Annotated in this window: 39 protein-coding genes and 1 pseudogene; 16 read left to right on the top strand and 24 right to left on the bottom strand. The window is 42.6% G+C overall.

Features of this window, described 5'->3' with window-relative positions; all coding sequences use genetic code 11:
* The 6 genes from WG8_RS02130 to WG8_RS02105 form a co-directional block, all read left to right on the top strand.
* Positions 1-893: Ger(x)C family spore germination protein (locus WG8_RS02130; RefSeq protein ID WP_007428405.1), on the top strand; the 893-nt coding region annotated here is incomplete at its 5' end.
* Between the two features lie 92 nt (positions 894-985).
* Complete coding sequence (locus WG8_RS02125) at positions 986-2,914, top strand: BglG family transcription antiterminator (protein ID WP_007428404.1); 1,929 nt, start codon at positions 986-988, stop codon at positions 2,912-2,914.
* A 206-nt stretch (positions 2,915-3,120) separates the two neighbouring features.
* Entirely contained in the window at positions 3,121-3,489 is a 369-nt protein-coding gene (locus tag WG8_RS02120; protein WP_007428403.1) for a PTS lactose/cellobiose transporter subunit IIA, read from the top strand.
* Positions 3,490-3,504: 15 nt separating this feature from the next.
* Positions 3,505-4,800, top strand: a complete 1,296-nt coding sequence (locus tag WG8_RS02115; RefSeq protein ID WP_007428402.1) for a PTS sugar transporter subunit IIC — start codon at positions 3,505-3,507, stop codon at positions 4,798-4,800.
* Between the two features lie 31 nt (positions 4,801-4,831).
* The gene (locus WG8_RS02110) at positions 4,832-6,268 is read left to right on the top strand and encodes a glycoside hydrolase family 1 protein (protein ID WP_007428401.1); all 1,437 of its coding nucleotides are present in this window, start codon (positions 4,832-4,834) and stop codon (positions 6,266-6,268) included.
* A gap of 80 nt (positions 6,269-6,348) precedes the next feature.
* Positions 6,349-6,672: a PTS sugar transporter subunit IIB gene (locus tag WG8_RS02105; RefSeq protein ID WP_007428400.1), complete on the top strand. Its 324-nt coding sequence runs from the start codon at positions 6,349-6,351 to the stop codon at positions 6,670-6,672.
* 80 nt (positions 6,673-6,752) lie between these two features.
* Here WG8_RS02105 and WG8_RS02100 read toward each other — a convergent pair whose 3' ends face one another.
* The 7 genes from WG8_RS02100 to WG8_RS02070 all read right to left on the bottom strand — a co-directional run bounded on the left by WG8_RS02100 (position 6,753) and on the right by WG8_RS02070 (position 16,591).
* Positions 6,753-8,792 carry a serine hydrolase domain-containing protein gene (locus tag WG8_RS02100; RefSeq protein WP_007428399.1) on the bottom strand — a complete coding sequence of 680 codons (2,040 nt, stop codon included), beginning with the start codon at positions 8,790-8,792 and terminating at the stop codon, positions 6,753-6,755.
* 123 nt (positions 8,793-8,915) lie between these two features.
* Positions 8,916-10,217, bottom strand: a complete 1,302-nt coding sequence (locus tag WG8_RS02095; protein ID WP_043890693.1) for a GHKL domain-containing protein — start codon at positions 10,215-10,217, stop codon at positions 8,916-8,918.
* A 1-nt stretch (position 10,218) separates the two neighbouring features.
* Entirely contained in the window at positions 10,219-10,959 is a 741-nt protein-coding gene (locus tag WG8_RS02090) for a LytR/AlgR family response regulator transcription factor (protein WP_007428397.1), read from the bottom strand.
* Positions 10,960-11,193: 234 nt separating this feature from the next.
* Entirely contained in the window at positions 11,194-11,943 is a 750-nt protein-coding gene (gene treR, locus WG8_RS02085) for a trehalose operon repressor (protein WP_007428396.1), read from the bottom strand.
* 75 nt (positions 11,944-12,018) lie between these two features.
* Entirely contained in the window at positions 12,019-13,986 is a 1,968-nt protein-coding gene (gene treP, locus WG8_RS02080) for a PTS system trehalose-specific EIIBC component (RefSeq protein ID WP_007428395.1), read from the bottom strand.
* Positions 13,987-14,091: 105 nt separating this feature from the next.
* A complete protein-coding gene (treC, locus tag WG8_RS02075) occupies positions 14,092-15,819 on the bottom strand; it encodes an alpha,alpha-phosphotrehalase (RefSeq protein ID WP_043890692.1) in 1,728 nt (575 codons plus the stop codon).
* Positions 15,820-16,009: 190 nt separating this feature from the next.
* Entirely contained in the window at positions 16,010-16,591 is a 582-nt protein-coding gene (locus WG8_RS02070) for a LysE family transporter (RefSeq protein WP_007428393.1), read from the bottom strand.
* 114 nt (positions 16,592-16,705) lie between these two features.
* Between WG8_RS02070 and WG8_RS02065 the strand changes: the two genes are divergently transcribed.
* Positions 16,706-17,257: a helix-turn-helix domain-containing protein gene (locus WG8_RS02065; protein WP_007428392.1), complete on the top strand. Its 552-nt coding sequence runs from the start codon at positions 16,706-16,708 to the stop codon at positions 17,255-17,257.
* A gap of 119 nt (positions 17,258-17,376) precedes the next feature.
* Here the strand turns inward: WG8_RS02065 and WG8_RS02060 are convergent, their stop codons facing one another.
* The 7 genes from WG8_RS02060 to WG8_RS02030 form a co-directional block, all read right to left on the bottom strand.
* Positions 17,377-19,731 carry a glycoside hydrolase family 2 TIM barrel-domain containing protein gene (locus WG8_RS02060; RefSeq protein ID WP_007428391.1) on the bottom strand — a complete coding sequence of 785 codons (2,355 nt, stop codon included), beginning with the start codon at positions 19,729-19,731 and terminating at the stop codon, positions 17,377-17,379.
* Between the two features lie 48 nt (positions 19,732-19,779).
* Positions 19,780-20,574 (bottom strand): Nif3-like dinuclear metal center hexameric protein, encoded by a 795-nt coding sequence (locus tag WG8_RS02055; RefSeq protein ID WP_007428390.1) that lies wholly within the window; start codon positions 20,572-20,574, stop codon positions 19,780-19,782.
* Positions 20,575-20,764: 190 nt separating this feature from the next.
* Positions 20,765-21,607 carry a PTS mannose transporter subunit IID gene (gene manZ, locus WG8_RS02050; protein WP_269744422.1) on the bottom strand — a complete coding sequence of 281 codons (843 nt, stop codon included), beginning with the start codon at positions 21,605-21,607 and terminating at the stop codon, positions 20,765-20,767.
* A gap of 11 nt (positions 21,608-21,618) precedes the next feature.
* The gene (locus WG8_RS02045; protein WP_007428388.1) at positions 21,619-22,389 is read right to left on the bottom strand and encodes a PTS mannose/fructose/sorbose transporter subunit IIC; all 771 of its coding nucleotides are present in this window, start codon (positions 22,387-22,389) and stop codon (positions 21,619-21,621) included.
* A 31-nt stretch (positions 22,390-22,420) separates the two neighbouring features.
* Entirely contained in the window at positions 22,421-22,909 is a 489-nt protein-coding gene (locus tag WG8_RS02040; RefSeq protein WP_007428387.1) for a mannose/fructose/sorbose PTS transporter subunit IIB, read from the bottom strand.
* Between the two features lie 2 nt (positions 22,910-22,911).
* The gene (locus WG8_RS02035; protein WP_007428386.1) at positions 22,912-23,331 is read right to left on the bottom strand and encodes a PTS sugar transporter subunit IIA; all 420 of its coding nucleotides are present in this window, start codon (positions 23,329-23,331) and stop codon (positions 22,912-22,914) included.
* Positions 23,332-23,530: 199 nt separating this feature from the next.
* The gene (locus WG8_RS02030) at positions 23,531-26,323 is read right to left on the bottom strand and encodes a sigma-54-dependent transcriptional regulator (protein ID WP_007428385.1); all 2,793 of its coding nucleotides are present in this window, start codon (positions 26,321-26,323) and stop codon (positions 23,531-23,533) included.
* 183 nt (positions 26,324-26,506) lie between these two features.
* Here WG8_RS02030 and rpoN point away from each other — a divergent pair, with 183 nt between their 5' ends.
* Positions 26,507-27,826, top strand: a complete 1,320-nt coding sequence (gene rpoN / locus WG8_RS02025; protein WP_007428384.1) for an RNA polymerase factor sigma-54 — start codon at positions 26,507-26,509, stop codon at positions 27,824-27,826.
* Positions 27,827-27,937: 111 nt separating this feature from the next.
* Here the strand turns inward: rpoN and WG8_RS02020 are convergent, their stop codons facing one another.
* Positions 27,938-28,903: a bile acid:sodium symporter family protein gene (locus WG8_RS02020; protein WP_007428383.1), complete on the bottom strand. Its 966-nt coding sequence runs from the start codon at positions 28,901-28,903 to the stop codon at positions 27,938-27,940.
* Between the two features lie 280 nt (positions 28,904-29,183).
* Here WG8_RS02020 and WG8_RS02015 point away from each other — a divergent pair, with 280 nt between their 5' ends.
* A complete protein-coding gene (locus WG8_RS02015; RefSeq protein WP_007428382.1) occupies positions 29,184-30,545 on the top strand; it encodes an amino acid permease in 1,362 nt (453 codons plus the stop codon).
* A gap of 418 nt (positions 30,546-30,963) precedes the next feature.
* Positions 30,964-31,548: a TetR/AcrR family transcriptional regulator gene (locus tag WG8_RS02010; protein ID WP_007428381.1), complete on the top strand. Its 585-nt coding sequence runs from the start codon at positions 30,964-30,966 to the stop codon at positions 31,546-31,548.
* 122 nt (positions 31,549-31,670) lie between these two features.
* Here WG8_RS02010 and WG8_RS02005 read toward each other — a convergent pair whose 3' ends face one another.
* Positions 31,671-32,252, bottom strand: coding sequence for a TetR/AcrR family transcriptional regulator (locus WG8_RS02005; protein WP_007428380.1), 582 nt, complete (start codon positions 32,250-32,252; stop codon positions 31,671-31,673).
* A 340-nt stretch (positions 32,253-32,592) separates the two neighbouring features.
* On the opposite strand from WG8_RS02005, the gene WG8_RS02000 reads away from it, so the two are divergent.
* Positions 32,593-33,033, top strand: coding sequence for a nuclear transport factor 2 family protein (locus tag WG8_RS02000; protein ID WP_007428379.1), 441 nt, complete (start codon positions 32,593-32,595; stop codon positions 33,031-33,033).
* A gap of 184 nt (positions 33,034-33,217) precedes the next feature.
* Here the strand turns inward: WG8_RS02000 and WG8_RS01995 are convergent, their stop codons facing one another.
* Positions 33,218-33,763: a TetR-like C-terminal domain-containing protein gene (locus tag WG8_RS01995; protein ID WP_007428378.1), complete on the bottom strand. Its 546-nt coding sequence runs from the start codon at positions 33,761-33,763 to the stop codon at positions 33,218-33,220.
* Positions 33,764-33,952: 189 nt separating this feature from the next.
* On the opposite strand from WG8_RS01995, the gene WG8_RS01990 reads away from it, so the two are divergent.
* The 4 genes from WG8_RS01990 (at position 33,953) to WG8_RS26155 (ending at position 37,110) form a co-directional block, all read left to right on the top strand.
* Positions 33,953-34,699 carry an SDR family oxidoreductase gene (locus WG8_RS01990; protein WP_007428377.1) on the top strand — a complete coding sequence of 249 codons (747 nt, stop codon included), beginning with the start codon at positions 33,953-33,955 and terminating at the stop codon, positions 34,697-34,699.
* 276 nt (positions 34,700-34,975) lie between these two features.
* On the top strand, positions 34,976-35,788 hold the full coding sequence (locus tag WG8_RS01985) for an SDR family NAD(P)-dependent oxidoreductase (protein ID WP_232289034.1): 813 nt from the start codon (positions 34,976-34,978) through the stop codon (positions 35,786-35,788).
* Between the two features lie 156 nt (positions 35,789-35,944).
* Positions 35,945-36,697 (top strand): SDR family oxidoreductase, encoded by a 753-nt coding sequence (locus tag WG8_RS01980; RefSeq protein WP_007428375.1) that lies wholly within the window; start codon positions 35,945-35,947, stop codon positions 36,695-36,697.
* Positions 36,698-36,789: 92 nt separating this feature from the next.
* Positions 36,790-37,110 carry a helix-turn-helix domain-containing protein gene (locus WG8_RS26155; RefSeq protein ID WP_232289033.1) on the top strand — a complete coding sequence of 107 codons (321 nt, stop codon included), beginning with the start codon at positions 36,790-36,792 and terminating at the stop codon, positions 37,108-37,110.
* Between the two features lie 456 nt (positions 37,111-37,566).
* Here WG8_RS26155 and WG8_RS01975 read toward each other — a convergent pair whose 3' ends face one another.
* From WG8_RS01975 to WG8_RS01950, 6 genes and pseudogenes are all read right to left on the bottom strand, one after another.
* A complete protein-coding gene (locus WG8_RS01975) occupies positions 37,567-38,916 on the bottom strand; it encodes an efflux RND transporter periplasmic adaptor subunit (protein ID WP_007428373.1) in 1,350 nt (449 codons plus the stop codon).
* Between the two features lie 33 nt (positions 38,917-38,949).
* Positions 38,950-42,083, bottom strand: a pseudogene (locus WG8_RS01970) (efflux RND transporter permease subunit).
* 400 nt (positions 42,084-42,483) lie between these two features.
* Positions 42,484-43,911, bottom strand: a complete 1,428-nt coding sequence (locus WG8_RS01965; RefSeq protein ID WP_007428370.1) for a sensor histidine kinase — start codon at positions 43,909-43,911, stop codon at positions 42,484-42,486.
* On the bottom strand, positions 43,883-44,593 hold the full coding sequence (locus WG8_RS01960) for a response regulator transcription factor (RefSeq protein WP_007428369.1): 711 nt from the start codon (positions 44,591-44,593) through the stop codon (positions 43,883-43,885). Before WG8_RS01960 ends, WG8_RS01965 begins: the two co-directional genes overlap by 29 nt.
* A 715-nt stretch (positions 44,594-45,308) precedes the next feature.
* Positions 45,309-48,416 carry an efflux RND transporter permease subunit gene (locus tag WG8_RS01955; RefSeq protein WP_007428368.1) on the bottom strand — a complete coding sequence of 1,036 codons (3,108 nt, stop codon included), beginning with the start codon at positions 48,414-48,416 and terminating at the stop codon, positions 45,309-45,311.
* Positions 48,413-49,822 (bottom strand): efflux RND transporter periplasmic adaptor subunit, encoded by a 1,410-nt coding sequence (locus WG8_RS01950; RefSeq protein ID WP_411829314.1) that lies wholly within the window; start codon positions 49,820-49,822, stop codon positions 48,413-48,415. Before WG8_RS01950 ends, WG8_RS01955 begins: the two co-directional genes overlap by 4 nt.
* Positions 49,823-50,127: 305 nt before the next feature.
* On the opposite strand from WG8_RS01950, the gene WG8_RS29270 reads away from it, so the two are divergent.
* Complete coding sequence (locus WG8_RS29270; RefSeq protein ID WP_043890691.1) at positions 50,128-50,685, top strand: TetR/AcrR family transcriptional regulator C-terminal domain-containing protein; 558 nt, start codon at positions 50,128-50,130, stop codon at positions 50,683-50,685.
* Between the two features lie 146 nt (positions 50,686-50,831).
* Here the strand turns inward: WG8_RS29270 and WG8_RS27685 are convergent.
* The coding region (locus WG8_RS27685) for an ABC transporter permease (RefSeq protein ID WP_007428365.1) at positions 50,832-51,144 on the bottom strand (313 nt) is incomplete at its 5' end.

Below are 51,144 nucleotides of genomic sequence, written 5' to 3'. Positions count from 1 at the left end.
TTGAAATATTCCGGCAATTTTCCCTTCGTTTGGACCGTCCGATCATTGGTCACCACCTAAAGGTCATGGTGGTTTCCACCGAACTGGCGAAACAGCAGACGATGCAGCAGTTGATGGATTTTGTGCTGCGCGATAATGATATTCGCCCAAGCTGTATGGTTTTCTTAAGTAAAGGTCGAGCAGCTGACACATTAGTCACAAAATACAAGGGCGAGATCCCGTCCATTCATATTCTGTACATGCTTCGTAACCATTTTAGAACCGGCAAGGTGATGAGAGGAGTCAATTTGTCCGAATTGGATGGGTTGATGCATTCCAAAAAAAGCTACATCCTGCAAAACATTATAGACGCTGATGGAGAATTCGAATTTTCAGGCGCAGGCATTATTAAGGGAGATACCGGTCACTGGATCGGTAATTTGGGGCAACAAGATGTGGATAGTATTGCATGGATTAAAAGTGATGTTGAGGGGGGAGCCATCAAAACGTATGATGAGCGGAATCAACCTATAACTTATGAGATCAAATCGGTGAAAAGCAAAATAACGCCTAAGGTGACCAATGGAAACGATATATCGTTTCATGTCAAGATTGAATCCAAAGGACGTTTCATCGAAAACTGGGATGATAAATTGGACCCAACTAAAACACAGAATATGAAAGAGGCTGAGAAAGTATTTAAAAAAGAAGTGACTAGAAGGATTAAGTCTCTTATGTACAAGCTACAATCGGAATATAAAGTCGATGTTGCTGGTTTTGGCGAACGTCTATATATTGAAAAACCTCAAGCGTGGAAAAAAGTAAAGGATGATTGGGATTACAAATTCAGTCAAATCCCAGTAACCTTCGATATTAAGTTATCCATTACGGATTTAGGTTCATCTTCTGAATAAATAGAGATTTCCAGTCATTGATTGGGTGCTTAGCATAGTACTTTAGAATAATGTATACTTCTAATCATCACTGATACGAAAGGAGTCGCAGCTTGCGTATTTTCGATATTCTTCATATATTGGCTGCTCAGCAGATTATCAAGGGAGAACATCTGGCAAATAAGTTGAACGTATCGACACGAACCATCCGAACAGATCTAAAGGAATTGGATACATTGTTGTCCGAGCATGGAGCAACCATCAAGTCGCTCAAAGGAACTGGCTACAAGCTGGAAATTTGGGATGAGCAGAGATTGTATAGTCTGCTGAAGAAATTAAAAGAACAAGAGATTGTGCCCGAGCAGGCAGCAAATTCTTCTGAAGCAAGAATTCAATATATCATTCGAAAGCTGCTGCTTACTAAAGCATATATCAAGCTTGATGATTTAGCTGAAACATTATATGTCAGCCGTTACACGTTACAGAGTGACCTTAAGGATATGCGAAAAATTCTTGCGACTTATGGATTATCACTAGAGAATCGTCCGCATAACGGCATTAAAATTAAAGGCAGTGAAGCAAAGCTTCGTTACTGCATATCCGATTGTTTATTCGGCAGACGAGATGAAATAAGGGATCGCAAGCATTCTACGCTCCCTATCATCTCTGATGAAGACATGGAATTAATTAGAGAAGTCATTCTGGAACGCATTGAGCTCAATCAAATTCAGCTATCGGACATTGCGCTGAACAATCTCATGATTCATATTGCAATTGCATGTAAGCGTATACGGGATGAAAGATACGTTTCATATTACCCTTCAGAGATCAAAAAAATTGAAGCACAGAAAGAATTTAATGTCGCTTCTGAAATCGTACTCGATCTGGAACAAAAAATGGGACACTCTTTTCCGTCTGCTGAAATTGCCTATATTGCCATACATCTGCTAGGTGTAAGAACCATTGTCACCGCCCATATGGATGAAGAAGAAATCAAAGCCATCATTGATAATGATATATACGAATTAACTATTGAAATACTCAATCAAATCGAAGAGCAGCTAAAACTGGATATTCGTAGCGATAAAGAATTGCTGATTGGTTTGTGCCTTCATCTCAAGCCGCTCATTAACCGTCATAAATACGGAATGAATTCACGGAATCCTATGCTGGATAAAATCAAAAGCAATTACCCGCTTGCCTTTGAAGCGGGCATCATTGCAGCCGAAATAGTCAAGCTGCGGCTCGGGATACAAATGGAGGAGAACGAAATTGGTCATTTGGCTATCCATATCGGGGGCGCCATGGAAAGAAAAAAAATAAAAGGCAAACCCAAAAGAACGATGATCGTATGTGCTTCTGGGCTCGGCAGCGCAAAACTGCTGTATTATAAGCTTCAATCGACATTCGGTTCCAAGCTGGAGATTGTAGGAATAACTGAACTGTATAAACTCAAACAGATGTCGCTGGATACACTTGATTTTGTCATTAGCACCATCCCGCTTTCGGAACCGCTTTCTGTCCCTCTGATTCATGTAAATACATTTTTGGATGGTTCCGATATCCATAAACTTGAAAACGCCCTTTCCGAGGCAAAATCTCCGGCTGTGCAATATGTTCGCAAAAAGATGGTTTTTCTTCAGCAAAAGTTTGATAACAAACTCCAAGTGCTTGAATTTTTATCCGAAAAAATACAAGCTGCCGATCTTGTGAATGGACCGCTGCTACAGTCGGTTATAGAGCGGGAAGCGGTATCTCCTACTGCATTTGGAAATCTGGTCGCGATCCCGCATCCAATGGAACCATTGGCCCATTCAACCTTTTGGGCTATCTGTACATTACAAAAAGCAATGGATTGGGACGGTAAGCCCGTTCAATTTGTTTGTATGCTCTGTATACAACGTCGTAAAACAGAAGACCTACAGAGCATGTACAATATTATGCTAGGTTTTCTCAATAATGAAAATCTCGTTCAGCGGCTGATCCGCTGCAAAACATACACGGAATTTGTGCAGACGCTATACCATCATCATAATGAATAGAGAATTATGCAAAAATCCTGATATAGAAGCAAACAAGGACCTGGGCCTAATAGCGAAGGTCCTTTCTCTTTTGCTGCCAATGGTGAAGCCCAAGGAGCATGGATAATTTCCGTTAAGAAGAGGAAAAAACATACGCTTTGTTGAAAGCGGTTGCAGTTTATAATAAACCTACATCAGCACAAATAAATAAAAGGGGATTGAATAACGTGAATAGCGATGAGACTAAAAATTCGGATGTAAACGCAGAAAAAATAGACGACACGGAGTTTGTATTTCAAATCATTTTATATGCAGGTAATGCACGTAGTTCAGCAATGGAAGCGATTGAGCTGGCAAAGGCAGGAAAGTTTGAGGAAGCAAGAGAGGAATTAACGGTATCCAGCAACGAGTTGGTGGCCGCACATAAAATTCAAACCCAATTCATCCGTAAAGAAGCATCGGGCGAAAAAACAGAAATGTCAGTCATGATCGTACATGCACAGGACCATTTAATGAATGCTATTTCCATTCGGGATATGGCTTCAGAATTTGTAGACCTGTATGAACGTATTGCACATCTGGGCTCAAAATCATAAAGGGGGGGCTATCCCATGGCTTTCAAAGAAAAGTTGGTCAACGGCCTCACAGCTGTAGCCAATGCGATCAACAATTTTAAATATATCGTTGCCATCAAAACCGCCTTTATTACATTAATGCCTGTCATTATTGTGGGTGCCTTTGCTGTATTGATTTCTAATATGGTCATGGACCCGGTTAACGGACTCGCACATTTTAAGCCCTTCTCATTCTTGGCAGAGTATAAGCCTATTTTTTCAGGTATCAACTATGCCAGCTTAAATATCCTTACGATACTAGCCATTTTCATGATTGGCTTGGAGCTAGGAAAAATCAATGGAGAGAAAAATCTCTTTCCAGGGTTGCTCGCTGTCATTTGTTTTGTATCTGTGACACCAACAACGATTGAAATGATGGTCAACGGGGAGATGCAAAAAGTAACTGACGTTCTTGCCCGTCAGTTCACAGATACCAAAAGTTTGTTTTTGGGTATTTTTGTATCCATTCTATCCATTGAGCTGTATAGCAAGCTAGGCAAGTCCGACCGACTTAAAATCAAAATGCCTGAAAGCGTTCCCAGTAATGTGGCTGTCTCCTTCTCGGCACTTATTCCAACCATTATTACCGTAACGGTCTTTTCAACGTTTGGAATCCTGTTTCACAAATTCACAGGCCTCTATTTGTACGATGCTGTCTACAATGTTGTGCAAAAACCACTAGAGACCGTAGTACAAGGATTGCCTGGTATATTGGTGTTGATGCTGGTTGCGCAGGTGTTCTGGGTCATCGGCATTCACGGCAACCAGATGGTCAAACCTATTCGCGAACCGCTGCTGCTTGGAGCCATCACAGTCAACATGACTGCTTATGAGCAAGGGCTTCCGATTCCCAACATTATTACCATGCCTTTCTGGGATGTATACATGAGCATAGGCGGTTCAGGAATTACACTAGCCCTGCTGATCGCCATTTTGATCGCCTCGAAGCGCGAGGATATGAAGGAAATTACCAAGCTTTCGTTTGGCCCAGGACTGTTTAATATTAATGAACCTGTCATTTTCGGACTTCCGATTATGTTAAATCCTTTAATGGCTATTCCTTTCATTGTTACCCCGCTGATCACAGGAACCATCGGTTACTTTTCGACACTGCTGGGATTTGCAGGTAAAGCGGTTATCATGGTGCCATGGACGACTCCACCTATTATTAATGCCTATCTGTCTACAGGTGGAAGCATTGGAGCTGTCGTTACCCAGATCATATGTATTGTGGTAGCGATTATTATTTATCTTCCATTCGTCAAAATTGCCAACAAACGGACTGCTGGATAATAAATATATCAACAAAAAGGAGGAACGATTCATGGCTAGTCATAAGGTTCACATTCCAATGAATTTCATTATGGGAGCTGCTGCTTCCGCCTGGCAAACAGAGGGCTGGAGCGGTAAAAAGGAAGGTCAGGACTCCTATCTTGACGTATGGTACAAAAATGATCGCTACGTCTGGCATAATGGATACGGGCCTGCGGGTGCCACCGATTTCTATAATCGTTATGCCGAGGATGTGGCGCTCATGAAGGAGATTGGCCTGTCACACTATCGTACCTCCATTAATTGGTCCCGATTTTTGACAGATTACGAGAATGTTGTAGTGGATGAAACCTATGCCGATTATATCGGCCGCGTCATTGACGAGTTGATTGCCAGCGGCGTCGAGCCGATGATCTGCTTGGAGCACTACGAGTTGCCTGCTTATCTGCTGGATAAATACGATGGCTGGTCGTCTAAACACGTCGTGGAACTGTTTATTCAATACGCAGAAAAAGTATTTGAGCGATACGGTGACCGGGTAAAGCACTGGTTTACGTTCAACGAGCCGATTGTTGTCCAAACTCGTGTATATCTGGATGCCATACGCTATCCCTATGAACAGAATACCCGGAAATGGATGCAGTGGAATTATAACAAAACATTGGCTACAGCCAAGTGTGTGCAGCTCTTCAAAGCAAAAGGCTATCATCAAAACGGGGCCAAAATAGGCGTTATTCTCAACCCTGAGGTCACCTATGCCCGGTCGAGTGCACCTCACGATCAGTATGCCGCGCATGTGTATGATTTATTTTACAATCGAGTATTTATGGACCCTCTCCTCAAAGGAGAATATCCGCAAGAGCTGTTTGACCTCATGGCTAAGCATGATATTACATTCGAATCGACTACGGAAGAACTGAATGTAATAAAAGAAAACACCGTTGACTATGTTGGGATTAATCTCTATTATCCGCACCGGGTAAAAGCGCCGAGTAGAGCATGGAATGAAAGCACCCCCTTTCACCCATCCTACTACTATGAACATTTTGATCTTCCGGGTAAGAAGATGAACAAGTCACGAGGCTGGGAAATTAATCCTAACATTATTTATGATATGGGAATGCGTATCAAGAACGAATACGACAATATCGAGTGGTTTGTTGCCGAAAATGGAATGGGTATCGAGAATGAAGCTGTCTTTAAGAATGAGGAGCAAATGATTCAGGATGATTACCGCATTGATTTTATTTCTGAACATCTATACCATGCGTTAAAAGCTGTGGAGGCAGGTTCCAACTGCTTGGGTTATATGCTGTGGGCCTTTACCGATAATGTTTCTCCAATGAATGCATTTAAAAACCGCTATGGATTAGTAGAAATTAACCTGGAGAATGACAGAAGCAGGCATCTGAAAAAATCCGGTTACTGGTACCAGACGACGATCAAGGAACGATCATTTGTTGTGAATTTGGACGAAGAGTATAAGTGATCGATTGCGAGTCAATTTCAATGACTGAGGATTTTGCAAAAATCCTGGACTAAAAAATAGATTTATGGAGGCGTTGAATGATGAAAAAAATTATTCTTGCGTGTTCTGCCGGCATGTCCACATCCATTCTGGTATCCAAGATGAAAAAAGAAGCAGAAGCGAGATCCTTGGAGATTAACATCGAAGCCATCCCTGAAAGTACCATTAGAGAAGAATTAGCGAGTATCAATGATGCTGTGATTGCTATTTTACTAGGTCCTCAAGTGCGGATGCGGAAAAATGCAGTTACTGAGATTGCAGCTCCCTACGGTATTCCTGTAGATGTCATTGACACGATGGCTTACGGAAGAGGCAATGGTCTGGCCGTACTTGATCAAGCCTTGAAGATGGCTGGCGAATCATAACGACTATAAAATGCTGCAAGATGGCTTCTGAATTCATCATAATAGCCGCTCCTGAATTTTTTTCAGAAGCGGCTACACGCTTAATTCAAATTGATTTTAAATACATCCCCTGCATTGCCACCCAAAACGATCAAGCCGCCTTGGGGCAGTACAACCGAATTGTTATGGCTGGCAGTTGAAAAATCTACAACCGCTCCGTTTTCATCATAGACAGCCAACCCTCCGCTTGTTGGAAAATCAACGGTCATCGTTTTATTGGCTGAGTTTTTATCTATTTTAAACCATGTGGCTTGGCCATTCGATGGTATGGTGTACACTGATTTTCCTCCCAGGATAGGTTTAACAGCATCTTCACTGATATAGGACTGTCCATCTATGGTTAAATACTCTGAACCATCCTTGGTATTAAAATTCAGATCAAATGCATCTCTTCCATTCATGACAGGAATCTCAACGGCATTAACTGCTTTATTCTCATTCACAATTTTAGTACCACTTGCATATCCATCATGGTCAACGGAGATTTTTTTCGTTATAAAGGATGGGGCCAAATAAAAAATGGAAGATATCTTTTCATCCAAAGCATAATAATTTTTCCCGTTTCTATGTTCCCATGCCTTTTGAACTGTAGTATTTAGAGGGTTGGCATCAAGCTTCTGATATTCATAAGTTACCATAACCATTTGGCCTAATCCCGTAAAGTTTAAAAATATGTTAGCCTTAATATACGTTTTCCCGTTTTTTTGTTTGTCAAAGCTTACGGCTACACTGCCATCACTGCTTTTGAATTGTCCATCGCCTGTATACACATATTTTTGCGCCGGGACGAATCCCTCCAGAGCAGGTAAATCAAACTCACCGTTTTTAATCTCTACATTGATGGTTGTACCCACAGAACCGTATATTCCCGAATAAGAAAGTAAATCAGATGGCATTTCCACTTTTACAGGAGGCTCAAATGTTTTATCAGGTATGATGTCTTTTATGATGCCCTTATCTTTTAAAAGCTCCAATAAAACGTTAGAAGCAAAAATACTATCCAGGATGGAAGACCCTCCAGATGAAAGCACAGCCATAGAAATTTGATGCTCAGGTATGGTGATCAAAGCAGAGTGATACAAAACAGTATCCCCACCCTTGGATAACGCAGTTATTCCGTAATCACTAAACGGTGCCAACTGAACCGCATCCCAACCAAGCCCATAATTAAAGCTGTTTGTCTCTTCAGGTACCCATATTCCTTTTCGATATTCATGACTTTGCATGGACTTTGCTGATTGTGCAGATAAAATATCGGTTCTGTTCCCCATTAATACTTCTGCAAACATAGTCAACTCTTCTGCGGTGGAGTATAAGCCTCCTGTCCCAATGACATTGGCATTTTCAACGGGTAAGGCTCCCTCAACCGCAGGAAAATAAGTTTTGGACAGCATTTGTCTATCAAACGGATCGAGAGGTGTTTTTGTATATTTTAAATCCAAAGGGGCACTAATATTCTTTCTCAGGAATTCGGTGTAGCTTAGACCGCTCACCCGTTCAACCAATATTTCAAGCAATTGAAAACCATCATTACTATATACAGAATATTCGCCGGGGTTGGATTTTAAAGTTTCTGATTGTAATCTCAGCAATAGCTCATCATGATTTTCTGTATCATTATCATTAAATAACATACTATTTTTTAAGTGGGCACCGTAAAGGCCTGACGAATGATTTAACAACATACGCGGTGTAATTTTTTTGTACCTTTCATCGGCCATTGTAAAGTCCTTAATGTATGTTGTTAGCGGCTGATCAATATCGACTTTATGGGCATCCACCAGCATCATCGTTGCAGCAGACACGTACATTTTGCTGATAGAGCCTATACCGAACATGGTATCTTTGGTGATCGGCTCGTTGGTTGCTTTATTCTTTACACCCACGCTATCCGTTAATACGATGTTTCCATGGTCCATAATGGCATACTGCACACCGCTAGCACCGTATTTGGATACCAGCTCCGAGGCCAGATTGCGAGCCTTTTCCTTGATGGGTTCAGGACTACCTTGAGCAAAAGCATTCGTCATCGGCAGTACAAAAAGCATAGCCGAAATGAACAAAGTTATTATTTTCTTCATTCCATATTTCCTCCTCTTATGGCTTCCCAGATTCTATTACTGGACTGATCATACAATAAACGAGGATTCTATATAGAAAAGTCACCCTGAAGCGAAAAAAACAATCCCTAAACAACATACTGTCTAAGGATTGTCCTTATAAAATGGCAACAAAACCATATTATTAAATATTTTATTTTTCGTTTCAATGGTCATATTCCCACCATACTTGTCACATATTCTGGATATATTGGTTAAGCCAATACCATGAATATCCGGGTTTGATTTTTGACTATGCAAATGGGCAACTTCATTCTCCACATGATTCAGGATGTGAATGAAAAGCGCAGATTCATTGGAATGTATTTTAATAAGAATGTACCTATCGTCCGCAATCTTGACCTTTTTAGATGCTTCTATGGCATTATCCAGCATATTGCCCAGAGCGACACACAAGTCATAACGTTCAATATTTACTTTCTGTGAGTACAAGTTAAGCTGGGTATCCACCTTGATACCATTGGCCTGAGCAATATTAAGACTATTTGTGACAAGAGCATCTATAACCAGATTACCAGTGTTAACCCTTTGATAGGCTCCTTCGATTTTATTTAATGTGACCTTAATATGTTCACTTGCCTCAGCCAATTCATTTCTCTGGATACATTCGTCAATATACAAAAACTGCTGGTGTGTGTCGTGAATGATTCTTTTCATATTTTTAAAGCTGTGAACCGTTTTTTCATAGTTAGCATCCTGGTAGTCCATCTGATATTGTAATTGAGCATTTTCATGCATTAACTGAAATTTTTCGATGATATTATCGAAGATGTATATGATAAAAACATTTAAGATAATAAAGCTAATAATAGAACCAAAATAATACATATTCTTTTCACTATAAGCAGATAAAACATTGACCTGGTATATACTTATGATGGGAACGATTAAAAATAAAATGTAGTAACGAGCATGCAAAGGGAAGGTTCTGCGTTTGGCAAATAATCGTATAATCTGAATGACAGCAAACATGATAATACAGCTGAGCAGCATAACCTTGGAAAATATCAAGTGATCTTGTCTGCTCAAATGACTAAAGTTGCTAATCTTAACGGAGTCTACAGCATATAAAATATACAGGGATAAAAAATTAACGATGGTTATCAGCACAGCATAAAGTATGGAAAAAATGATCTTTGTCTTGATTTCCACGGTATAGGATTGCGCTAAACTAAATATGACAAGTAATGCCAAAATCGAGGATAGCGTAGGAGACAGATAAACACTTAAATAAAAGATGTTCAGTAATCCAAAAATAATGAAATACATAAATCTATTTGGCTTTCGATTGGATTTATCAAAAACGGAGTTAAAGTAAAAATTCACCTGAAAGCACATCACCAGTACGAGACATAGGTTAAGAAACAGGTAGTTATGTTCCATCATATTAATACATCTTCATGATCATAAATTTGGTATACAGATCTTTAACTTCTTTTATTTTAGAGCGTCCAATAGGCAGCTTCACACCATTTGACATCAAAACATCACCGCCAGCAAATTTTTTGACATGAATTAAGTTTATAATTATTGAACGATGAATTTGCAGAAAATTATATTCCTTTAATGCTGATGCATAATCAGAAAGAATCCCTTTGCTATCATAAGTTTGTGTAGAGGTTACAAAATGCAGCTTGTTTTTTATGGTTAAGCTTTTGACCACTTCAATACTAATGATATCATCATATTTTAAAAGTACCTCTTCATAAGCTGACTTGATGATAACGAATTTTTTATCGAGAGATTGAAAGTACTGACACAGTTTTATCATTTTTTCCTCAAAGATATGGGAAGCAATCGGTTTTATTAAATACTGAAAGGTGACCACATCAAAGCTTTCCAGCATATACTCGGGATAGCTCGTTAAAAAAACAATCTGTTCATCAAGGTGACGCAAACTCCTTATTTTTTGGGCTGTTTGAATTCCATTCATGCCGTTCATCTCAATATCCAATATTAAGATATGGAATGGCGATTCATGGTTTAGATAATGAGATACCAGCTGTTCTCCCGAGTCGAATAGCTCCACTTTAAAGTCTATATTTGTTTTGATGGATAAAGCGATCAGCATATTTTTAACAAGCTCTCTTTGTTTCTGCTCATCATCGCAGATAGCCACTCTATACATAAATAACAGACACCTCATTCCCATGGCATGTAGCATGGAATTATAGTCTGAACAGTATACAATTTTTTTAATATTCTATACATAGCTTTTGGATAAAACGTAAATTCCAATCCCTCAAATGCGGTGTAGAAAGTGAAAAAGAAACCCTCGTCTCCAAAAGACAGGGTTTCTTGACTGTTTCTTGACTATTGAGGCTATTCCTGAAAAGAATCGCCCCTGTTCAGTATTCATGGGTTATTTTAAAAAATCCGTTTTTTTCTCTTCACCGTGGGAACGTCTGGCAAAGTCAACAAATTGGAATTTGTCCAGCCGATGCCGCGACTCGGTATACTGGAACAACGTGGTGTCTTCCAGATAAACATAATTACGTACCACGACCACATGAGTATAATTCTGGAGGTCCATCAGCCTACGGTCTTCTTCGTCAGCTTCTTCTACGGAAACGACTTTTTTGGCATAGCTGATTGGAAGCTTCAGCTCGCCCTCCAGATATTCGTAGATGGAACCACTGCTAATTTCCTTGGTTAACACAGGTACAATGTCTGATCGAAAGTAGTCTTTATCCAGGATGACACGTTCACCCTCAATCTCACGCGCGCGAATGACTTTCCAGACAAGTGACCTGTATTCGTCAGTCTCGAGATGACTAGCTATGTCCTTCGGAACTGGAATTAGCTGATTTTCATGCACAATCGTACGTGATTTACGCCCAATCCGCTCGGACATCTCTTTAAAGCTGACCAGTCCCCCAATGGGAAAGTCCATCCGCCCAATATCCAAAACAAAAGAGCCTTTGGCTTTGATTTTATGGATATACCCATTTTGTGCAAGCAAGTGAAGTGCCTTACGTACGGTCTCGCGGGAAGTATCATACTCTCGGGCCAGTTCATTTTCAGAAGGCATTTTTGTGCCCGGGGCTAACTCACCTGTCTGAATCCGTCCCGAATACTCCTGGTAAATTTGCGAAAATATATTCTTTGTCAATTTTCATCACCACGTACATTGTAGCATTCTTTCACCAGCCTGGTTAGTAAAACAGGCTCAGAGAATCGTTCGGTCTTAATCTGTATTGTCAGGCAATGAGTTCAAATGAATTCTCATTAAGACATATTGCAAATCGTTCGCCTCACCCGGCAGTTCCTCAACCGATTTGATCATATCCTGACCATCCGGCACAATGACCGGTGTGATGATTGGATATCCGGATTCCTGAATAAGATCACGGTCAAATTCCATCAATAGCTGCCCTTGCTCCACAGTTTGCCCGTTTTCCACATGCAAGGTGAATCCTTCACCCTTCAACGATACCGTATTAATCCCAACATGCACCAGAATCTGCACACCTGTCGGATGCTCCAAAATCAACGCATGCTTGCTTTTCATCATGATATGAATGACTTTTCCGCTAAAAGGGGCAACAATTTGACCCGCCTCCGGTTTCACTGCAATCCCTTGCCCCATCTGCCGCTCGGCAAAGGCCGGATCGGGAACCTGTTCCAATGGCATAACATTCCCACGTACCGGAGTCTTTACTTCAAGCACATCGAGGGCAGAATTCGCGTGGCTCGCCGTTTTGCTCTGTATGGAACCATTGGCTGGTGCAGCTGGATTCTGACGGCGTTTATTGAGTATTTTGCCGTACATCACCGTTAACGTAAACGGCAGAACCAGTACAATCGCCATCCCGATGAAGAAAACACCCCAGTTGCTTGGGAAAATAGACAAGAAGCCTGGAATCCCTCCCACACCAATGGAAGAAGCCATCACATGATGTACTGTGAGCAGTATACCAGCAATACCCGAACCAACCATTCCGAAGACAAACGGATACTTGTATCGGATATTCACCCCGAACATTGCGGGCTCCGTTACCCCCAAAAAAGCAGACACTGAGGAGGTAAAGGCCAATCCTTTTCCCTTTTGCTCCTTTAATACCAGCATCATTGCCAGTGCCCCGGCACCTTGAGCGATATTGGAGAGCGCCAGCATGGGCCACAGGAATGTTCCCCCCTGTGTACCAATTAATTGCACGTCTACCGCCAGGAAAGTATGGTGCATTCCCGTTATAACAAGCAAAGCGTAAAAGCCTCCATAAATCAGTCCGCCCAGCGCAGGAGCCAAATTGAAAACGTATACAATACCTGATGTAATGGCATTACCAATCATAAAAGTAAGCGGCCCAATCACCGTAAATGCAAGAAATCCCGTCATTAATAATGTGATCGGCGCAACGAGTAACAGCTTGAATGAATCGGCTATTTTCTTATTAAGGAATTTTTCAATTTGTGCAAGAACGTAAGCGGATACTAAAACCGGTAAAACCTGTCCCTGGTAACCGATCTTGTTCACTTCCCAGCCAAACAGATTCCAGACCGGAACGGCCCCCTTGGTGACCGCATCCGCATAGCCGTAGGCACTCAGCAAATCCGGATGAACCAGAATAAGACCAAGCACTATCCCGAGTAAAGGGCTGCCACCAAACCGGATAACGGCTGACCAGCCGATTAAGGCGGGTAGGAAAGCAAAAGCGGTGCTGGCAATGGTATTAATAATGGCAGCAAAGTCGGTCCACTGAGGATAGACCTGAACCAGGGACATGCCTTCAAAGAAAATTCCCTTGCCTGTTAAAATATTATTAATTCCAAGCAGCAAGCCTGCTGTCACGATGGCGGGCAGTATGGGGATAAAAATATCTGCTAGCGTCTTGATGGCACGCTGAATCGGGTTTTGTTTCTTGCTGGCGGCATTTTTAACCTCGTCTTTAGAAGCCCGGCTGCCCCCTGTTATCGAAATCATTTCATCATATACCTTATCCACCAGACCCGGACCAATCACGACCTGATACTGCCCCTGTGAAGAGAATTGCCCTTTGACCAGATCGTTTTGATCAAGGGCCTCCTTATCCACCAGCTTATCATCATAAAGGGCAAATCGCAGACGGGTTACGCAATGCGTAGAAGCCTCTATATTGTCTTTGCCGCCAACCGCCTTTATAATCTCTTCTACCTTTACTCTTTCAATCGCCATCTCTCCCACTCCCTTAACGTTTGCTCATTTTATGCAGCAACCCCGGTTGCAAAAAACAACGTACCTTGGGGCGTTACTGTATGTTTCTATGCTATTCAATCAAGGCTAACGAAAGATCCACATATAGGAAGCATACGGAGTCAAAGTGATAACCTGATCCAGCTCTGGAGCGTGCTTCGTATTTCCGATTAATAATTCGACCGAACCTGACGCTTGATTTTTGAATTGAGAATACAATGAATCCGGCAGCACGAATTGTGCATTCTGTCCGCTAAAATTAGAGATGACGACCAAAGTCTCCTGTGCATTGCTGCGTTGATAGGCATAAACCTGAGGATGAGCGTCATCCAGACATTGATACTCTCCATCCGTAATGACTTGCACCGTCTTACGCAAACGAATCAACTTATGATAATGGTAATAGATAGAGTTCGGGTCTTCTAACTGAGCCTGAACGTTAATCTGTGGATAACGTTCATCCACCTTGATCCAGGGAGTACCTGTGGTGAAGCCTGCGTTGGGAGTGCTATCCCATTGCATCGGAGTCCTCGAATTGTCACGTGAGCGCTCTCGAATGATATTTAATGCTTCTTCCTCGCTTTTGCCCTGCTCCTGTAAAATACGATACATATTTAGCGATTCAACATCCCGGAATTCTTCGATATCCGACCACTTCGGGTTGGCCATGCCTATTTCTTCACCTTGAAATATATACGGCGTTCCTTGCAGCCCATGCAGGGTGGTCGCGAGTAGCTTGGCGCTTTCCGTATGGTATTCGCCATCATCCAAAAAGCGGGAGAGTGCCCTTGGCTGATCATGATTGTTAAAAAACAATGCACTCCATCCACCGCCTTGTTGCATACCAATCTGCCAATCCGAGAATAGCTTTTTCAGCATCTTAAAATCATAAGGCATCAATTCCCACTTCTGTCCATTGGGATAATCCACCTTCAAATGATGAAAATTAAATGTCATGGACAATTCGTTTCTCTCTGGATTGGAGTACCGGATGCATTGATCCAGCGATGTGGAAGACATTTCCCCTACCGTGACGCTATTATACTTAGCGAATACTTTCTCATGTAATTCACGAAGATATTCATGCACATGCGGGCCGTCGGTATAATACTTACGTCCGTCGCCAGGAATAGTACTTCCATCATCATTCAAGAAGCGCTGATCTTTAGAAATTAGATTAATGACATCCATTCGGAAGCCATCGACTCCCTTTTCCGCCCAAAATTCCAGGATGTCCACAACTTCCTGACGGACCTTCGGATTTTCCCAGTTAAGATCTGCCTGGGTTTTGTCAAACAGGGTCAGAAAATATTGATTCGTTGTCTCGTCATACTGCCACGCTGGTCCACCAAATTTGGAAATCCAGTTATTTGGAGGTCCTCCATCGGGTGCGGGATTACGCCAGATATAATAGTCTCTGTACTCGCTATCCCTGGAAAGCCGTGCCTCCTGAAACCAGACATGCTCCGTGGAAGAATGGTTTACCACAATATCTAACATCAAGTGCATTCCACGCGCCTGAATTTCCTGACTCAATTCTTCGAAATCCTGCATCGTTCCATAATCCGGATTGATCCGGTAATAATCCGCTACATCATAGCCGTTATCACGTTGTGGTGAGACATATACCGGCTGTAACCAGATAATATCAACACCCAGATCTTTTAAATAATCCAGCTTTTGTGTCAGTCCGCGTATATCACCGATCCCTTTACCCGTCGTGTCGTTAAAGCTTTTGGGGTATACCTGATAAACCACTGATTTACACCACCAGTCCGTATCTTGTGGGATCAAGGCCCTGTTCATTCCTTTCATCCTTGCTCATTCCTTTCTTTCCAAAGAAGCAGCATAAACATATTTAGTATAGCGCTTTCGCCATCTTGTATATACAAGATTAAATCATGTATATACATATTGTCAACAGGATTTATCATTGGAAACTCATCCATACCAAAGAGGCCCCTGCTCATTGTCAGGAACCTCTGTCGGTAAAAAGGGTTATCTTTTAAATCCATATAGACAGTGCGCTATACAGAAGTAATAAGGCCATTACGATATTGAAAGCTCGCTCATATTTGTTTATGAAACGCTGAAACAGAGCACCAAAAACCGCCCAGCAAACGATAGCTGCAAAACCAATACCTGTAAGGAGCAGTGAGATGATAAAAAGCGCAATGTATGAAGCATCGTAAGGCATCACAAAAGTTGAAATGACCGTGATACCATACAAAATGACTTTTAAGTTGATAAATTGCAGTAGCAGTCCTGATTTGAAAGTATATCCTCCATTATGATCATTGTCCTTCGTAGAAGACTTGCTCTTGGCTATTTTTACAGCCAAATAGAGCATGTAAAGACTGCCCAGGACGTTCATCCAGATTTTAAATCGTGGTAAAAAATGATACAGAGCAAGGTTGAAATAGCAGGCTAACAGCATGATGGCAAAACAACCGGCGGTTACTCCCAGCAAGAATGGAAATGCTTTTTTCAACCCTAATCGCCTGGCGCTGTCTAAAGACATAATATTGTTTGGACCTGGCGTAAAGCTGGTAACGAGTGCATAAGAAAGGAACGGAATAAGCGGCATATTAAAGTCAACTCCAGTGTGCTATAATTGAGTAAATTGTACGTTAAAACGCACATTTGTACTTTATGATTGTACAACATGTTCTTTATATAGCACAATAGGGAGGCAAGATGTATGGAGAATATTAATCAGATTTTAAGTAGAAACCTAAAGCTTTTACGCAATGAAAGAAAACTAAGTCTGGATAAATTGGCTGACCTGACAGGCATCAGCAAAACGATGCTTGGTCAGATTGAACGAGGAGAATCTAATCCCTCCATTACAACTGTATGGAAGATTGCCAATGGACTAAAAATCTCCTTCTCTGCACTGATTCATGAGCCAACTCCAGCAGCAGTCGTCGTTCCTAAAAGTAAAATACAGGTACTTGAAGAAAATAACTGCTATCGGTTGTATCCGTTTTTTCCCTATGAAGGCAACAGGAATTTTGAGGTATACACAGTAGAGATCGAAAAAGGCGAGGAATTGAGTTCAACGCCTCACCGTGAAGGTACAGAAGAGTTTATTACGGTATTTGAAGGTGAAATGGTGGTGAAGGTCAGCGAAGAAACATATACGGTTAAAACTGGAGACTCCATCCGCTTTAAAGCAGACCGACCGCACATCTACTATAATCTCGGAGAAACGCTTGTCAGGATGAATATGATTATTTATTACTCTGGATAGTCTGTTCGATCCATTGTTTAAAAAAGGGTCTGAACAGGTGGAGCATGAGCACTCACCACCTATTCAGACCCTTTTTCCGTAAAACCATACAATATCTATTCTGAATCAGCCTTGAATTGTCATTTGTATTTATGTTCAATTTTCAGCCTGGTTTCTCCCTGCAATCCTCCATCTGCTGAAGCTTGAAGCAACAGCTCGCCTGCCAGATGCCCGGATTGCACAATAACGAGACACCTTCCTCTATGTGTTCGTCTCTGGTTTCCCTGGAAGGGTTCGTCACTGGTGAGATCGCCATTGTCTATTCCAAGAATACGACCATCACCATGTAGCTGAAAAATTAAATCAAATTCCTGATTGGGCACCATAACCCCTTCTTGGTCTATGATCGTTACTTCCACATGGGATATTTCATGGCCATCAGCAGGTAAAACCGTCCGATCAGCCTGCAGTTTTATACTGTAGGGAGGTCCGGCAGTGGTTAATTCATGTTCACACACCTTCTCATTCCCATTGCTGCCAATCGCCCGGATGTTGCCTGGTGTATAGGGAAGCTCCCATATCATTAAATGGTCAGGATAATCAACAAGCCTTCTCACACCGTAAGATTCATTGTTTACTACCAATTCCACGCGCTCACAGTTGGTGAAGGTAACTAACCGAATCAATTTTCCGCTGTACTCAGGGAATGTCCAATGATTTTCCATACCCGGGGCTTTCCAGTGCATCGTCCATTGCGGATTGTGTTCCGGTCTCATCGGTTCGTTAAATACGGCAATGTGCACAACAGGCTCATCTGACCATAGACTTTGCTGAAGATAGGACACAGGCTTGCGGAACCCGCAAGTATCAATCAGGCCCGAGGACCATCCTTTGGAGGGATAGCTTGTTTCCCCCAGATAGTCGATCCCGCTCCAAACAAATTGACCAATCACATAATCATGATTAGCGACATCAAACCAGGGATTTTGAGGAAAATAACCTTTAACCCGGTTATCTTTGCCACGATAGTATGGGAAAGTCTCGGTTCCAAGGATAAGCGTATCGGGTATCGCCCTTCTGTAGTGCTCATACCACTGCTCCTGATAATTTAGCCCAAGAACGTCCACTCGTTGTGCCAGCAGCTTGGTATGCTCCACCTTGGCTTCAATCGAACCATCGCGCAGACTGATCGGTGTATTATGCGGCTCCAGCGCACATGTAACAGGCCGGGTTGGATCTTTTTCATGGCAAAAGGCGACGAGCTGTTCCAGCATCCTGAGCATGGACGGTTGCCCCTGGTGCTCTACTTCATTCCCAACACTCCACATGAAAACGCTGGGATGGTTCCTGTCCCTTACCAGCATCGCTTCCAGGTCCTTTTCCCACCATTCATCATATACATGCTCATAGGAAAGAGATTTCCATTTGTCAAAAGCTTCGTCAATCACCAGGAACCCCATCTGATCACAAAGATCCAGCAATTCGGGTGCCATCGGATTATGGGCAAAGCGAATCGAGTTACAGCCCATTTCCTTAAGCTTCTGCAACCTTCTCTTCATGACCGAATCATGATAGGCAGCTCCCAGACAGCCTAAATCATGGTGAATACAGACTCCCTTCAACTTCAAGCTGCTTCCATTCAGAAATAAACCCTTTTGAGCATCCATCTTTACTTCTCTGATACCAAAAGGGGTGCGATAACAATCCACCTCTTTATTGTCGCAATAGATGATCGTTTGAGCCTCATAGAGCACTGGTTTCTCCGGTGACCATAGTTCTGGCTCCAAAACCCGTGTTATCTGCTCCATTTCACCAGTTTCAAAGCCCGACAGGGTCACTCGATGCTCAATTTTCCCTTTGAGCTGTCTCTTGGAATCCAGTATCTGAGTCACAATATTACACTCTACGTCATGCGCATAATGATTGGTAACCTGAATTCTGGTACTCACCTTGGCTTCACCCGGCGAAATTTCAGGTGTCGTAATGTAAGTGCCCCATTCAGTTACGTGAACATAATCCGTACAAATCAGCCAAACATGACGATAAATACCGGACCCTGAATACCATCTGTCAGGCGGAAGAGTGGTATTATCCACTTTGACAGCAATCACATTATCCTCATCCCACCGAATATATGGGGTCAAATCATATTGAAAACTAACATATCCATAAGGCCGCTTGCCCACAAAATGTCCATTGATCCAAACCTCACTGTTATTGTGGATGCCATCAAATTGTATGTATACGCGCTGTTTGTGAGAAGAAGACTTTACATTAAAATGCTTTCGATACCATCCCTCCGACCATCTGGGCAAATAAGCTTGATTGCCACCATACAGCATGTGCGGATCAAAGGACTTCTCAATGCTCCAATCATGAGGGACTTGAAGGAGCCGCCACTGCTCATCGTTATAATCCAGCTTCTCGGCACCTGTATAATTACCCTCTATAAATTTCCAGTCTGTGTTGAATGGCGTGATCATTCTGCTTCCCATCAGCTTGCCTCCATTTCATAAAAATTGATGGATAAAAGACATGTGCTCCTACACGATTTGAAACACTGGACGATCCTCAACAAAGTGAACGGGGAGCATTGGGAATTGGGCTGAAAGCTCATCCGCGAGATATTTCATACCAGGTGCTTCACTTTCAGCATGTCCCAGCATGATAAGGGCTTTATTTCGGCCCTGATAGGCAGCGTCTTTTACATATTCCGGCGTTTCCCATTCCGGCCCTTCACCAGCAATGATCAAATCCACATGTTCATTTAGAAATAATGGAATAGCCAGCTCGCCACCTCCCCTGTATCCTACCATGATCCCTACTCGTTCACATGGCATGGCAAGCTCTCCAGCTACCCGTACATAACGAATATGAAGCTTCGCCTTGATATATTCGGCGACCTCCTTAACCTCCATCGCTGGAATCGTCAAAATGGCGGCCGTCGGCAATTGTTTCACTACATAGGTATGCCAATCGAGCGCCCGAAGAAGTCCAATCATGACTCCATCCGGTTGATAACGGTGTATGGTGTCATGAAACCGATAGATTCCTATACCCGAATCGGCAATGAGGCGAGATTTTTGCAGAAAAACGGGGTCATGTCGTAAACACTCCTGCATCCCCTGATGGCTATAAAAAACACCTTCATGCGTAATGATAAAATTCGCACCTAAAGAAATGGCTTGTTCTATCACATACTGCGATGCACAGAAAGCGGTTACAATTCCGTGTACTTCAACCTCCCTATGCCCTGGTTTTAGCAAATCTACGGTCGCATGGGGTATGCTTATTCCCCTTGTCAGGTGATCTACAATCCGTCCCATAGTTAGGGTCATACAGGTGTCCCTCCTCATGGAGAATGTGCGTCAATTATACCATTTTATATCAATCATGGGTGCCATTCTTTGTAGTAAAAAAGTCAGCTCCAGGGAGCCGACTTTAATATAAGTTTAAAGCGTTTACAAATTCAAAAAGAGGGTTTCCGGTCAGAGATGGCTGCTTGACCGGATCACTTTACAAATTGGCTTAGGCCAATACACCAAGAGCGTATCCAATAATCCCTATTGCGAACAAAGCAAAAATCAGAGCTATAGCATTCACTTTCTTTTTGAGCAGTCTCATGCACAAAAAAGTCAACAAGAGAGGTAACAGACCAGGTATCAATTGATCCAGAATCATCTGTATCGTCGTAACTACCTCTACTCCATCCGAGCGGGTATATCTGGATACTTCCAGTGGGACATTCAGAGTAGTCCATTTGGACACGAGTGCGCCCATGACAAAAAGTCCCAGGATGGAGGCCGATTCCGTAAGCTTTTGCAGACGGTTTCCAGACATGTCGGACACAATTTCCGTCCCTTTTTGGTAGCCGTATTTCAGTCCGTACCACTTGGTTGCCAGGCGAATAACATTAAAGAGCAAGAAAAAAAGGACAGGCCCGATAACACTCCCGGACAAAGCAATGGAAGCTCCCAACGCAGCCAGAACGGGGCGCAATGTTCCCCAGTAAATAGGGTCCCCTACTCCAGCCAAAGGTCCCATCAAGCCGACTTTCACTCCACTTATGGTAGCATTGTCAATAGGCTGGCCATTGGCTTTCTGCTCCTCCATAGCTGCCGTTACACCCATAATCGGTGCAGAGATAAACGGTTGAGTATTAAAAAACTCCAGATGCCGCTTTAATGCTTCTTTTTGGTCTTCCTTCTTGCTGTATAGCCGCTTGATTGCCGGAATCAAGGTGACACAAAAACCAATCGACTGCATACGCTCAAAGTTAAACGAGCCCAGCAGGAACCATGAACGGAAAAACATTTTGTTTAAATCGCTTTTTGTCAACTTTTTTTCTTCCATAGTACCCCACTCTTTCATTAGCTATTTCTTTAGAGCTCTTCAATTTCACCCATTTGATCTTTTCGCTGGCTATATTTAGGATTGAGCTGAATATACAGCAGAGCCAGAACCGCCCCCATGATTCCAAAGCCAACCAGATTGATGCTTGTAAATGCCGCGATGACAAAGCCCAAGAAAAAGAAAGGCATCAGGTATTTGGCTGCCATCATGTTAATAACCATGGCATACCCGACAACGACGATGAATCCACCTGCAATTTGCAGCCCTTTTGTAATGACCTCCGGAATCGCATCCAGTAAAGCCGTAACCAAACCGGTTTCTGCTGCAATAGCCACCAATACAGCAGGCAGCGCGACGCGTAATCCCTGAAGAAGGAGGGCGATGAAGTGACATAATTCGATTCCTCTGAAATTTGAAGATTCGGCATATTTATCTGCCAGGTGCTGAAAGAACACGGTAATTGTTCTAACAAAAATGGTTAACACTTGTCCGGCAGCAGCAATCGGAATCGCAACGGCAATTCCGGCGCCGATCGACTGATGTCCAACAATAACCAATATGGTTGAGATTACACTAGCCAAAGCCGCATCTGGAGCCATGGACGCCCCGACATTCATCCAGCCTAAAGCCATCAATTCCAGCGTACCGCCTAGAATAATGCCCGTTTTGAGATCGCCCAGGACCAGACCAATCAGTGTACACGCAACTATAGGCCGATGAGTCTGTCCTTCATCCAAAACACTGCCCATTCCGCAAATGGCTGCAACCAGCGCTACCATTACAATTTCAAAAACACTCATGTTTGACCCCCTCTCTTATGCCAACCTGCTGTTAAAACTGGACATTCTGGAGCTTGTTAATCAAATTGATTTTAGGATCACTGGCCACTTTTCTAATTTCCAGTTCAATTCCCTTTTCGTGCAATTTATGAAATGCCTCTACATCCTGCTTGTCTACGGACACCGCTCCGGTAATCTGTATTTTGCCTTCTTTAAAACACATCCCACCTACATTTACCGATGTGAACGGCACCCCACCTTCTACAACCCGCAGTACATCAATCGGATTAGTAAACAGGAACAAGGTCTTAAAATCGTTATATTTAGGGTTGTTGTAAGCTTCAATCGCTTTCGCAATCGTGACGACATAAGCCTTAATTCCTGGCGGCGCCACCTGTAACAATAAGGTTTTGCGTAGCGTATCCGCAGCGACCTCATCGCTGACGGCGATAATTTTGTTACACTTCGTTTCCTTCACCCACACCGTAGCTACCTGACCATGGATCAGACGGTCATCAATACGAACAAATGAAATTTCCATACCTATAATTCCTCCTCTGTTTGTATGTCCCGGATGACACGAAAAGACTTCATCGAATCCTGACCCGCACGGATTGCCAGATCACTCAGATTCTCCACGTTCTCCAGCCCTCTATTTGTCAGCAGGTCTACGATCATTGGCAGGTTTACTCCTGTTACAATGTCCATTTTTTCATAGCCGGCTACAATCCTGCTGGCTGCATTATAGGGGCTGCCACCAAACAAATCGACGAGAAAGATAAGTCCATCCGTCCAATCAATCGTTTCCAATGCCGCTTTGTACTTCTCAACAAGTCCGTTAACACTTTCACCAGGCTCAAACGTCACGCCCACCACATTTTCCAGATGGCCGAAAATCATTTCCGTGGATCTTAAGATCTCTTTGGAAAGTTTCCCATGTGTGCCAACAATAACACCTATCATTTGTTTCACCCCCTCCTTGCATCCTTCGCCTATACTTATATGCAAGTCTCGTGCCAACATTCTGTATGACTCGTTCCATCATCAAAAAAAGACCAAACCCCCTAGCTTTTCCGGGGATTTGGTCTTTTCTTACCATCTGCTTATTTTCCTCATTCGTATGTTTAATACACATCTTGCATCGTTTTATACACTTACGCCGTTACTCGGGAATGCAGTTATATACTTCGCTTAGGATTTCACAAATATAATATTTTTCATCATTAGTCAGCTTCATGTTCATACTGGAAGCAAATATATCGCAGGAACGATTCACCGCATCGAGAATCCGTTGATCAAGCAAGGATACCTCCCCTTGATATATTAACCCTTCACCAATGACCATTCGTTCCATGGCATGAGCCGTATGAACGGCAAGCTGAACTTTCTTTGCATAATGAAAATCGACTTCCAGTTCCTGCTCCAGCTGCTCGATAAAATTCATCAAGAGCCCCAAGATTTTGTGGGGATTCAGATAAGTCATAAACTCCTTTAGCGTATCCTCGCATAGATCTCTAACAACTATGCTTTCGTTAGTATGCATAACAGGCAGTTGATTGTTCAGCAAAAGTTCTCTTAATGCCTGCTCACCGCTGGCCTCGATCAGTTTTTCCAAAGGAATAAACGGTACATTCAGCTCACTTGGCCTCTTAACTCCAATCACCGCAAGAATCGTATGCTTGGTCCGTAAGTCCTTTACCACTTTGTCCAATTCCCTGACCTTTGCCGGCACAACGACAATTTTCTCTTCTGTTAAGTCGTATACGACCTTCTCCACAAACTCCTTCAGCTTGACTGCAGCACCTTTACCAGAAGAACAAACCGTCACAATTACCTTATTACTAACCTTTTCTGCTTTCACTTCGGCGTTTCCATTGTTATATCCACGGAAGTCCTTCAAAGATTGATAGATTTCCTCTATATTCATATCAAAAATACTGGCCTTTCGCACAGCCTCCAACGTAAGTGGAGTTGAAACCATATCAATGGTTCTGACCTTGATCCCGACACGTTCCATAATGGTTGCCTCAAGATTAAGCAGGGAGCCCATATCAACCAGCAGTAATACGCCCCTGCCATTATCAATATCCTTTACTTTATCAATAATAACCTCCAGGATTTCTCTGGGGCTAACATCCAAAGGCATGTCTACTGCGCAAATATTTGAGCTTCCCAGTAGGCTGTCGACAACGCCGACAATACTGCTTGCCGTACTGTTGCCATGTGCAGCTACGATAATCCCTACATTTCCCTGGTGCTCCTCTTCCACCGATTTCAGAAGAATCGCCACATAGGTCGTCTCGGCATCAGGCACGCTGACTTCGAACTTGGATTCAATCAAATCCTTGATAATGAGTGCCAGTCTGTATTCTTCATCCTGATCATTAATCGGATCATAGACTTGTTTGCTAATATATTTTTTCTCTCGGATTCGCTTTAAAAAGGCACTCAAATGAAGGCTGAAGGCATAAACAAACCTGTCGCTGTACTTTCTGTTCAGTTCTTTTTGAGCCATCTCCTGCACCTGTTCAGCGAATTCCAGGATATTTCTGCCCACGATTTTAAGGATCCGTTCCCGGCCTCCTTTGATGTTATAAAATCGGTTATAGAAGCTTTTAATATGAATATTGACATCTGTAGTAATAAACTTATTGATAAAGCTATCGTCGAGCCCTTCCTCCTTCAGCATCCCTATTTTGTCTTCAATCAGTTTGTAAAGGTTGAACGGCAGTTCCGAAGCATCTGCTTCATCCATTCCTTTGCTACCTTCAGGAGTAATATACAGCGAGGAGTTGACCATTTCCATTTCGGCAATCTCCTTGCGGTTTTTCCCCATATTAAATAGACCTTCCTTGATATTTCCAGGCAAAATTTTAAAATCAAGTTCAATTTCTTCCTTATTTTCATGTATGCTGTTCAAAAATCCTTTGGCACACACAAGCTGAATGTTCGATTTTAACTGGCCGATATTGCCATAGGTGACGCTGCCAATTAGTGCTTTTACAGTTTCCAGTTCAACCCGAATGGGCTTGTTCACACGATGGGCCTCGTTTGCAAAGAGATGCTTTAGAATCAAAAATCGCTCTTCAACTGTTCGCTCTTGCAGGGAAGGAATGTTGATCGTAATCGGTATCCGTCTAATAAAGGTTTTAAGCATGGAAGAACCGGGATCTTCGGTCGTAGCGCCGATGAGCAGCACGTTCGCTTCCCGTTTGCGCTCCGACTCACCCAATTTGTTATAACTGTTGGTGTCCATGAAATAAAATATCATTTCTTGGCCTTCTGGAGGCAGCCGATGAATCTCATCCAAAAACAGGATGCCTCCATCAGCTTTCTCGACCAGCCCCTCCCTCTCCCGATCAGCCCCGGTAAACGCCCCTTTCACATGACCAAAAATGTGGGAAAGCAGCAGTTGAGGGTTATTATAATAATCGGCGCAGTTAAATACGATAAACGGTGCTTGCTCTGAAAACCGCTTCATATACTTCCCATAATTATACATTAACCTGGCGAACATCGTTTTTCCCACGCCAGTCTGCCCCACAATCAGCGTATGTAGACCCTTCGGCGGGTATAATATTGCCGCTTTTCCCTGCTCAACCTGATTTCTCATACTACCCATGAAACCGATTAAGGCGTGAAACGGATCGACTTGCTCTCCGGGCAGCAATATTTCATTAATGCTGTTGACTTGGATTTGTTTCTCTTTCAGCTGGACTCTAAAGGTCTCCTCGATTACCTGCTTGTGCAAAAACTTGACGGGTCTTCCCTTGATTTTAATGATCAAGTCGGCGCGAAGCAGGCTATTAAGCTCCTTGCTTACATTATTTCTCAGCATATTCTGAAGATCGGCTATTTCCGCAGCCGTAATTCCACCGCCGTCCAGCAAAGCCTCTACCGATAGTTTCTTTGTGCCATTGGCAATATACTCTAAAATCTCATCAATTCGTTTCACAGTATTCCCCCAGCCTGACTAGTTCTCATGTAATTAGTATATAAAAAAAGAAATAAACCTCTACAAAAAAATAAACTGACAAATTTCTTTTCCAAGATCAGAGGTTGGCAGTATAATTGCATTAGCTTCACGAATAAGTTTAATTAAAAGCTATATTGTTGCCCAGCAAGGAGCTGAGATAAAATGATACGCTACGGATTACAGCAAGAGCAAGCATTCAGGCTGGTTATGACTCCTGAATTACGACAAGCTATCACGATTCTTCAATATTCTTCGGCCGATCTAATGTCCTATCTTCATGAGCAAGCGGATGAAAATCCGATTATTGATTTGACAGAGATTGACATGTCCATTAAAAGGATAGGTAAAGAGGAAGAATATTCACCACGAAAAAACGATAATCCGGTAGATCTTCTGGATTTTGTCTCTAACCCTGCGGATAATTTATATAGACATCTCAAAGCGCAACTCGGGATGGTCCGCGGGTTATCCAAGCTACAACAGATGATTGGCATGTTTCTTATTGGGAATTTAAATGAAAAAGGCTACCTCGAGCTGGAGGTAAATACAGTTGCCCGAATACTTGACGCCCCTACTGAAGAGGTTGAAAATATACTCGCCCTGATCCAAGGCTTTGAACCGGCAGGAATCGCTGCCCGCAGCCTGGAGGAATGTCTTCTTTTGCAGCTGCGATATGCCGGTAATGATGATGTTTACCTGGAAGAGATCGTGCGCCATCACATGGTCAACCTTTCATGTAACCGCATACAAAAAATCGCGGATGCTCTGGGTATCAACATTCGCGAGGTACAGCAACTCACCGACCAGATACGCAAGTTGAATCCCTGTCCGGGAGCGGCATTTGCCCCATATGAACACCAGTATCATATAGCAGATATTTCGGTAGAGAAATCCAAGAACGGCTACATTGTGACAGTTAATGATATCACAGTCCCGCGCGTCGGGATTAATCCTTTTTACCAGCGTATGCTCCGGGAGCAGGCGTTGGGGGCAGAGAGGCAGTTTCTACATGAGAAGATGAATACGGCATTATGGCTTATTCATAGCCTTGAGCAGCGCCGCCTGACCCTGATGCGTGTAGCCCAAGCCATTGTTGATAGGCAGCGGAAATTTTTCGAGCATGGCGTTCATTACCTTAAACCGATGACCCAAAAGGAGATTGCTGAAAGTACCGGCTTGCATGAATCCACGATCAGCCGGGCTGTCAGTAATAAATACATGCAGACGCCCCGTGGATTGTTCGAGCTTAAATATTTCTTTACCTCCGCCCTGGGGGCGAAAGACGGAGATGCCACTTCATCGGAGAGCGCAAAAATGCGTATTAAGCAGCTTATCGACGGCGAAGACAAGCAAAAACCGTTTTCAGATCAGGCAATCACAGAACTGCTGGCTAAGGAAGGGCTGGAGCTGTCACGCAGAACGGTGGCCAAATACCGGGAAGAACTCGGATATCTTTCCTCTAGTAGGAGAAAAATATTTTAAGCTTCAGTAACTATATCGGTTATAGCCCTGTCCCTTTACTCAGAAGTAAGCCGTTGTGAAAATTAAAAAAACAGCAGGATCAAATTAAAAGTATTTCCCATTTGAGTCCTTCTAGGCGGCGACTCCCTGCTCCTTGGCCTTGCCTCGGTCATGGCGGCTTAGCAGAAATCCGACCAGAGACGCGGTGGATTGTTGGAAAATCATTCCCAGCACCACAGGCAACGCTACCGGAGCCGGGAAATAGGTGATGGCAAGCACAGCTCCTGCGCTGATATTGCGCATGCCACCGTTAAAGACAAGTGCAGTACGGTCGGCATCGCTCCACCTCATCAGTTTAGAGATCAGGTAACCGATCACATATCCAGTAGAAGCAAGAGCGACTATCGATAGGCACACCCCGACAAGTTTTAGATTAAAATCAACCAGATAGGGCGCGATTACCGAACCGTTAATCATCACGACAAGTGCCATAGCCAGTTTGGAAAATGGGCCGAGCCGAGGTCCCCATACCTGCTTGATTTTCCCTTTGGTCCATTCGTACAACACCATGCCGATTAGCGAAGGGACGACAATCATCCAGAACAGACTTTGCATCATCGCCCAGGTATCAAGCTGCACATCCGCTCCAATCAGCAGGGACATAACGCCGGGAACGGCGAATGGAGCCAGAATCGTATCAATCAAAATAATGGCTAGCGTCAGCGCTGTATTGCCTTTGTAGATGTTGACCCACACGAAGCTGGAAATGCCGGTGGGGATGACCGCACCAAGAATAAGCCCGGTAATCGTATAAGGGTCGTCGCCGAAAGACAGATGCCCAAGCATCATGGCAAGCAGCGGCATGGCCAGGTGAAGGATAAACAGGCAGGCAATCAGCGGACCGGGATGCTTCATCACATGGACAAAATCTTTGAAGCCCATGCTGATACTGCCCGCGAAGGTCATGAAGGCAAACAGCCAGGGAGAGAATCCGGTAAATTCCGACAAAGGCGTACCGATCAGAACGCCAATTAGAATGCTGATGGGGGTAATCAGCGGCATCGCAGCATTAAGTCTCCGATTCAACGTTATGAACATACATAACTTCCTTTTTTGTACCTAAGTATAGACCTTATACTGCCGTTTCGTAAATGATCTGAAATACACGATACGAAATCACAGATGACCAATGACTTCGGATTCAAGACCTGGTTGTACGCGAACACAGCTCATCTATTCGTGAAAGGTGGGCTTTTTGGTATGAACTAAAAAAATTCAGCTTAAGGATAGGTATTCTGGTCAAATTATTATAATATGAAAGGTATAAAAATTTTCAGTCCATAGAGTGTATTTACAGAAAGAGAGTGGTGACAATACCATGCAGGAAGAAACGTTGACACGGGGGTTAAAAAACAGGCATGTACAGCTGATGGCCATCGGAGGTGCGATTGGTACCGGCTTATTCCTCGGGGCAGGAAAATCGATCCATCTGGCAGGTCCGTCCATCCTGATCGCCTACATCATTACAGGTATGGTTCTGTTCCTGCTAATGCGTGCATTAGGAGAGCTGTTGCTTAGTAATTTGGAGTATCATTCGTTTGTTGATTTTGTAAGTGACTATCTGGGGAATATGGCCGCTTTTGTTACGGGCTGGACCTACTGGTTCTGCTGGATTTCGATTGCGATGGCGGATCTGACAGCGGTCGGGCTGTATACTCAATATTGGTTCCCGCAGGTTCCTCAGTGGATGCCGGGGTTAATCGCCCTTGTGATTCTGCTCCTTATGAACCTGGCCACGGTTAAGCTGTTCGGGGAGATGGAATTTTGGTTCGCCCTGATCAAGGTATTGGCGATTCTGGCCCTCATTCTCGTCGGATTATTTATGATTGTCAAAGGCTTCTCCACCGCCAAGGGACCTTCGAGCTTTGCGAATCTATGGAATCATGGCGGAATATTCCCGAAAGGGATTCATGGTTTTCTGCTTTCTTTTCAAATGGTGGTCTTCGCCTTCGTAGGCATGGAGCTTGTTGGGCTGACGGCAGGGGAAACCAAGGACCCCGAGAAGGTCATTCCGAAGGCGATCAATAATATCCCGATCCGGATCCTGCTCTTCTACGTCGGCGCATTGCTGATCATCATGAGTATTTATCCGTGGAACGCAATTGTACCGAGCGAAAGTCCGTTTGTACAGGTATTTACGGCCATTGGTATGACCGCAGCCGGGGGAATTGTCAATTTTGTTGTGCTGACGTCTGCGGCTTCAGCCTGCAATAGTGCTATTTTTAGTACAAGCCGGATGGTATACTCCATGGCCAAGGATCATAACGCTCCGAGCTCGCTCAGCCAGCTGAACAGCAGAAAGGTTCCGTCCAATGCATTGATGTTCTCCAGTATCGTCATTCTGATCGCGATTGTCCTGAACTATGTGATGCCCGAGGGGGTATTTACCCTCATTACGAGCGTGTCGACCGTTTGCTTTCTCTTTGTTTGGGGAATCATCGTGATCAGCCATCTGAGATACCGTCGTACCCGGCCGGAGCTGGCTGGTCGCAACCCGTTCAAGCTGCCGTTGTACCCGTTGTCCAACTATGTAGTGCTGGCTTTTCTCGTCTTCGTTCTGGTCATCCTGGCATTGGCTGAGGATACAAGAGTGGCCCTGTTCGTTACGCCGGTGTGGTTCATCCTGGTAGCGGGAATCTATCTGCTCAAGAAGAGAAGCTGGAGCTCGAACGGACAGTAGCATATAAAATTTGTTGCAAATTCAAGCCGCCCAATCCAACAGGGCGGCTTGAATGCTTGTACAAGAAGCTGAAGGCTCCTTCTCATTCGGATCAAGTTAATCTGACTTTTATCCAATATAGAACGCAACTCTTCAAGTTCTTCTCTGGTCAGAGACTCTTCTTCAATAAATGGAGCGAACAACGATTCCATAGCCCCACTATAAATTCGCTAGCTTTACAGCATTCCGCTCAACTAATGATTGCTATTGTTTTCATGCGTTTCTCTTTTATGAATTAATGACATTATTAACACATTTGACGATTCCCATTGTAAAACGTAGAATTAAACTACTCAATGGTCGATATTCAGCGTGATAACAATTAAACATCATATCAAGTTGATCTGACCATTATCTTTATCGTATGGAAGGTGTTCATTTGGGTAATGTTAAGGTAGATTTACGTATTCTTAAAACAAGGAAAGCAATCAAAGAATCCTTCTTGAAGTTGATCCAAACTAAGGGCTACGAGCGAATTACCGTTCAGGACATCGCCAACGAAGCGGTGATAAATCGAAATACTTTCTATTTACACTACGTGGACAAGCCTGACTTGATGGAGAAATTATGCCAGGAAAGTGTGGAGAAATTGAATGTTTGCTTAAGTATGGAAATTGATGATATTCATGAAGCGGACAGAGGAGTGTTTATTGCTATTTTAAGAAATATGTTTGAAATTATTGAAGACAACATTGTTTTCTTTAGAGTAATGCTCACTCAGAATTGTCATCCTAACTTCTCTGCTCACTTAAAAGAGGCCTTTAAAACGTTCATTCTTTCCGGTATTGGAGATAATAAACATGACAAAAAGATAAAAATTGGTATTGAGTATATAATTTCAGGTTTAGTAGGTGTTATTTGCCTCTGGATTGTTAATCCTGAGGATTACCTGGTTGATGAGATCATTGATCAGTTGAGCGAAATTCATTTTAAGAACGTGTTGGACTTATTGAAAAATATGTAGTACCTGTGTAACTCGGAATTATCCAATAGCATGTAATCAGTGCAATGTTTAGAACTAAACCTCGATTCCCTTTACTGAGGGGAATCGAGGTTAAACCTGTTGAATATGTTCTCACTTTGATGTCAACTTAGGAATAACGTATCCAAAATACGATTCACAAATTCAACCCGCTCTTCCTGTGTCTCCTCTTCACCTAAAAAATTCAGTTGAAACGAACGTTGAAAACAACCTCCCAGCAATAAATCCGCTACAGCTCTCGGATGCAATTTCTCGCTGATTCTACCCATTTCTCTTTCTTTCAATAAATAAGCTTCCACCACCTCATTTGTCATATACGGACTTTCATTTCGTAGAGTAAAACCTTCTCGATGACGAAGCAGTATTTCCGGTTCCGAGAAAATAGAACAAATTATAGGCATCGAAGTATGATAGTCCTCCAACGCCGCCAGGGCAACCTGTTCCAAATTTCTTCGAACTGTTTCTTTACCAGCAAGGCTTTGCAATAATGTTAGAGCTTCCATTAGATTTTTCAGTTTTCCTTGTAAAACATGAAGAAATATATCTCCCTTATTTCTGAAATGATTATACAACGATCCTTCGGAGCAACCAGCTGCTCGAGCAATTTCCTTCGTTGTGGTCTTGGCAAGTCCGTTCATTAATAATACACGTTCGGTAGCTTCAACTATTTTGTCTTTTAAATCCAAAGTTTATCCCTCGCTCTATTGACAAGTCATTGAAAGTCGTTTATGCTCCCATTATGAGTGTGCACTCACCCAAAGTCAAGTTTTGTTATATTATTCATTAAGTAATGAATTCTCAGCGCTTATGAGTGGGTGCTCACTCAAGTTTAATTTGAAAGGAGTGGTAAAAACTTTAATGTAATTACGCGGCCATCGCAAATGCAAGTGAGTTCTAGATGTATATGAGTGTGTACTCACTCATAATCTCAAAGAGCTGGCTCTATGATTTGTAAATTACCGCATCTGTACAGAATGATCAAAGAAAGAATAGCTCAAGCTGTAACTAAAAAGGAGGAAGACATATATGTCTTTAGAAGTATTGCAAGCAAAATCAGAATTAAGAGAATTAGTGGATGCTTTTTCAAATTTGGGAGATGAGAAAAAAATTCCAGAACAAATGCTTTTATTTACGCCTGATGGTAGATACAAGGTTTACTTTGGGGACCAATTGGTGTCTGATATTTCAGGAACAAAACAATTAGCAGAGGAGTACACAGGTCACGCTTCTCTTGTAAAACGTTATTTCTCCCTTAACGGACAACACAATGTGAAAGTGGATGGCGATACTGCAACAGGTATTTCATACTCCCAACTTAAAATGGTGAGAGATGAAGATGGCAAAGAAGTGATCACTGACTATAGTGTTAGATATGATGATGAATATGTACGCCAAAACGGAACTTGGTTAATAAAGGTACGAGTTGCTCACTTTATTATTATAGAAGCAAGAACATTACAGGGCTAATTTAATTAATACTTCGAATCATAGCTTAAAGATGGAATGTTTGTATGTTGTAGAATAAAATCACAACTTTTCGGCGAATTGTGGATTTGCTATGCCACGGTTCGCCGATTAAACTTTTTTGTTTAAGAGCGAAGGATACATTATTCCACTCACTCAATTAAAAGGAGATTATTTAGCAGTAAATTTATATTATCCTCTCTAATAAATCCCCCACTTTTTCTGCCATTTCTCGCGGTGAATAAGGCATTTTATTTTTTAGCCACCATTCCACTACACCTACGTAGGCATTTGCAACGAATTCGACGATTAATTCTTCGCTTTGGCCCAAATTTTTTCCTATAGTTACATCCACGTCTTTTTTGAATTCTTCGATATTATGTTGAACAAACCTGCTGCGAAAATACGAAGCCCCTTCACTCGCCAACATTGTCGAAAAAAACAGATAATTCCTTTCTAGATACTCCATACAATGTACAGTCGATTCAATCCAATCCATGTCAGCTTCCAACTCACAAATGTTAACCATGTTATTGATATGTTCTTCCATGATCTTATCCAATAGATCGAATTTATCCAAGTAATGAAGATAAACAGTTGCACGGTTAATATTTGCTCTATCAGAAATATCCTGAATGGTAATGCTATCGAAATTTTTTTCTGACATTAATTCAAGAAATGCTTTTTTTATTGCTTCCTGAGTTCTAACAATTCTTCTATCCACTTTTGCCATGTCATAATACCCTACCTTCTGTGAGAAAGTCGTCATTTTTTATTGATTTGTTGTATAAACAACAAAACTGATTAAATTAGCGATTTCTCTGCCTTGTTTTGTTTATTCGTATATTATAAATTATTTACAGATGTTGAGAAATCATCAAATGTGGTCATATTTATTTTAACATGAAAGGATGAAAACAAAATGGCAATTGAAAACAAAGTAGTTATAATCACTGGAGCTTCATCTGGAATTGGTGAAGCAACTGCAAAATTATTGGCCAGTAAAGGTGCTAAAGTTGTTTTGGGCGCTCGTCGCGAAGACAAATTAAAAGCATTGACTGAGGAAATTCAAAAAGCCGGAGGTCAAGCGGCGTATCGCGTTACCGATGTTGTTAATCCAGAGGATAATCAGCAGCTTGTCCAACTAGCTAAAGACACTTTTGGTGGTGTCGATGTAATCTTCTTGAACGCTGGACTCATGCCTAATTCAGCACTTTCCGAATTAAAAACTAACGAGTGGAACAGTATGATTGACGTTAATATTAAAGGTGTACTGAATGGTATCGCCGCAGTATTGCCAACATTCACTTCGCAAAAATCCGGACATATTATCACAACTTCATCAGTAGCTGGGCTTAAAGCTTACCCAGGCGGTGCGGTTTATGGCGCAACAAAATGGGCTGTTCGTGATTTAATGGAAGTTTTGCGTATGGAATCTGCCCAAGAAGGTACTAACATCCGCACAGCAACTATTTATCCGGCAGCGGTCAACACGGAATTGTTGGATACGATTACCGATAAGAATGTTTTAAAAGGTATGACTGCGTTGTACGAACAATACGGTATTGCACCTGATCGAGTTGCCAATGTTGTTGCATTCGCGATTGATCAGCCAGAAGATACGAACGTTAATGAGTTTACAATTGGTCCAACAAGTCAACCTTGGTAATATAATTACAACATAAGATGAAACTAAACTATTCATTTTTTAAAGCGTAGGCTGTCGAGAAGACTCGATAGCCTTTTGCGCTTTTTGTGTAAGTTGGTGAAGAAAACCTAAACTAAACGTACCCGTTAGTTCAATAAGGTATCCCCAAGTTAAAGCAAACATTTAATTTTCCCATGCTTTCCTGACATAAATTTCCCATCAAATCAGGTACATAGGTCTACCTTATCTTTAGCCATTTGTAAACTCTCCATTCAATAATGATAATGGTCAAATCAAGTGAATGTGACTATTAATTATCATATCGCTGAATATCGACCATTGAATGGTTTAATTCTACGTTCTACAATTAAAAACGCCAAACGCAATCAAACTTCATCAATTCAAAAAGGAGATAAACGTATGAAAATATTAGCGATAGTTGGAGCAGGTAAGGGGCTCGGATTGTCCTTGGCCAAGCGCTTTGGCAAAGAAGGCTTTCAAGTAGCATTAATTGCGCGAAATGCCGTAAAGCTTCAAGAAATGGAAGACGAACTAAAAGCCGCTGGTATCGAAGCTTCTTCTTTTACAGCTGATATTTACAGTAAAGAACAAATTGAACAGGCTATTACCGGAATTAAAGCAAAGTATGGCAAAATCGATGTGCTGGAATTCAGTCCTACACCGGGTAATTTTCCTCCGACTTCTGTATTGGAATTAACGGTGGAAAATGCAAGGGACCAATTTGAAGGCTATGTTGTCAGCGCCATCAATGTCGTAAATGCCGTATTGCCGGATATGCTGGCGAGGAAAGAAGGGTCCCTGCTATTTACAACAGGACTATCCGCCATGTATCCCGTTCCAATGATGGGGAATATCGGTATCGCAATGTCGGGATTACGCAATTATATTGCCAATCTTCATTCTGAACTGTCGCCAAAAGGCATTTTCGTTAGTCATCGATCCTTAGGTTTGTTTATGAAGGAAACAGGGGCTGGTACATTTGATGATCCAGATGTTATTGCAAATATGTGGTACCAAGCCTACGTAGAAAAAAATGTATGGGAAGAAGAGTATCCAAAAGGCGTTTCTCCTCAAACCGTCGTATTCTAAACAAAAGTAGCAATTAAATACAACGACCAGTCGCACCAACTCTGGACTACCTTTCCAAGAAGTACGGAGTACGGAGTGCCCAGCGCTCAGGCTCACTTTTTGAACATTTGTATGTTGTAGAATCATTCAGACACACGAAGGTGGAGGTTTTACAAAATGAAGCTTACAGGAAATACGATTTTTATTACAGGCGGCGGTACAGGAATTGGGCGCGGGCTAGCAGAAGCTCTCCACAAACTTGGAAACAAAGTGATTATCTCTGGTCGGCGTAAAGAGCGTCTGGAGGAGACGATCAAAGCGAATCCCGGCATGTCCGCAGTAGAGCTGAATGTACAGGATCCCGCCAGCATTAAGGCGGTCGCCAAGCAGTTAATCGAAGAATACCCGGATTTAAATGTCTTGTTTAACAACGCCGGCATCGGTACGGCAGATAACCCGGCAGACGTGATTGACGAAGATGTTTTGGTTTCGACCGTCACGACAAACTTGCTCGGGCCGATCCGTATGTCGTCTGCGTTAATGGAGCATTTGAAGTCCAAAGAAGAAGCGGTTATTATCAACATGACTTCGTCACTTGGATTCGTGCCACTGGCGATGGCTGCTGTTTATAGTGCGACGAAAGCAGCGCTCCATTCCTATACGCTGTCCCAACGGTACATGCTTAAAGATACATCGGTGAAAGTCATGGAAATTGCGCCGCCAATGGTTAAAACGGAAATAAACAATAACGATCCGCGTGGGATGCCTCTTGCATCATTCATTGAAGAAACGTTGAAGGTACTTGGTACGGATGCGTACGAGGTTATAGTGGAAGAAGCGAAAATGTTTCGAAATAACCCGGGCCCGAACGAAGGTATTTTTGTGACCCAGTTAAACAATATGATGTATGAATCGCCAAAGGGTCATTAATCCGCTCTATGTGCAAAGTGAAATTTAAACGAGAATAATCAGGAGAATTCTCTAATTATTCTCGTTTAAATACCATATACTTCAAATGAATAATGTCCCGCACTCATACTTTTTTGCAATCCGTTGTAGACAATTCTTACGTACCTTCCGGTCGCGTTAAAGCGGTATGCCTATCTCCTTCTCGACTTTCCCATTTGTTCAAAAAACAGGTGGGTGATTCCATCATCGAAACATTGATCAAATACCGATTAAACCAAGCCGAAAAGCTGATAAAATATACGATACGTCCAATTACTGAGATTGCGCTTGGAGTTGGGTTTAATTCCCCTGATTATTTTTCAAGAAAATTTACCGATTATTTTGGAGTGAACCCATCGAAATATCGCAAACAGCAAAGGGATAGAGTGAACTAGCTGAAATAGTAGCATATAAAGAGGACGTGACCGATGTCTCTAGAAGATTCGTACCGCGAGTACGAGCAAAAGGAAACATTTGAAGATCGGAGCCTGGAGGAAATAGAGGCCAAGAGTACTAAATAGTCCCCCTTCATTTGATCCTTAAATAGAAAAAAACCTTGATACATCAGCACTTCCAATGTTTCAAGGGTCAAAATTGTCTCAACCATGTGTTGCTGTTCCTCAGTAATCACTGTTCTACTTGTAATATACAATGGTTTTAAAAGTCATTATAAGGGGTGGTGCCAGCGAAACTGACACCACCCGCAAAGTATATGAATATATATGTAGATCCTATTCTCGGAGTCTCATATTGCGAAAATATACGCCAAGCCTATACCGGCTCGACGTTTTCCTTTAAACAATACCTAAGTTTTAGCCTGATCACTGAAAAACAGTGGCCGGTTCAGCATATTATTGATTTACGATCACTACCTCTGCACCGTCAGAAAGCATAGTTGCACCTTTTACAACGATTTTCTGCCCCTCTGTGAGGCCATCTGTCACTTTCACTTGATCAGAACTCTTTTCTCCCGTTGTAATCTCTACCTGTTTGGCTACATTTCCTTCTATTATATAGACGTATTTTGCGCCCACCGTCTCCGTTACAGCAGCCTGGGGAATAAGTAGTCCTTCCGCTCCCCCTGATTGGATGTACACATTGGCTACCATGCCTGCCTTGAGTGTATTTGAAGGATTAACTATGGAAATCTCAACAGGATAAGCCTTCAGTTTCTGATCCATGACCGAATTGATCGCCGTAACCTTAGCGTTGATACTCTTATCTAAAGAAGGAATACCAACAGTTACAGAGGCACCTACATTGAGATTCATCATCTCTGACTCGGCCAAATTAACTTTTGCAAGGATTGGATTGGTATGCGCAATGGTGACCACGGAAGCCTGAGAACTGACAATCTGCCCGACCGTTCCACTGACTGCCGAAATGGTTCCAGACACAGGAGCTTTAACCGTAGCGTCCGCCAATTGGCTGCGGGCTGTCTCAAGAGCAGAGCGCGCCTGTTCGACATTGGCTTGAGCTACATCCACACCGGTGTTTTTACGGGCCAACTCTAGTGATTTTATGGCGTTTTGGTATGTCGTTTGTGCACTTTCCAACGAGGAACGGGCGTTGCTCAACGTCAGCCTTGCATTATCCAATGAGCTTTGCGCCTGCCTCGCTGTCGTCTGTACTTGTTCTAGCTCACTCTGGGATACCGCACCTGCCGCAAACAACTGCTGTGTGCGGTTCAGGTTGTTTTTCGCATCCCGCAGAGAGCTCTCCGCATCCGCAAGCGAGTTCTGTGCCTGATCTATGGAACTTTGCTGCTGAACGAGGGCAGATTTAGCCTGGTCAACACCGGATTCAGCCTGCTGTATGGACTCTTTGGAACTGCTCTGTGCTTGTTTCAGATTGGCAAGCGCAACGTTGTAGGATTCCTGGTACTGTTTGATGCTGTCACGGATATCCTTTTGGTCTAGCGCGAACAAAACTTGACCCTCATTAACAGTTTGGCCGATTTTCAAGTCGATGCTTTCAATTGTACTGGTGATCTTGGGAGATACCTGGACTGTCTTGTTAGGAGCCAGAGTACCAACAACACCCGCTTCATCTACAATACTCCCCCTTATAACTTCGCCTACTTCTACAGCTATGGCCGTTTGTTCCGCGGACGCGGCTGTCGGGAGTTCTTCCCCCGAGCAACCAGCCAGTGCCATGGACAAAGCCATAGCTGATAACAAGCTAATACTTTTTTTATTCATGGTTTTCTCACCTCACTATATTCTGCTTATCTATTAGGCTTGTGCACTATGATGCTCAAGTTTGGCCTGTTTTTGGGCCTCTCTTTTCTGCTGTCGTTTCACTTTACGAATATTGCGTCTAACCGTAATGTTATCCAACAAAATATATACGACAGGAATCAGAATCAGTGTAATTACCGACGCAAAAGCAAGACCGAATACAACGACAACTCCCATGGGCGCCATCATCTGGTTACTTGGATCAACGGAAAATGCCATTGGCAGCAAGGCAAGAACTGTCGCAAGCGAAGTCATAAGAATGGGCCGCAAACGTTCGGAAGAGGCCAGTAATATTGCCTTTTCCCTGTCCATTCCTTCTTTGCGGAGCTGGATAATAAAGTCAATCATAACAATCGCGTTATTAACGACAAGGCCTACCAGCATAATATATCCGACAAAAGCCATGACACTTAAACTTGTTCCCGTTAACACCAAAGCTAGAACAACTCCTATAAAAGTTGGCGGAATTGAGAACATAATAACAAATGGAGTAAACATGGACTCAAACTGACCAGCCATAACCATATAAATAAGAACAACGGAAAGTAAAACTGCAATACCGAGGTTTACAAAGGACTCTATCATCTGCTCTTCTTCACCGCCGCCTGTATCAACAGAGTAGCCTTTAGGAAGTTGCAGATTATTTATTAGTGTAGTAACTTGCTGGTTAACACTACTTCCATCTCCCTCGCCTACATCTGCAGTAATTGTCACCTGACGGACTTGATTCTCACGTGTAATCGTGTCAGGCACTTCCACCTGATTCAGAGTTGTCACTGCAGATAGTGGAACATTAAGACCTTGGTCGGTCGTAATCCGAAACTTCTCAAGATAGGAGAAGTCCTGTCTGTATGCCTCGGGCAATGAGATCTGAACATCAATCTGACTGTCTCCGGTACGGAATTTGGTAACATCCTCACCATGGAAGGAAGTCTGCACTGCCGACAATATCTGTGATGCCGATAATCCGTAATGGGATGCAAACTGACGATTAACCTTCACTTCATACTCTTTACGGACGGAATCCAGCGTGCTGCTCACGTTAACAGTTCCTTTAATATTTTTAACCTGCGCGACGAGTTGATCGGAGAGCTCTCGTATACATCAATATCGTCGCCTCTCAAGTTAATTTGTACACCAGCTCCAGCAGAGAAGCTTTCGGCCGCGCTGATTGTAACATCTGCATCCGGTATATTGGTGATTTTACTGCGCAGTTCAGTGACTACTTGATCGGTGGAACGAGTACGTTCATCGATAAGCGTTACGCTGATTGTGGCTGCCTTTGACGTACTTTCGGTACTATATCCACCAGAAGAACCGACATTTGCCGTCACTTTATCCAATTCAGGGATATTCAGTAATTCATTTTCTACTTGCTTGACAACCTTATTCGTCTCCTCCAGCTTCGTTCCATTAGGCATTTTTATCGAAATATTAAATTGCCCTTGGTCTTCACTCGGAATAAAAGTGAACTTGATTAATGGTGTCAGCGCTCCTGCACCTATAAACATAAGAATTGTAATCGTAATAACGGTCTTTCTGTGATGAATACTCCAATCTAGCACGTTACCGTAGCCTTTTTTGAACTTCTCGAATCCAATATTGAACCAAACAATTGGATTTATACCCCGATAATTGCCTGACGTATATTCTGACTCATCCGGAAGCTCAGGCAGAAAGCGGGAACTGAGCATTGGAACGATCATCAACGAAACAATCAATGCGGCAATGTGGGAGAAAATTACCGTTAACGCAAGTGGCCTGAACAGTTCTCCTGCAATCCCGCCTACGAATACAACCGGTAGAAAAACTACGATCTGGGCAAGTGCCGACGCCATAACGGCATTACCAACCTGCTTGGAGCCTTCAATGGCACCCTGCAGCATGCTTTTCCCCTCATGCCGTTGCCTGAAGATGTTCTCAATAATAACAACTGCAAAGTCTACAAAAGAACCAAGGCCCAACAGCAAACCGCTAAGCGATATAATATTGATCGTCTGATTGGTGAAATACATCATCATGAACGTAGCCACGAATGAAATCGGAATAACAATAGACGCAATGATGGTAGAACGGGCACTGTTCAGGAACAATAATAGAACGATGGCTGCTATCACAAGTCCCAAAATCGCATGCTCTATTAACAGATGCACAGAATCGCTGATCGGCTTGGAGGAATCTGTAATCAACTCAAGTTTTGTGCCTTCTGGCAGCTCCTGCTGAATGGAGTCCAGACTTCCCTTTACAGCATTGGCAATCTGCAAAGTGTTGCCTCCAGATGCTTTAGTAATCCCAATATTTATGCTGGGTTCTCCGTTGTAAGTGGAGATAGACTTTACATCGGAATAAGCGTCCTTTATTGTAGCTATTGCGTTCAATTTGACAGCACCAGAGCCTACTGGAATCAGGGTTTCACCTATCTCTAAGACTGCATCGTATTCTCCCTGTACACGAATTTGCACTTCGGTATTCCCTTTCGTCACAGCACCGGCAGAGCCCGACAGGTTATTAGCTGAAAGCGCTTGGGCTACCTGACCTAGTGTTATCCCGTAGCTTTCAAGTTTGCTTGGATCCAGAAGTATACGAATTAAGCGATCCTGTCCCCCTGCTACGCTTACTGAGGCTACCCCTGCTATCCTTTCAAGACTCGGTTGGACAATATCCTCAGCAATCGGCCTTAACGTATTAACATCACTATCTCCAGTTAAAGAGAGGTTAACAATGGGCTCTGCATTCAAATCCAGTTTCATTACCCTTGGAGAATCGGCGGAGTCAGGCAAAGCATTCTTGACACTGTCCAGACTATCCCTGATATTTAAAGCCGCCTGATCCATATCAACCCCCCAATTGAACTGAACGGTCACCATGGATGAGCCTTCCAGCGATTGAGAACTGATCGTATCTACGTTCTCTACCAATCCAAGACTGCTTTCAATCGGCTTGGTTACCATTTCCTCAACTTCCGAAGGTGTAGCACCCATCACACTGGTTACAACTGCTATAACGGGATTTTGCATTTCCGGCAATTGCTCAACTGGAAGCCTTAACGCAAATATGCCGCCCGCGATAAATAAAGCCACAACCAGCATAAAGACGGTTACAGGACGGCGTATTGAAAACTGTGACATCTACTCACTCCCCAAGTGATTTTATATGTATAAATCGCCATACCTTCGAGTTCACTCTGTAATAAGACAGAGGTTTCACTTAGGAGGCAAAATATAAATATTAACAAATCCACTTAGAATTATAGGAAACGACTCTTAATATTGCATAAATTGAATCTAAGGATTGTCATAAGATTATCCAAAGATTATAAAATTCGAAAAAGCTGGCGCCGATATATTACCGACGCCAGCTTGCTGCCTAGGAACTTTTTCAATGTCTAACTTAATGAGGTCTTGATCACATTGTTTTTCATGTTTTAGTTGTTTATTTTGAACTCGAATGTTTGTCAGGTTAAGGGCCGCATTTTATTCATTATTTTCCTTTGTATCCTTGATTGCTCTCCCCTCCTAAACTCAATTCTTATTTAATCAGATGAATAGTGAAAATAGATGATTCGCTCCCCTCCGAACGCAAGGTTAGGGTACCGCCCATTTTCTCTGTATTTTTGAGTGCAATCGCAAGACCAAGTCCTGTACCGCCTGTATGAGTGCGTGCCTGGTCACCACGGACAAAGGGATCGAAAATCGTAGTCCACAATTCCTTGGGGATGCCCTTTCCGGTATCAGCTATTTCAATGCTAACATCCTGTTCATGATCAAACAGTTCAACCCGCAAATGAGTGCCCTTCGGATTATATGATAACGCATTGGAGATTAGATTTTGGATAACTCGGCTCAGCAGTTCTGGATCATATTGAGCAAAGACATCGTGGGGAGGAATAGAAACGTTTAATAAAAAATCTTTTTGCTCCACCTCGCCATAGACATCGGCAAGCCGTTCCCGCAAAAACTCACCGATTTCCCGCCGTTCCACCTCCGGCTTAAAATCAGGCGTGTCCACTTTAAATAACTCCAGCATATTTTGAATGAGTTGTGCTACCTGGGTGGATTTATTGTAAATATAAGTGAGATATTTTTTCTGCCGGTCCCTGTCTTCTCCCCTCCCTTCCACAAGCGCTTGGGCGTATCCGTGAATGCTCGTGATAGGGGTTTTGAGGTCATGAGATAAATCCATCATCAAACGCTGCTTACTTTCCTGCGCAATATGTTTCTCAAAAGTGGTTGTCTCGATAACATCCGCCATATAGTTAAACCTTTCCTCAATAAGCATGAACTCTTTCTCGGCTGAGATCGACAGCCTTTTGCTATAGTTACCCGCAATCATTTCATTGAGCCCTTGCAAGATTGAGTCCAGTGGTTTCTGAATTCGACGCGCAATCCAGTAACTATATCCAAAGACCAGAAGAATGATTGAAGCAATAAAGAGAAGGACGTAAAAGGGAATCGGATTTGGGGGCTGGATAGCTAGTTGGCTGTCATAAACAGAGATACTGACCAAATTACGCGGAATCTTGACGACTATATACCTTATTATCTTTTCTGAATCTTCGACCTCTGACATAGAATAGTAATATCCCTGATCGCGGGAATTACCCAGCAGGTCGTAGAGTCCATCTTGCGAATAATAAAATATTGTATCCTTTTTGTCCCCTACTACTTGCTCTACATGACGCTGCTCATCAAGAATTTCAATCCAGCCCTCACTTTGGAACAACCTGTCTAATTCAGTTCCACCACCTTGTTGCCAGTCCGCAATGTAGTCACGTGCGGCTACCTTAAGTTCAGGAACGACTTTCCTGTCATTCAGGGACGTGGGTGCTTTTCCTAATGAAATCAGACCTTGTAGAGCTACAAAAAGCACAATCACAAATAGCATAAACAATAAAAAATCAATGACCAGTGAGGATTGTAGTCTACGATTATTTCTCGGTTTCCAAAGATGCTTCAATTTTGTATCCCAACCCTCTGATTGTTTTTAAATATTGCGGCTGTCTCGGATCTTGCTCAATTTTCTCACGAATATTACTGATATGAACCATGATGGTACTATCCTCATAGGCATAGTAATCTTCCCATACGCTTTCATATATACGCTTGCGGGTAAAAACACGGCCTGGTACAGACATTAGCAGATCCATTATTTTGTACTCCGTGTATGTCAAAGCCACAGGATTTCCTTGACGAAATAGAGTACACTGATCTCGATCTAATACGAGATCGCCAAGGACTTGGATATTCTCCTCCGTGGGATTGGAAGCCATTTCAAATCTGTAGGCCCTTCGAATCAATGCTTCCACACGTGCCACGACTTCCAAGGGATTAAAGGGCTTGGCAATATAATCGTCTGCGCCTAGACCCAGACCGAGAACTTTGTCAGACGCCTGGGTTCTTGCCGATAAAAAAAGTACTGGCATCAGATGGGACTTGCGTATTTTCTTAAGTAACTGCAGACCATCAATGCCTGGCATCATGATGTCAAGAATCGCGAGATGAATACGCTCGCGTTGTATAATTTCCCATGCCATATGTCCATGATCTGCACAATACACCTCATAATCCTTTTCAAGATATAACTGAAGCAGCTCTGAAATCTCCGGTTCGTCATCTGCAATTAGAATACGGTACTTCATATTTTATATTTTCCCACTTTCAATGAAAGGATTTTATTTACGCATAGTTTACCTCTAAAATAAAGACGATTGTCAACTATTGTATTATAATGAACCACTCTTAATCCTTTATAAATTCAATCTAAAGATAATCTGAAGATTTTTTCACTTTTTAAATACATTATCCTTTCTAACGTATATACGACTTATCTCAATTATAATCGCTCATAATTTCGTTCATAGGTGCACCCATTTTTTAACGAGCCTAAGGATTGGTTCCACCCTCTAAAAAAACCGAAAACCTTGATCCATCAATATATTTGATGAATCAAGGTCCCCGCCTTTGCCTAAAACATATATTGAAAACCAGTCTAGTTCTTATTGATATTTGTCTCAACTATAATAGTTACTCACACACTTCTTGTGAGTTACGGTTATAGTTGAGACGAAAGCCACACCATTTCGCCCTATAATTTCAGTAATAATTGATACTTTTCATGTTTATTTTAATTATAAATGATACTTTTCGGATCATCCAACTTCAATTAGCAAAAAATCTGTACATCAATTATGCAAGCCAAAATAAAAGTGCCCAGGGAGCTTCCCTGGGCTTTAACAGTGAATCCTTTTTTCGAGAATCACTGGATGGCAGCCTAAATAATTTCCTTCCTCTTGCTATCCTTAATTCATATTCCTCCTAAAATCCCAATCCCTTACTATCGCAGGTTCTGAGAGTTTAGGGCATTGGAGCTTGAGCCGAAGGCAGTTCTTTCTTTAGTCTGCGTCTTAGTTTAAGTTTTGCCACCAGCATATAAAGAGATGGTACCACAAATAAAGTCAGGAGTGTAGAAAACAGCAAGCCAAAAATAATAGTATAAGCAAGCGGTTTAAACAGCAAACTGCCTGTTACCGCGATTGGAATCATGCCTACGATTGCTGTTAATGAGGTTAGCAATATTGGTCGGAACCGTGCTCTTGTGGCTGCAATAACCGATTCCTCCAGCCCTGTTCCCTCATGACGAGCATCCTCAATAAATTCTATCATTACAATCCCGTTTCGAACGACAATACCAGCGAGTGAAATGATACCCATAATACTCATAAACCCAAATGGCAATCCGCTAACGAAGATACCAATAACCCCCCCAGCCGCCGCCAAGTAGACAGTGGTCATTACAATGGCTGAAATGGATATGGAGTAGAACTGTAGTGTAACTAGAATTATTATCAAAAAGATAACTACAACATATAGTTTTCCTAATTCTGCGAATATTTCATTTTGGTCAGAAGTTTCCCCACTGGTTTCCCACTTATACCCCTCTGGGAATGAGATTTGCCCAAGTTGTCCACGCAACTCTCCTGAAGCCTCAGTTGCGGTTCGTCCTTCCAGCTCCGATTCTATCGTAACAGAACGCTCCAGGTTGTAATGATTAATCTGTTGTATGGAAAACGTCGGGTTAACCTCTACAAGCTGTGATAATGGGACTTGTGTTCCAGAAGCACTAGTTACATTGAGGCGCTGTAACAATAAATTGGGATCGGTCCCTTCTTCATCTATATAGACATTGATATCGATTAAATTCGAGCCAGTATCAAAATCACTAACAGTTACTCCCTCATTAAGCAGCAATAAAGTCTGTGTTAGATCAGCATAGCTGACAAGGTACTCATCCATCGCCTGTTGGTTGACTTTCAGCTCCAAAGCGTAGCGTTCGATTCCCATATTGTCTGTAATAGACTTAGTTCCATCGATTTTAGTAATCGATTCACGCACTTGTTGGGTAAGCCGTTGAAGCTGATCGGTATCAGGCCCAGTAACCCTAACAGAGATTGGTTTCCCCACTGGAAACCCCATGGTCGGAATTCTTTCTGTAATCTTGACGCCGGGATAGTTGTCTATGAAATACTGATTCCATTGTTCAGGTGTTTGCTTCAAATCAAAAATACCTTCTTTGCCAATAAAACTTATCTGGCCATAAACATCTCCTTCTTCAGCACTACTATTCATGTCGCTAAAAAGTTGAGGAGCACCTCCCCCAATAGCATAACTAATCTTCTCAGTCTCAGGCTGCTGTTTAATCCATGCCGCTACATCATTTACAACTCGATTGGTTTCCGTGAAGGATGTGCCAACAGGCAGCTCTATATTTAAGATCATATTCGGATCTTCCGCATCAGGAAAAAGACTGATAGGAGTAAATAGAACCAGACCGTAAGCAGCCGTTGCGAATAACAGCCCTGTAAGTGCCGTGCGCAGTGGTTTTTTCACGATTTTGGGCATTAGTTTATCCGAGTACAAATGAGTCAGAGATTGAATTTGTCGGCCTAGTAACCCTGCTGGTTTAATTCTTCTATTACTGTTCTTATGTTTGTGTTGACGCCGAGTCTCGTACCATTCCCGGAATATGGGAATAATGGAAAGAGACATTAACATAGATGCCAGCATTGTTAATGCAATGATGATCGGAATCGGCTTAATGAAAGATCCCGCATCCCCGGCGAGGAAAAGCAAGGGGATAAATGCAAAAATGGTTGCGAGCGTGGCAGTTACTATTGAGACTGACACTTCCTTGGCGCCCTTAAGTGCAGCTTCTGCCGGACTTTCTCCAAAATCGGTTAACCTGCGTTCTATATTGTCATTAACAACTACTGCATCGTCTACAAGAATACCAAGTACAATGATTAGTCCAACTACGGATATCTGATTAAGTGTGACACCAAACGGTGAGAAAAAAATCATAGCTATTGCAATAGATACCGGGATAGCCAAAGCGACAAAAGAAGAAGTCAAAAGATTTAATCCCAGCGTACAAATTAGGAGTACGGCAGCAATGGCCATGAGCATCTCACGAGAGAGATCGCCTAGTATTTCGGATACTTTATCTTGTTGAGCGAATAGAGTAACGAACTGTACATTCTCAGGCAAGCCTTTTTCTAATTCTGCCAGTTTTTCATTTACTCTCTCGTTCATGGAAGGCACGTCTGTGCCAGTCTCCGCGCCAAGGGAAATACGAATGGCTGGTTTACCTGACACATAGGCGTAATACACTGCATCTTCATGAGTGAGTCGAGCAGTACCAATGTCACTAAGATACACTGGCGATCCAGATTGGGTACGGGTAATAATGAGCCGATTCAATTCTTCTACATCTTCAATCTCTTTGATGATTAATTGATAAGTTCGTTCATTAAATTCCACATCACCAGTCGGTACCAAATCCGTGCGTCCCTGCACAGCTTGAACGACACGTCCCCAAGAGAGTTGATATTGCTGCAGCTTCTGGGTGTCAATCGCAATTCTGACCTCCTGATCTGGAAGGCCTGTGATGGATACATCAGAAATTCCATCAAGCGCCCCCAGTTGGTCTTCCCAGGTTGTCATTGCATTACTTAGTTCATATAGCGTATCTCTGGAGTCTGCGGTGATGGCATAGGAACCAATGAAAGAGCTTAAAAGCTCATCGTTGATAACAGGGGTCTCAGCGCCATCCGGCAATTCAGACTGAGCGTCCTCAACTTTCTTGCGCATCTCAGTCCATACGACTTTTGGATCTGCGTCATCCTCTGCCTCAACCATAATTGTCGAGACTCCATTGCCTGAAGTGGAGGTGATTTCGCTAACTCCCTCTACTTCCTTAATCTTTTGCTCTAACTCTTTAGTAACGGTTTGTTCCACTTTCTCTGGAGATGCACCAGGATAAATGGTCATAACCATCGCCTGTCTAATGGTGATGTCAGGTGATTCCTGGTTGGGCAGTTGGAAAAGGCAAAACGCACCAATCACAACAGCCATTATAAAGAATAAAATTGTTATTTTTCTTTTTTTCACAAAATAGGAGATCATTTATTGCTTCCTCCTGTTGACTGAATAGTATCTCCATCAAAGAGCGAAGAGGCGCCCTTGATTACGATACGATCTCCTTCGCTGAGGCCTGAGACGACCAGCAATTTGTTATTACTCATCTGACTCCCTAATTGGATATTCGTCATAACAGCCTTGCCTTCTACCTCTTTAAATACATAGGGCTGATTGCCAGTACGAATGACCGCCTCGACAGGAACAAGTAATCCCTGCTTTTCAGAGAGTTCGCGAGCTGCTTTTACCACTTGTCCTGGCAGCCAATCGTGCGATGAGTTAGGAATGACAACTTCGACATTAATTGTACCGGTATTTGCGTTTGTTGCTGCGTAAATTGCAGAGACCGTTCCAGTTCGATTTTTATCGTACAAGGTGATGTTGACTTTCTGTCCCTTTTTCCAATCCTGAATTTCACCGTCTGGAACGGGGAGTAGCACCTTTAATTTATCTATGCTTCCAAGCTGGTAAACCGTTTGACCTGAGGCAACCAGTTCTCCCGACTCGATTTGTTTTCCAAGTATAACGCCATTGAATGGAGAAGATAACGTTGTGCGAGATAGCGCTAGTTCAGCCTGTTCCTTGGCCAGTTTTGCTTTCCCTAATGCTGCTTCAGCCTGTTCTTTGGACGCCTCGGCTTGAAGTAATGTAGCTGAAGCTGATGATTGACCCGCCAACGCCTCCTTAAGCGAAGCTTGGGCGACATCTCTATCTTCAACAGTAGCACCCTCCAACTGAAGTGATAATGATTCACGTGCACTTTCAAGATCTTTCTCGGCACTTAATAACTGGAGCTGGGCATTTTCTTGTTCAGAGCGTGTTGCAGCGCCAGCTTCATACAATTGATGTACACGGCTAGCATCGGCTTTCGCTTTGTCATAGGCACTTTGGGCTTTATCGACAATTGTCTTGGTTTTAGCTATTTCCTGACTACGAGCCCCATTGTTGACTTTGCGCAGGCTAGCTTGAGCACTTTCTACTCTAGCCTCAGCAGTCTCAAAGGAGGATTGGGCTGATTGAATACCAGCCTCAGAATTTTTGATTGCAGCCTGCGCCTCCTGTATAGATGTTTCCGCCTGTGAAAGCTGGAGTTGGTAATCGGACTGATCCAACTGCGCAATTACGCTTCCTCTGGTTACAGAAGCACCCGGTTTTGGAGAAGCCGATTCCACTCGTCCATTGATTTCAAATGTAATTGCTCGCTCTTCATAAGCCTGCAGTGTTCCGGAGAGATCATATACCGTACTTAGAGGTTCTTTAGCTAATACCATCATCGCTACATTGGTGTCGCTAGCATGTGCAACTTCTTCCGAAGCGGAATTATTCGCAGAGCATCCTGCAACAAGAACAGTGATGGTTAGCATGACTGGTAGCATAAGTTTTTTGCTCGTAATCAATTGATTTACATCCTCCCTGAATAAAATAAGTAAACACTCATCAGGATATATCGTTCTTCATTAATAATAGATCCAAACTTTTGGAGATATGGGACTAACTCCGTAGCATTGTTTAGCAATTGCTGTTCATGAGCAGTGAGATGATGTTCTGTACTTAATTTGGCCATTAATATCTCTTCTTTATTTATACATATGTATATTTAAAATGCATTTGTTGGATAAATAATATAATGTATAATAAGATCCATCAACCGACAAAAATACGAATATGTCGAATAACGATACGGAGAGATGAATCTGTCATGGATAATAAAACAACCAAGGACCTTAGAGTCAAACGAACTCATAAGCTTCTACACTATGCTCTATTTGAGTTAATGGAGAAACAACCGTTTGAAAATATCACCGTGAAGCAGATCTGCGATTTAGCGATGGTACATCGAACTACGTTCTATACGCATTTTCAGGATAAATTTGATTTGCTTTCAAGTTCTATGCGACAAATTGCCGAAGATGAATTTAAGGGTTTTGTTGAGGTTTCCCTTTCTCCATCTGATAATTTCAAGGAATTACTTTCGATAGCAATGAAACATAAAAAATTGTTTTCGCAGCTTCTATCTGAAGAGAGGGATTCCTTGAGAAGTCTGTTAAGAAGAGATATCGGAATAGGCATGAAGAAGTACTTGGTTGAGCATTTCTCAATAGAAGATATTTCCATCGATATGCAAATTAAAGTAGAGGCCTTTATTGGAGCCGTTCTTGGCGTGTTAACTTGGTGGATTGAGAACAATATGCCGATTGATAAAGAGGAATTGTACAAGAAGATGGATATCTTTTCAGAATGGACATTCGGAAAATAAAAATAATCTAAAAAAGCCAGTAGAAACAAGGGATTATGTTTCTACTGGCTTTAAAAAGGTATCAAACACATCCCCAAGAAAGTCTCAGTTATTGACCAAATTCGTCTCAATTATAACCGTAACTCACACAAGACTTTGAAAAAAATCTAAATCTTATAGGCCTTCATGGCCTTTCTTAGCTCTTTAAAAGTAGGACGTTTGCCATACATTAGAACGCCTGTACGGTAAATCTTGGCGGCCAGCCAGCCGAAGAACAGGATGGAGGCGACCAGAATGGCAAGTGACAGCCATATTTCCAGCAGGCTTGCCCGTTCCAAACCAATTCGCAGCAGCATGACGGTCGGAGAAAAGAATGGAATGTATCCAGCGACCTTGACGAACATCGTGTCAGGTGCGGCTATATTGAAGATACCGATATAAAAGGCCGCCAGTGACAGCACGGTAATCGGCATGATCGCC

Source organism: Paenibacillus sp. Aloe-11, assembly GCF_000245715.1.
GTDB lineage: Bacteria > Bacillota > Bacilli > Paenibacillales > Paenibacillaceae > Paenibacillus > Paenibacillus kribbensis.
The sequence above is the reverse complement of the archived record's forward strand: the minus strand, read 5'-3'. Positions and strand labels throughout refer to the sequence as shown.

Coding starts and splice junctions, on each gene's coding strand:
- WG8_RS02115 (WP_007428402.1), top strand. CDS start 3,505: ATGGCTTTCAAAGAAAAGTTGGTCAACGGCCTCACAGCTGTAGCCAAT.
- WG8_RS02110 (WP_007428401.1), top strand. CDS start 4,832: ATGGCTAGTCATAAGGTTCACATTCCAATGAATTTCATTATGGGAGCT.
- WG8_RS02105 (WP_007428400.1), top strand. CDS start 6,349: ATGAAAAAAATTATTCTTGCGTGTTCTGCCGGCATGTCCACATCCATT.
- WG8_RS02100 (WP_007428399.1), bottom strand. CDS start 8,792: ATGAAGAAAATAATAACTTTGTTCATTTCGGCTATGCTTTTTGTACTG.
- WG8_RS02095 (WP_043890693.1), bottom strand. CDS start 10,217: ATGATGGAACATAACTACCTGTTTCTTAACCTATGTCTCGTACTGGTG.
- WG8_RS02090 (WP_007428397.1), bottom strand. CDS start 10,959: ATGTATAGAGTGGCTATCTGCGATGATGAGCAGAAACAAAGAGAGCTT.
- treP (WP_007428395.1), bottom strand. CDS start 13,986: ATGGCGATTGAAAGAGTAAAGGTAGAAGAGATTATAAAGGCGGTTGGC.
- treC (WP_043890692.1), bottom strand. CDS start 15,819: ATGAAAGGAATGAACAGGGCCTTGATCCCACAAGATACGGACTGGTGG.
- WG8_RS02070 (WP_007428393.1), bottom strand. CDS start 16,591: ATGCCGCTTATTCCGTTCCTTTCTTATGCACTCGTTACCAGCTTTACG.
- WG8_RS02065 (WP_007428392.1), top strand. CDS start 16,706: ATGGAGAATATTAATCAGATTTTAAGTAGAAACCTAAAGCTTTTACGC.
- WG8_RS02060 (WP_007428391.1), bottom strand. CDS start 19,731: ATGGGAAGCAGAATGATCACGCCATTCAACACAGACTGGAAATTTATA.
- WG8_RS02055 (WP_007428390.1), bottom strand. CDS start 20,574: ATGACCCTAACTATGGGACGGATTGTAGATCACCTGACAAGGGGAATA.
- manZ (WP_269744422.1), bottom strand. CDS start 21,607: ATGAAAGAGTGGGGTACTATGGAAGAAAAAAAGTTGACAAAAAGCGAT.
- WG8_RS02045 (WP_007428388.1), bottom strand. CDS start 22,389: ATGAGTGTTTTTGAAATTGTAATGGTAGCGCTGGTTGCAGCCATTTGC.
- WG8_RS02040 (WP_007428387.1), bottom strand. CDS start 22,909: ATGGAAATTTCATTTGTTCGTATTGATGACCGTCTGATCCATGGTCAG.
- WG8_RS02035 (WP_007428386.1), bottom strand. CDS start 23,331: ATGATAGGTGTTATTGTTGGCACACATGGGAAACTTTCCAAAGAGATC.
- rpoN (WP_007428384.1), top strand. CDS start 26,507: ATGATACGCTACGGATTACAGCAAGAGCAAGCATTCAGGCTGGTTATG.
- WG8_RS02020 (WP_007428383.1), bottom strand. CDS start 28,903: ATGTTCATAACGTTGAATCGGAGACTTAATGCTGCGATGCCGCTGATT.
- WG8_RS02015 (WP_007428382.1), top strand. CDS start 29,184: ATGCAGGAAGAAACGTTGACACGGGGGTTAAAAAACAGGCATGTACAG.
- WG8_RS02000 (WP_007428379.1), top strand. CDS start 32,593: ATGTCTTTAGAAGTATTGCAAGCAAAATCAGAATTAAGAGAATTAGTG.
- WG8_RS01995 (WP_007428378.1), bottom strand. CDS start 33,763: ATGGCAAAAGTGGATAGAAGAATTGTTAGAACTCAGGAAGCAATAAAA.
- WG8_RS01990 (WP_007428377.1), top strand. CDS start 33,953: ATGGCAATTGAAAACAAAGTAGTTATAATCACTGGAGCTTCATCTGGA.
- WG8_RS01980 (WP_007428375.1), top strand. CDS start 35,945: ATGAAGCTTACAGGAAATACGATTTTTATTACAGGCGGCGGTACAGGA.
- WG8_RS26155 (WP_232289033.1), top strand. CDS start 36,790: ATGTCCCGCACTCATACTTTTTTGCAATCCGTTGTAGACAATTCTTAC.
- WG8_RS01975 (WP_007428373.1), bottom strand. CDS start 38,916: ATGAATAAAAAAAGTATTAGCTTGTTATCAGCTATGGCTTTGTCCATG.
- WG8_RS01960 (WP_007428369.1), bottom strand. CDS start 44,593: ATGAAGTACCGTATTCTAATTGCAGATGACGAACCGGAGATTTCAGAG.
- WG8_RS01955 (WP_007428368.1), bottom strand. CDS start 48,416: ATGATCTCCTATTTTGTGAAAAAAAGAAAAATAACAATTTTATTCTTT.
- WG8_RS29270 (WP_043890691.1), top strand. CDS start 50,128: ATGGATAATAAAACAACCAAGGACCTTAGAGTCAAACGAACTCATAAG.